The sequence below is a fragment of the Streptomyces sp. NPDC039424 genome (assembly GCF_055639495.1).
Window position 1 is genome coordinate 106,921 of record NZ_JBVKAI010000003.1, and the last position, 56,588, is coordinate 163,508.

The 56,588-nt window shown below is 71.4% G+C and carries 50 protein-coding genes (1 of these 50 running past the window's edge); 20 read left to right on the plus strand and 30 right to left on the minus strand.

Translation table 11 applies throughout. From position 1 onward, the window contains the following. The coding region (locus ACZ7L0_RS08720) for a hypothetical protein (protein WP_471241708.1) at positions 1-327 on the plus strand (327 nt) is incomplete at its 5' end. 79 nt (positions 328-406) lie between these two features. On the opposite strand, the gene ACZ7L0_RS08725 is transcribed toward ACZ7L0_RS08720, so the two are convergent. Both ACZ7L0_RS08725 and ACZ7L0_RS08730 read right to left on the minus strand, forming a co-directional pair. Further along, on the minus strand, positions 407-2,074 hold the full coding sequence (locus ACZ7L0_RS08725; RefSeq protein WP_471241709.1) for a serine/threonine-protein kinase: 1,668 nt from the start codon (positions 2,072-2,074) through the stop codon (positions 407-409). A 12-nt stretch (positions 2,075-2,086) separates the two neighbouring features. Further along, on the minus strand, positions 2,087-3,778 hold the full coding sequence (locus ACZ7L0_RS08730; protein ID WP_471241710.1) for a zinc ribbon domain-containing protein: 1,692 nt from the start codon (positions 3,776-3,778) through the stop codon (positions 2,087-2,089). A 265-nt stretch (positions 3,779-4,043) separates the two neighbouring features. On the opposite strand from ACZ7L0_RS08730, the gene ACZ7L0_RS08735 reads away from it, so the two are divergent. Then, a complete protein-coding gene (locus tag ACZ7L0_RS08735) occupies positions 4,044-7,043 on the plus strand; it encodes a bifunctional [glutamine synthetase] adenylyltransferase/[glutamine synthetase]-adenylyl-L-tyrosine phosphorylase (protein WP_471241711.1) in 3,000 nt (999 codons plus the stop codon). 16 nt (positions 7,044-7,059) lie between these two features. Here ACZ7L0_RS08735 and ACZ7L0_RS08740 read toward each other — a convergent pair whose 3' ends face one another. Together ACZ7L0_RS08740 and ACZ7L0_RS08745 are read right to left on the minus strand one after the other, a co-directional pair. Then, complete coding sequence (locus ACZ7L0_RS08740) at positions 7,060-7,917, minus strand: phosphatase PAP2 family protein (RefSeq protein WP_471241712.1); 858 nt, start codon at positions 7,915-7,917, stop codon at positions 7,060-7,062. Between the two features lie 75 nt (positions 7,918-7,992). Further along, positions 7,993-9,027 carry a LacI family DNA-binding transcriptional regulator gene (locus ACZ7L0_RS08745; protein ID WP_471241713.1) on the minus strand — a complete coding sequence of 345 codons (1,035 nt, stop codon included), beginning with the start codon at positions 9,025-9,027 and terminating at the stop codon, positions 7,993-7,995. Positions 9,028-9,418: 391 nt separating this feature from the next. Here ACZ7L0_RS08745 and ACZ7L0_RS08750 point away from each other — a divergent pair, with 391 nt between their 5' ends. The 8 genes from ACZ7L0_RS08750 (at position 9,419) to ACZ7L0_RS08785 (ending at position 23,725) form a co-directional block, all read left to right on the plus strand. Continuing rightward, complete coding sequence (locus ACZ7L0_RS08750) at positions 9,419-10,693, plus strand: extracellular solute-binding protein (RefSeq protein ID WP_471241714.1); 1,275 nt, start codon at positions 9,419-9,421, stop codon at positions 10,691-10,693. 101 nt (positions 10,694-10,794) lie between these two features. Then, complete coding sequence (locus ACZ7L0_RS08755) at positions 10,795-11,799, plus strand: carbohydrate ABC transporter permease (protein ID WP_471241715.1); 1,005 nt, start codon at positions 10,795-10,797, stop codon at positions 11,797-11,799. A 19-nt stretch (positions 11,800-11,818) separates the two neighbouring features. Continuing rightward, complete coding sequence (locus ACZ7L0_RS08760; RefSeq protein WP_471241716.1) at positions 11,819-12,724, plus strand: sugar ABC transporter permease; 906 nt, start codon at positions 11,819-11,821, stop codon at positions 12,722-12,724. 142 nt (positions 12,725-12,866) lie between these two features. After that, positions 12,867-14,558 carry a glycoside hydrolase family 13 protein gene (locus ACZ7L0_RS08765; protein ID WP_471241717.1) on the plus strand — a complete coding sequence of 564 codons (1,692 nt, stop codon included), beginning with the start codon at positions 12,867-12,869 and terminating at the stop codon, positions 14,556-14,558. A 134-nt stretch (positions 14,559-14,692) separates the two neighbouring features. After that, positions 14,693-16,066, plus strand: coding sequence for an alpha-amylase (locus tag ACZ7L0_RS08770; protein ID WP_471241718.1), 1,374 nt, complete (start codon positions 14,693-14,695; stop codon positions 16,064-16,066). Positions 16,067-16,231: 165 nt separating this feature from the next. Then, positions 16,232-21,625: a pullulanase-type alpha-1,6-glucosidase gene (gene pulA, locus ACZ7L0_RS08775; protein ID WP_471241719.1), complete on the plus strand. Its 5,394-nt coding sequence runs from the start codon at positions 16,232-16,234 to the stop codon at positions 21,623-21,625. Positions 21,626-21,704: 79 nt separating this feature from the next. Then, on the plus strand, positions 21,705-23,330 hold the full coding sequence (locus tag ACZ7L0_RS08780) for a SpoIIE family protein phosphatase (RefSeq protein WP_471241720.1): 1,626 nt from the start codon (positions 21,705-21,707) through the stop codon (positions 23,328-23,330). Between the two features lie 32 nt (positions 23,331-23,362). After that, positions 23,363-23,725, plus strand: coding sequence for a 5-carboxymethyl-2-hydroxymuconate Delta-isomerase (locus ACZ7L0_RS08785; protein ID WP_471241721.1), 363 nt, complete (start codon positions 23,363-23,365; stop codon positions 23,723-23,725). A gap of 4 nt (positions 23,726-23,729) precedes the next feature. Here ACZ7L0_RS08785 and ACZ7L0_RS08790 read toward each other — a convergent pair whose 3' ends face one another. From ACZ7L0_RS08790 to ACZ7L0_RS08800, 3 genes are all read right to left on the minus strand, one after another. After that, complete coding sequence (locus tag ACZ7L0_RS08790; protein ID WP_471241722.1) at positions 23,730-24,419, minus strand: TetR/AcrR family transcriptional regulator; 690 nt, start codon at positions 24,417-24,419, stop codon at positions 23,730-23,732. 85 nt (positions 24,420-24,504) lie between these two features. Further along, positions 24,505-26,430 (minus strand): hypothetical protein, encoded by a 1,926-nt coding sequence (locus tag ACZ7L0_RS08795; protein WP_471241723.1) that lies wholly within the window; start codon positions 26,428-26,430, stop codon positions 24,505-24,507. Positions 26,431-26,480: 50 nt separating this feature from the next. Then, positions 26,481-27,008, minus strand: a complete 528-nt coding sequence (locus ACZ7L0_RS08800; protein WP_471242195.1) for a tetratricopeptide repeat protein — start codon at positions 27,006-27,008, stop codon at positions 26,481-26,483. A 116-nt stretch (positions 27,009-27,124) separates the two neighbouring features. Here ACZ7L0_RS08800 and ACZ7L0_RS08805 point away from each other — a divergent pair, with 116 nt between their 5' ends. Further along, complete coding sequence (locus tag ACZ7L0_RS08805; RefSeq protein WP_471241724.1) at positions 27,125-27,520, plus strand: hypothetical protein; 396 nt, start codon at positions 27,125-27,127, stop codon at positions 27,518-27,520. A 106-nt stretch (positions 27,521-27,626) separates the two neighbouring features. Here ACZ7L0_RS08805 and ACZ7L0_RS08810 read toward each other — a convergent pair whose 3' ends face one another. The 7 genes from ACZ7L0_RS08810 to ACZ7L0_RS08840 all read right to left on the minus strand — a co-directional run bounded on the left by ACZ7L0_RS08810 (position 27,627) and on the right by ACZ7L0_RS08840 (position 34,998). Continuing rightward, on the minus strand, positions 27,627-29,192 hold the full coding sequence (locus ACZ7L0_RS08810) for a DUF1996 domain-containing protein (RefSeq protein ID WP_471241725.1): 1,566 nt from the start codon (positions 29,190-29,192) through the stop codon (positions 27,627-27,629). Positions 29,193-29,375: 183 nt separating this feature from the next. Continuing rightward, positions 29,376-30,032, minus strand: coding sequence for a LuxR C-terminal-related transcriptional regulator (locus ACZ7L0_RS08815; RefSeq protein WP_471241726.1), 657 nt, complete (start codon positions 30,030-30,032; stop codon positions 29,376-29,378). Then, positions 30,017-31,291 (minus strand): sensor histidine kinase, encoded by a 1,275-nt coding sequence (locus ACZ7L0_RS08820; protein ID WP_471241727.1) that lies wholly within the window; start codon positions 31,289-31,291, stop codon positions 30,017-30,019. Before ACZ7L0_RS08820 ends, ACZ7L0_RS08815 begins: the two co-directional genes overlap by 16 nt. A gap of 52 nt (positions 31,292-31,343) precedes the next feature. Further along, on the minus strand, positions 31,344-32,363 hold the full coding sequence (locus ACZ7L0_RS08825) for an NAD-dependent epimerase/dehydratase family protein (RefSeq protein ID WP_471241728.1): 1,020 nt from the start codon (positions 32,361-32,363) through the stop codon (positions 31,344-31,346). A gap of 61 nt (positions 32,364-32,424) precedes the next feature. Then, positions 32,425-32,994 (minus strand): winged helix-turn-helix domain-containing protein, encoded by a 570-nt coding sequence (locus ACZ7L0_RS08830; protein WP_471241729.1) that lies wholly within the window; start codon positions 32,992-32,994, stop codon positions 32,425-32,427. A 322-nt stretch (positions 32,995-33,316) separates the two neighbouring features. Further along, positions 33,317-34,345, minus strand: coding sequence for a glutamine synthetase (gene glnII / locus ACZ7L0_RS08835; protein WP_471241730.1), 1,029 nt, complete (start codon positions 34,343-34,345; stop codon positions 33,317-33,319). 197 nt (positions 34,346-34,542) lie between these two features. Next, complete coding sequence (locus ACZ7L0_RS08840) at positions 34,543-34,998, minus strand: MarR family winged helix-turn-helix transcriptional regulator (RefSeq protein WP_471241731.1); 456 nt, start codon at positions 34,996-34,998, stop codon at positions 34,543-34,545. A 67-nt stretch (positions 34,999-35,065) separates the two neighbouring features. Here ACZ7L0_RS08840 and ACZ7L0_RS08845 point away from each other — a divergent pair, with 67 nt between their 5' ends. Beyond that, on the plus strand, positions 35,066-35,920 hold the full coding sequence (locus ACZ7L0_RS08845; protein WP_471241732.1) for an alpha/beta fold hydrolase: 855 nt from the start codon (positions 35,066-35,068) through the stop codon (positions 35,918-35,920). A gap of 3 nt (positions 35,921-35,923) precedes the next feature. On the opposite strand, the gene ACZ7L0_RS08850 is transcribed toward ACZ7L0_RS08845, so the two are convergent. Both ACZ7L0_RS08850 and ACZ7L0_RS08855 read right to left on the minus strand, forming a co-directional pair. Further along, entirely contained in the window at positions 35,924-36,628 is a 705-nt protein-coding gene (locus ACZ7L0_RS08850) for a hypothetical protein (protein WP_471241733.1), read from the minus strand. A 110-nt stretch (positions 36,629-36,738) separates the two neighbouring features. Then, positions 36,739-37,101: an arsenate reductase family protein gene (locus ACZ7L0_RS08855; protein ID WP_471241734.1), complete on the minus strand. Its 363-nt coding sequence runs from the start codon at positions 37,099-37,101 to the stop codon at positions 36,739-36,741. Positions 37,102-37,235: 134 nt separating this feature from the next. Between ACZ7L0_RS08855 and ACZ7L0_RS08860 the strand changes: the two genes are divergently transcribed. Further along, the gene (locus ACZ7L0_RS08860; protein WP_471241735.1) at positions 37,236-37,490 is read left to right on the plus strand and encodes a hypothetical protein; all 255 of its coding nucleotides are present in this window, start codon (positions 37,236-37,238) and stop codon (positions 37,488-37,490) included. Positions 37,491-37,550: 60 nt separating this feature from the next. Here the strand turns inward: ACZ7L0_RS08860 and ACZ7L0_RS08865 are convergent, their stop codons facing one another. From ACZ7L0_RS08865 to ACZ7L0_RS08875, 3 genes are all read right to left on the minus strand, one after another. Beyond that, a complete protein-coding gene (locus tag ACZ7L0_RS08865; RefSeq protein WP_471241736.1) occupies positions 37,551-38,201 on the minus strand; it encodes a hypothetical protein in 651 nt (216 codons plus the stop codon). A gap of 132 nt (positions 38,202-38,333) precedes the next feature. Further along, entirely contained in the window at positions 38,334-39,524 is a 1,191-nt protein-coding gene (locus tag ACZ7L0_RS08870) for a winged helix DNA-binding domain-containing protein (RefSeq protein WP_471241737.1), read from the minus strand. Between the two features lie 65 nt (positions 39,525-39,589). Continuing rightward, positions 39,590-41,245, minus strand: a complete 1,656-nt coding sequence (locus tag ACZ7L0_RS08875; protein WP_471241738.1) for an alpha/beta fold hydrolase — start codon at positions 41,243-41,245, stop codon at positions 39,590-39,592. Between the two features lie 88 nt (positions 41,246-41,333). Between ACZ7L0_RS08875 and ACZ7L0_RS08880 the strand changes: the two genes are divergently transcribed. Continuing rightward, positions 41,334-41,606: a hypothetical protein gene (locus ACZ7L0_RS08880; RefSeq protein ID WP_471241739.1), complete on the plus strand. Its 273-nt coding sequence runs from the start codon at positions 41,334-41,336 to the stop codon at positions 41,604-41,606. Positions 41,607-41,625: 19 nt separating this feature from the next. On the opposite strand, the gene pspAB is transcribed toward ACZ7L0_RS08880, so the two are convergent. From pspAB to ACZ7L0_RS08895, 3 genes are all read right to left on the minus strand, one after another. After that, positions 41,626-42,210, minus strand: a complete 585-nt coding sequence (pspAB, locus tag ACZ7L0_RS08885) for a PspA-associated protein PspAB (RefSeq protein WP_471241740.1) — start codon at positions 42,208-42,210, stop codon at positions 41,626-41,628. Between the two features lie 2 nt (positions 42,211-42,212). After that, positions 42,213-43,133: a zinc metalloprotease HtpX gene (htpX, locus tag ACZ7L0_RS08890; protein WP_471241741.1), complete on the minus strand. Its 921-nt coding sequence runs from the start codon at positions 43,131-43,133 to the stop codon at positions 42,213-42,215. Between the two features lie 119 nt (positions 43,134-43,252). Further along, positions 43,253-43,507, minus strand: a complete 255-nt coding sequence (locus tag ACZ7L0_RS08895) for an SCO2583/SCO2584 N-terminal domain-containing protein (protein ID WP_471241742.1) — start codon at positions 43,505-43,507, stop codon at positions 43,253-43,255. A gap of 263 nt (positions 43,508-43,770) precedes the next feature. Here ACZ7L0_RS08895 and ACZ7L0_RS08900 point away from each other — a divergent pair, with 263 nt between their 5' ends. Continuing rightward, the gene (locus tag ACZ7L0_RS08900) at positions 43,771-44,031 is read left to right on the plus strand and encodes a hypothetical protein (RefSeq protein WP_471241743.1); all 261 of its coding nucleotides are present in this window, start codon (positions 43,771-43,773) and stop codon (positions 44,029-44,031) included. Positions 44,032-44,111: 80 nt separating this feature from the next. On the opposite strand, the gene glnA is transcribed toward ACZ7L0_RS08900, so the two are convergent. Beyond that, positions 44,112-45,521 (minus strand): type I glutamate--ammonia ligase, encoded by a 1,410-nt coding sequence (gene glnA, locus ACZ7L0_RS08905; protein ID WP_471241744.1) that lies wholly within the window; start codon positions 45,519-45,521, stop codon positions 44,112-44,114. A gap of 223 nt (positions 45,522-45,744) precedes the next feature. On the opposite strand from glnA, the gene ACZ7L0_RS08910 reads away from it, so the two are divergent. Further along, positions 45,745-46,212 (plus strand): RDD family protein, encoded by a 468-nt coding sequence (locus ACZ7L0_RS08910; protein WP_471241745.1) that lies wholly within the window; start codon positions 45,745-45,747, stop codon positions 46,210-46,212. Positions 46,213-46,282: 70 nt separating this feature from the next. Here ACZ7L0_RS08910 and ACZ7L0_RS08915 read toward each other — a convergent pair whose 3' ends face one another. The 4 genes from ACZ7L0_RS08915 to lipB all read right to left on the minus strand — a co-directional run bounded on the left by ACZ7L0_RS08915 (position 46,283) and on the right by lipB (position 49,456). Beyond that, positions 46,283-46,984, minus strand: coding sequence for a DUF4191 domain-containing protein (locus ACZ7L0_RS08915; protein WP_471241746.1), 702 nt, complete (start codon positions 46,982-46,984; stop codon positions 46,283-46,285). A gap of 60 nt (positions 46,985-47,044) precedes the next feature. Further along, positions 47,045-47,245: an SCO2195 family GlnR-regulated protein gene (locus ACZ7L0_RS08920; protein ID WP_471241747.1), complete on the minus strand. Its 201-nt coding sequence runs from the start codon at positions 47,243-47,245 to the stop codon at positions 47,045-47,047. Between the two features lie 277 nt (positions 47,246-47,522). Then, positions 47,523-48,512 (minus strand): lipoyl synthase, encoded by a 990-nt coding sequence (lipA, locus tag ACZ7L0_RS08925; protein ID WP_471241748.1) that lies wholly within the window; start codon positions 48,510-48,512, stop codon positions 47,523-47,525. Between the two features lie 86 nt (positions 48,513-48,598). Next, positions 48,599-49,456, minus strand: a complete 858-nt coding sequence (gene lipB / locus ACZ7L0_RS08930) for a lipoyl(octanoyl) transferase LipB (protein WP_471241749.1) — start codon at positions 49,454-49,456, stop codon at positions 48,599-48,601. A 201-nt stretch (positions 49,457-49,657) separates the two neighbouring features. Between lipB and ACZ7L0_RS08935 the strand changes: the two genes are divergently transcribed. Next, positions 49,658-51,094 carry a regulator gene (locus ACZ7L0_RS08935; protein WP_471241750.1) on the plus strand — a complete coding sequence of 479 codons (1,437 nt, stop codon included), beginning with the start codon at positions 49,658-49,660 and terminating at the stop codon, positions 51,092-51,094. 27 nt (positions 51,095-51,121) lie between these two features. Here ACZ7L0_RS08935 and ACZ7L0_RS08940 read toward each other — a convergent pair whose 3' ends face one another. Both ACZ7L0_RS08940 and ACZ7L0_RS08945 read right to left on the minus strand, forming a co-directional pair. Continuing rightward, the gene (locus tag ACZ7L0_RS08940) at positions 51,122-52,489 is read right to left on the minus strand and encodes an NAD(P)/FAD-dependent oxidoreductase (protein ID WP_471241751.1); all 1,368 of its coding nucleotides are present in this window, start codon (positions 52,487-52,489) and stop codon (positions 51,122-51,124) included. A gap of 163 nt (positions 52,490-52,652) precedes the next feature. Further along, complete coding sequence (locus tag ACZ7L0_RS08945; protein WP_471241752.1) at positions 52,653-53,546, minus strand: TIGR01777 family oxidoreductase; 894 nt, start codon at positions 53,544-53,546, stop codon at positions 52,653-52,655. Positions 53,547-53,617: 71 nt separating this feature from the next. Here ACZ7L0_RS08945 and ACZ7L0_RS08950 point away from each other — a divergent pair, with 71 nt between their 5' ends. Continuing rightward, on the plus strand, positions 53,618-54,106 hold the full coding sequence (locus tag ACZ7L0_RS08950; protein WP_471241753.1) for a GNAT family N-acetyltransferase: 489 nt from the start codon (positions 53,618-53,620) through the stop codon (positions 54,104-54,106). Positions 54,107-54,130: 24 nt separating this feature from the next. Here ACZ7L0_RS08950 and ACZ7L0_RS08955 read toward each other — a convergent pair whose 3' ends face one another. Then, positions 54,131-55,315 carry a MarP family serine protease gene (locus ACZ7L0_RS08955; protein ID WP_471241754.1) on the minus strand — a complete coding sequence of 395 codons (1,185 nt, stop codon included), beginning with the start codon at positions 55,313-55,315 and terminating at the stop codon, positions 54,131-54,133. A gap of 271 nt (positions 55,316-55,586) precedes the next feature. Here ACZ7L0_RS08955 and ACZ7L0_RS08960 point away from each other — a divergent pair, with 271 nt between their 5' ends. Together ACZ7L0_RS08960 and ACZ7L0_RS08965 are read left to right on the plus strand one after the other, a co-directional pair. Further along, complete coding sequence (locus ACZ7L0_RS08960) at positions 55,587-56,357, plus strand: peptidoglycan recognition protein family protein (protein WP_471241755.1); 771 nt, start codon at positions 55,587-55,589, stop codon at positions 56,355-56,357. A 147-nt stretch (positions 56,358-56,504) separates the two neighbouring features. After that, positions 56,505-56,588 carry the beginning of a hypothetical protein gene (locus ACZ7L0_RS08965; RefSeq protein WP_471241756.1) on the plus strand. It continues 1,980 nt past the right edge of the window, so only the first 84 of its 2,064 coding nucleotides appear in the window; it begins with the start codon at positions 56,505-56,507; its stop codon lies off the right edge, out of view.

Below are 56,588 nucleotides of genomic sequence, written 5' to 3' on the forward strand. Positions count from 1 at the left end.
ACGGCGGTGACGGCGGTGGCGGTGGTGTCGTCGGCGGTGACGGCGGTGACGGCGGTGGCGGTGGTGTCGTCGGCGGTGACGGCGGTGACGGCGGTGCCGGTGGAGTTGTCGGCGGTGACGGTGGCGACGGCGGTGGCGGTGGTGTCGTCGGCGGTGACGGCGGTGACGGCGGTGCCGGTGGTGTCGTCGGCGGTGACGGCGGCGACGGCGGCTGACCGTCACACGCCGGCGGCCCGGACGGCCCGTGACGTCTGGGCCCTGCCGGCCGATTCCGTAGGGGTGAAGGTCTCCAGAGGCCTTCACCCCATTTGTGTGACACCTGTGTGAGGTCAATTGCGCCGCACAGGCGGCGTCGGCGGCAAGGGCGGCCGTCCGGAAAGTGGTCCCGGCCTGGTTCGCCCCCGGTTCAGCCCTCGGGCAACTGGATGGTGTCCCGTACCCGCGCGAAGGTCGGCTTCTGCGCCGCCGTACGGTCGGGCAGCGCGAAGAAGACCAGATGCGCTGTGCCGCCGGGGACACCGAGCACGTAGTAGCTGTAGGCGACTCTGCCGGGCGTGCCCGTGCTGTTCGGGTTGCTGAGGGTGCCGTCCACACGCCAGCCCTTGACGCCGTCCACGCGCACAGCCGCCGGCTTCCCGAGGGGGTCATGACGGAAAGCGGGATTGCCGCGGACGGCGTCGGCCGCATCGGCGGGTGTGTTGAGCTTCAACGGCTCCTCGGTGAAGCGGAGCATGACGCCGGTGAGTTTGGCGGGGTTGTCGTCGACGACCTTCCCGGCGCGCAGCCACGCCTCCTCGTCGCCGTCGGTGAACAGGCCGATGAGATGGCTGGGGGTGTCGGCGTACATCACCGAATCGGTGGCCGGGTGGTACTGCCAGCTGGGCGGGTGTTCGAGTCGGAAGGGGGCGGCCTGCGTTCCCGAGTCGACCCAGGAGTCGTCGGGCCAGAGGGTGAACACCGCAGTGATCACACCCGCCACGACGAGCAACAGGGCGGCCAGCAACACCAGCGTCCGCCGTCCCCTCCTGGCCCGGGGTGCCCGTGGTTCCTCCGGTTTCCGGGGCGGCCGCTCCCGTACCGCAGCCGGCTCCGGCTCCGGCTCCGGCGGAGCTTCTCGGCGTGGAGGTGTGGAGACCGGGGGTGAACGCGTAGGGGAAGGCGGCGGTGTATGCGATGCGGCGCCGGCGGCTGTCGGCGCGGCGCGAAAGGCCCGGCGCAGCTCCTCGATGACTGCTCGGCAGGATTGCTGCCGCTCGTCCGGCTCGCGGGCCATGGCACGGTTGAGCACCGTGTCGACGCCCGGCGGGAGATCGTCGCGGAAGTCGGACACGTTCGGTCTGGGCTCGGACATGTGGGCCCAGAGGGTGGCGGCGTCGTCGTCCCTGGCGAACGGTGTCCGGCCGGCGAGGGCCTCGAACATGACGCAGCCCAGTGAGTAGATGTCCGTCCGCCGGTCAAGGGTGCCACCGGCGATCTGTTCCGGGGCGACGTAGGCGAGTGTTCCGAGGAAGTGCCCGGTCGTGGTGAGGCCGCTCAGGCTGGCCGAGCGCTTGGTCAGTCCGAAGTCGGTGAGGTAGACGTGGCGCTGGGAAACCGCCAGGGTGGCGCCGGAGAGAAGGATGTTGCCGGGTTTGACGTCCCTGTGCACCAGTCCGACTTCATGCGCGGCGTCCAGCGCGCCTGCGAGTTGGGTGAAGAGGGACATGACCTCGGCCACTGTGAGCTGTCCCTCCGGGGAGTGAGCGCGGCGGTCCAGTACCTGGCCGAGGTCTTCCCCGTCGACGTACCGCATCGCGATGTAGAGCAGGTTGTCGACCTCACCTGCCTGGTAGATGGGCAGGATGTTGGCGTGGTCCACCGAAGCCGCCAGCTCCGATTCCCGGATGAAGCGGGCACGGAAGCCCTCGTGGGAGCTGAGCTCGGGGGCCAGCAGTTTCAGGGCGACCGGCCGTCCCAGAACGAGGTCCCTGGCCAGGTACACGACGGCCATCCCGCCGCGGGCGATGTACGACTCGATGCGGTAGCCAGCCAGTTCATCACCGGGTTCCAGCGTGAGACGGGGTTGCGTGGGCATCGCGTCGGATCCTCAGGGTCTGGGGGGAACGGCAGCGCCGCACGAGAAGCAGAAGCGGTCGCCGGGGGAGAGGAGGGCGCCGCACCGCGCGCAGTAGGTGCCCCTGGCTTCCGACCGTCTTTCGGCGTCCTCCTGGTACGGCTCAGGCCGATCGGGAGCCGGGCGCCCGTGCTCCTCCGGCGCGGAAGGCGCGGCGTCTGCCGGAACCACGGGCGGCTCGGGTTCCGCCGCTCTGAACCCCCGGAGCAGTGTGGCGGCCCAGGAGTCGGCGGGCGACGCACCCGCCCCGCCGGTCGCCTCGGCAAGACGCGTACGGCGGTGCCTCAGCGCGAACAGGAGCCCGCCGACCGCCAGGACGACAAGCCCGATGAGTGGCCCGATCAGGGCCCAGTTGCCGCTGGAGCCGGCGGCGGCACCGTGGCCGGTGTGCGCGTCGACCTCGTCACTCATGTCCCCGGGCTTACCGGAACCGGCGTGCGCGGCCTCGTGATAGCGGACGGCCACCGCACCCTGCCCCGTGTCGTCCGCGGCACTGTGCAGCCACGTCGACGCGTGGCGGTACTCGTGCTTGGCGTACAGCTCCAGCCCGTTGGCCAGACTGGAGTCACCGGCGCCGCGCGCGGACTGTACGCCGCTCTTGTCCAGCGCCGAGGTGATCTGGTCCGGTGACATCAGCTCCACCGAATCGTCCGTGGGACTCAGCACGCCGGTCACCGCACCGCGCTCATCCACCAGAACCGAGCCGGACATCCCGGTTCCCAGGTCCGTTCGCAGTTTGGCGATGTCCTGAGCCGATACCGCTCCCCGGGCGTCGTACCGGCCCCGCACGGTGGCCGGTTCGGCGGTCGCGGAGGGTGTGGTGCGCCAGCCGATCGCCGTCCAGGGCTTGCCGGCCCCGGGGGCCGGCCCGAGCGCCACGGTGGCCGTGTTGCCGGGGGCGGCGGCGGAGAGCACCGCCACCGAGCCCGAGGTCGACAGCAGGGTCGCCTTCATCGTCGGCGGGTTGTCGGCCGTGACGTAGGGGTGGACCCTGATTTCGGGTGTGATGGAGACGGCACAGTGCGCCTGCGGGTTGCCTGGCTGGTAGCAGCTGTTGACGGCCGCGTCGAGCATGTGGTCGTCGGGCACATGCGTGCGCTGGTAGGGGTCGGCGGGCAGCGGCACCCCCAGGGCCCGATGCCATGCCTGGTTGACCGCGTAGACGGTGACGCGTTCTCGGTCCAGTCGGACGGCTTCGGGGGAGGTGACGAGGGTGCCGCTCGGATTGATGAAGGCGCCCGTGCCGCCCGCGGTCGTGTCGACGATCGATGTGAAGTGGTACTGGTTCATCTTGACCCAGTGGACGGCGACATCCACGGCGGCTGTGACCTCGACGCGGGCGACGCCGTCGGCCGCGTAGTCCTCCGGCGGGATCCTCTCGGGCTTCATGGTGGCGTGCCCGCCGTGCGAATGGGCGGTCGGCGGCGGAGTCTCGTCACCGGGCATGTCGTACCGCAAGGGCACCGCGCGGCTGCTGGGTTCCGCCGAGCCCGGGAACACCCTGTGGTCCGCTGACACGGGTGGCGGGCGCGGATCACCGGCCGGGTCCGCCACGAACGCGGTGCCCGCACAGGCCGTGCCCCAGAGGAACAGCGATGCGGAGACCAGCGCACGCGCCACCGGACGGCAGCGGCTGTGGCGGCGGTGCGTGGACGCGGTGGTCATGGCGGACTCCGCTCGTGCGCTTCCCCCCTGCGTTCCCCGTGCTCAAGGCCCTCTTTCTCTACGCTGGACCTTGATGCCCCGAGGGGCAAGGCGGGGCCGACGCGGTGCGGGTGCGGTGATCAGCGACGGCTCCTTGCTCCATCAGGCCTCCAACCCGGCCGACGGCCCCGCCCCCCGCCGGCCAGGCACGCACCGCCCCGGCGCGGTCTCCAGGGGTTCCGGTTAGGCTCTGGCCAGTACGACCTTGATCTGAGGGAGGCCGGGGATGACGGGGCCGGGGCGCAGGAGCAGTACCTTCACTCGGCTGCTGCGGCACGGCTTCACCGATCCGTCGGCCGCCGAGCGGCTGCTGGAGAGCACCGAGCTGGCGCCCGTGCGGGACGATCCGGTGCTGCTGGAGGCGCTGGGGGCGACCGCCGACCCCGATCTGGCGCTGCACGGTCTCGTGCGGCTGTTGGAGGCGCAGCCGGGGGCGGCCACGGCCCGGCGGGAGCTGCTGGACACGGTGATAGCGGCCAAGCCGCTGCGTGACCGCCTGCTGGGGGTGCTGGGCGCGTCGGCGGCGCTGGCCGATCATCTCGCCCGGCATCCGCGTGACTGGGAGGCGTTGGTCACCTACGAGCCCCGGGATCTGCACCCGGGGGTGGAGGAGTTCGAGCGGGGGCTGGCGGAGGCCACCGATCCCGTGTCCCTGCGGGTCGCCTACCGGCGCTGTCTGTTGTCCATCGCCGCCCGTGACGTGTGCGGCACCACCGACATCGCCGAGACCGCCGCCGAACTCGCCGACCTCGCCACCGCGACCCTGCGCGCCGCCCTCGCCCTGGCGCGGGCCGCCGCGCCCGAGGACGACGCGGCGTGCCGGCTCGCGGTGATCGCGATGGGCAAGTGCGGCGGTCACGAGCTGAACTACGTCTCCGACGTCGACGTCATCTTCGTCGGCGAGGCAGCCGACGGCGCCGACGAGGGCAAGGCCCTGAAGTCCGCCACCCGGCTCGCCTCGCACATGATGCGGATCTGCTCGGAGACCACGGTCGAGGGGTCGATCTGGCCCGTGGACGCCAATCTGCGCCCCGAGGGCAGAAACGGTCCGCTGGTGCGCACGCTGAGCAGCCATCTCGCCTACTACCAGCGGTGGGCCAAGACCTGGGAGTTCCAGGCGCTGCTCAAGGCCCGCCCGGTGGCGGGCGACCTCGACCTCGGCGAGGAGTATGTCGCCGCCCTCGAACCCCTGGTCTGGAAGGCCGCCGAACGCGACAACTTCGTCACCGACGTGCAGAAGATGCGCCGCCGGGTGGTGGAGAACATCCCCGCCGCCGAGGTCGAGCGGGAGCTGAAGCTCGGCCCGGGCGGCCTCAGGGACGTCGAGTTCGCCGTGCAGCTGCTGCAGCTGGTGCACGGCCGCACCGACGCCTCGCTGCGCAGCGGCACCACCCTCGACGCCCTCCAGGCCCTCGCCGCCGGCGGCTACGTGGGCCGCGCCGACGCCGTGCAGCTCGACGAGGCCTACCGTTTCCTGCGCTCCATGGAGCACCGCATCCAGCTCTACCGGCTCCGCCGCACCCACCTCGTCCCCGAGGCCGAGGCCGACCTGCGCCGCCTCGGCCGCTCCCTCGGCCTGCGCACCGACCCGGTGACCGAGCTGACCCGCGAGTGGAAGCGGCACACCGCCGTCGTACGCCGGCTGCACGAGAAGATCTTCTACCGGCCCCTGCTCGACGCCGTCGCCCAGCTCGCCCCCGGCGAGGCCCGGCTCAGCCCCGAGGCGGCCCGCGAACGCCTGGTCGCCCTCGGCTACGCCGACCCCGCCGCCGCCCTGCGCCACCTGGAGGCCCTCGCCTCCGGCGTCACCCGCAAGGCCGCCATCCAGCGCACCCTACTGCCCGTCCTGCTCGGCTGGTTCGCCGACTCCGCCGACCCGGACGCGGGCCTGCTCAACTTCCGCAAGGTGTCGGACGCGCTCGGCAAGACACCCTGGTACCTCCGGCTCCTCAGGGACGAGGGGGCGGCCGCCGAGAACCTCGCCCGCGTCCTGTCGGCCGGCCGCCTCGCCCCCGACCTGCTGATGCGCGCCCCCGAGGCGGTCGCCCTGCTCGGCGACGGGGACGGCGGCGGCCTCGAACCGCGCGGACGCGTCCACCTGGAGCAGGAGATCCTCGCCGCCGTGGGCCGCGCGGAGAACGCGGCCCAGGGCGTCACGGCGGCCCGTGGCGTGCGCCGCCGGGAGCTGTTCCGTACAGCCGCCTCGGACATCGTCGACTCCTACGGCACCGAGTCGAACCCGGCCGAGCCCGACCAGGGCGCCCTGGTGGACCGGGTCGGCGGCGCGGTCTCCGACATCACGGCCGCCACCCTCGCCGGCACCCTGCGCGCCGTGGTCCGCGAGGGCTGGGGCGAGACCCTGCCCACCCGCTTCGCGGTCATAGGGATGGGCCGCTTCGGCGGCCACGAGCTGGGGTACGGCTCCGACGCCGACGTCCTGTTCGTCCACGAACCGCAGGACGGCGTGGAGGAACGGGAGGCCTCCGAGGCCGCCAACAAGGTCGTCGCCGAGATGCGCCGGCTGCTCCAGCTCCCCAGCGCCGACCCGCCCCTGCTCATCGATGCCGGCCTGCGCCCCGAGGGCAAGTCCGGACCGCTGGTGCGGACGCTGAAGTCGTACGAGGCCTACTACCGCCGCTGGTCCCTGACCTGGGAGTCGCACGCGCTGCTGCGGGCCGAGCCGGTCGCCGGGGACGAGGACCTGGCCCGCCGCTTCATCGAGCTGATCGACCCGCTGCGCTACCCGGAGCGGGGCCTGGAGGACGAGGCGGTGCGCGAGATCCGCCGGCTGAAGGCCCGCATGGAGTCCGAGCGCCTCCCGCGCGGCGCCGACCCCAGGCTGCACACCAAGCTAGGGCCGGGCGGCCTGTCCGACGTCGAGTGGACCGTGCAGCTGCTGCAGCTGCGGCACGGCCGGCGCGTACCCGGACTGCGCACCACCCGCACCCGCGAGGCCCTGGCCGCCGCCCGCGAGGCGGGCCTCATTTCCGCCGAGGACGCCGCGACCCTGGACGAGGCCTGGGTCCTCGCGACCCGCGTCCGGGGTGCCGTCATGCTGGTCCGCGGCCGGGCCGGCGACACGTTCCCCTCCGACGCCCGCGAGCTCGCCGCCGTCGGCCGCTACCTCGGCTACGGCACGGGCCACGCCGGCGACATGCTCGACGCCTACCGCCGTACGACACGCCGGGCGCGGGCAGTGGTGGAGGAGCTGTTCTACGAGGGCTGAGCGCCGGCGGGAGGGATCACGCCTCGCCGGGCAGCAGCGCCGCGCCCCCCGCCGGGACCAGGCGCGGCAGGGCGTACGGCAGGGCCCCGTACCACATCAGGGCCACCGTGAAGCCGAAGGTCAGGCACAGGACGCCGCCGACCGCGTCGAGCCAGAAGTGGTTGGCGGTGGCCACGATCACCACCAGCGTCACCGCCGGGTACAGCAGCCCCAGCGCCCGCGCCCACGGCACGCTCGCCAGCGCGAAGACGGTCAGCCCGCACCACAGCGACCAGCCGATGTGCATCGACGGCATCGCGGCGTACTGGTTCGACATGTGCTTCAGGTCGCCGGAGGCCATCGACCCCCAGGTCTGGTGCACCGTCACCGTGTCCACGAAGTGGCCGCCGTGCATCAGCCGGGGCGGGGCGAGCGGGAACAGGTAGTAACCGACCAGGGCCACGCCCGTCGTGGCGAACAGCACCGTCCGGGTCGCCGCGTACCGGCCGGGATGGCTGCGGTACAGCCACACCAGCACGCCCAGCGTCACCACGAAGTGCAGGGTCGCGTAGTAGTAGTTCATGCCCACGATCAGCCAAGTCACCGCGTTCACGGTGTGGTTGACCGACTGCTCGACGGCGACCCCGATGTGGTGCTCGGCCCTCCAGATCCAGTCGGCGTTGCGCAGCGCCTGGCCCCGCTGTTCCGGGACGGCGTTGCGGATCAGCGAGTACGTCCAGTAACTGACCGCGATGAGCAGGACCTCGAACCAGAGCCGGGGGCGGCGCGGAGCGCGCATCCGGCGCAGGACCCGGTGCCTGCGCGCGTCCGTGACAGGGTGCGGAAGGGCCGTCTGCTCGCGACCTTCCGGTTCTGTCACGGTCGAGTCACTCATAGCCACAGAGTGTGCCAGAAAAGCCCTCAAGCCCCGATCATCCGCTGGTCGGGTCCTGGCCGCACTTCCTACACCCTACGGACGATTCCGCTCTCCGGGGGCCGAAGCGGTCGAACCTCGCACCACCAGTTCCGGCATGAAGACGAACTCGCTGTGCGGGGCGGGCGTACCGCCGATCTCCTCCAGCAGGGTCCGCACCGCCGCCTGGCCCATCGCCGGGACGGGCTTGCGGATGGTGGTCAGGGGCGGGTCGGTGAACGCGATCAGCGGGGAGTCGTCGAAGCCGACCACCGAGACGTCCCGGGGGACCTCCAGGCCGAGCTGCCGGGCAGCCCGTATCGCGCCCAGGGCCATCATGTCGCTGGCGCAGACCACCGCCGTGCAGTCGCGCTCGATCAGCGCGGTGGCGGCGGCCTGGCCGCCCTCCAGGGTGTAGAGCGAGTGCTGGACGAACTGGGATTCGACGGTCTCGGCGCCCAGGCCCAGCTGGTCCTGCATGGTCCGCACGAAGCCCTCGATCTTGCGCTGCACCGGGACGAACCGTTTCGGCCCGAGCGCCAGGCCGATCCTGGTGTGCCCCAGCGAGACCAGGTGAGTCACCGCCAGCGTCATCGCCGCCCGGTCGTCGGGGGAGATGAACGGCGCCTGCACCTTCGGCGAGAAACCGTCCACCAGCACATACGGCACGCCCTGCGCCCGCAACCGCTCGTAGCGCTCCATGTCGGCGGTGGTGTCCGCGTGCAGCCCGGAGACGTAGATGATGCCGGCCACCCCGCGGTCCACCAGCATCTCGGTCAGCTCGTCCTCCGTCGACCCGCCCGGGGTCTGCGTGGCCAGCACCGGCGTGTACCCCTGCCGGGTCAGCGCCTGGCCGATGACCTGGGCCAACGCCGGGAATATCGGATTCTCCAGCTCCGGGGTGATCAGGCCGACCAGGCCTTCGCTGCGCTGCCGCAGCCGTACCGGACGCTCGTAGCCGAGCACGTCCAGCGCGGCGAGCACGGACTGGCGGGTGGTGGCGGCTACGCCCGGCTTCCCGTTGAGGACGCGGCTGACGGTCGCTTCGCTCACCCCCGCCTGCGCAGCGATGTCCGCAAGCCGTGTGGTCACAGGGGTGGACTGTACCGGCCGGGAATCGCCTTGCCCACCGATCGGACGCCGTGCGCGGGCGGTAGGACGGCCCGCTGCCGGTTGCTGCGTCATCGCGCTCACTCGTCCTTCTGGTCGGCCTCGAATGGCAAGAGCTTGCAGAGTCTTGCACAAGTGTGTCTCTGCCCGCTGAGCGGCACCGGAACCGGGTCGCGGACGGGTCGAGAACAGGTCACGACAGGGTAACCCCTGCGGTCCCTTGCACTTTTTTTCTGCAAGGTCTTTCGCAACGCTTGCATCGCTGTTACGTTCCCAGTCGCCCGGCGGACGCAACGGCGCAGTCGGCAAGACGGCGGGGACGGCGGACGGGACCGCCCCCGCGGCACACGGGCTTAACCCTCAAGGAGAACTCATGCGGCGTGGCATAGCGGCCTCCGCGCTGGTGGCGTCCCTCGCCCTCACGGCGACGGCGTGCGGCGGCAGTGACAGCGGCAGCGACAAGTCGGACGGTCCGGTGACCATCACCTGGTGGGACACCTCCAACGCCACCAATGAGGCACCGACGTACCAGGCCCTGATCAAGCAGTTCGAGGCCGCCAACAAGGACGTCAAGGTCAAGTACGTCAACGTCCCCTTCGACCAGGCGCAGAACAAGTTCGACACCGCCGCCGGCTCCAAGGGCGCCCCGGACCTGCTGCGCTCCGAGGTCGGCTGGACCCCCGCCTTCGCCAAGAAGAGCTTCTTCCTGCCGCTGGACGGCACCGAGGCCCTCGCGGACAAGGACAAGTTCAAGCCCAACCTGCTCAAGCAGGCGCAGTACGAGGGCAAGACCTACGGCGTGCCGCTGGTCACCGACACCCTGGCGCTCGTCTACAACAAGGCCCTGTTCAAGAAGGCCGGCATCACCGAGGCCCCGGGGACCTGGGAAGAGCTGAAGTCCGACGCCGCCAAGGTCAAGGCGAAGACCGGCGTCGACGGCTACTGGGGCTCGACTCAGGCCTACTACGCCCAGTCCTTCCTCTACGGCGAGGGCACCGACACCGTCGACGCCTCCGCCAAGAAGATCACGGTCGACTCGGACGCGGCCAAGAAGGGCTACGGCACCTGGCTGAGCCTGTTCTCCGGCAAGGGCCTGCACAAGGCCGACACCACCGCCGACGCCTACGCCCACATCCAGGACGCGTTCGTCGGCGGCAAGGTCGCCGCGATCATCCAGGGCCCCTGGGAGATCACCAACTTCTACAAGGGCTCGGCCTTCAAGGACAAGGCCAACCTCGGCATCGCCACCGTCCCGGCCGGTTCCAGCGGCAAGGCGGGCGCCCCGACCGGCGGCCACAACCTCTCGGTCTACGCCGGCTCGGACAAGGCCCACCAGGCAGCGGCCCTGAAGTTCGTCAACTTCATGACCTCGGCGAAGTCCCAGGAGACCATCGCCCTGAAGAACTCCACGCTGCCCACCCGCGACGACGCCTACAGCGCGCAGGTCAAGGCCGACCCCGGCATCGCCGGCTACCAGGGCGTCCTCTCCGCCGCCCAGCCGCGCCCGGCGCTGCCCGAGTACAGCTCCCTGTGGGGCCCGCTGGACACCGAGCTGCCGAAGATCGCCGGTGGCAAGGAATCGCTGGACAAGGGTCTCGGCAACGCCGAGCTGGCCATCGCCAAGCTGGTCCCCGACTTCAGCAAGTGAGCCCGAGTGGCCGTCGGATCCTCCCTCAAGGGGGGGAAGGATCCGGCGGCCACCGGCCTGTGCCCGGGCCCGCCCCCTGATCTCCCCGAAGGTGTCGAACCATGACAGTCGCCATCGACCGCGCCACCGGCAAGCGCCACGGTGACCGCGCGCCGCGGCCCGGCCTGGGCACGCGTGTGAAGAACGGATTCCACAAGCACTGGTACGCGTACGCGATGATCGCGCCGGTGGTCGTCGTGCTCGGCGGCATCGTCGGCTACCCGCTGGTGCGGGGCGTCTACCTGACCCTGACCGACGCCAACAGCCTGAACTCGGCGCGCACCATCGGCGTCAACCACATCGACGCGACCTACAAGTTCATCGGGCTCGACAACTACCAGGACATCCTGTTCGGCCCGACGGCGTACGACCGGTTCTGGTCGCACTTCCTGTGGACCGTCTTCTGGGCGGCCGCCTGCGTGGCCCTGCACTACGGCATCGGCCTCGGTCTCGCGCTCATGCTCAACCAGAAGCTGCGCGGCCGCACCTTCTACCGGCTGCTGCTGGTGCTGCCCTGGGCCGTGCCGACCTTCGTCACCGTCTTCTCCTGGCGGATCATGCTGGCCGACTCCGGCGTGATCAACCAGGCACTCGACGCACTCCACCTGCCGCAGCCGCAGTGGCTGGAGGACTCCTTCTGGCAGCGGTTCGCCGCGATCATGGTCAACACCTGGTGCGGTGTGCCGTTCATGATGCTCTCGCTGCTCGGCGGCCTGCAGTCCATCGACGCCTCGCTCTACGAGGCCGCGGAGATGGACGGCGCGAACGCCTGGCAGCGGTTCCGGCACGTCACCCTGCCGGGCCTGCGCTCGGTCAGCTCCACCGTGGTGCTGCTCGGCGTCATCTGGACCTTCAACCAGTTCGCCATCATCTTCCTGCTGTTCGGCCCCACCAGCGCGCCCGACGCCCAGATCCTCGTCACATGGGCCTACTACCTGGGCTTCGGCCAGCAGCCGCGCGACTTCGCCCAGTCCGCCGCGTACGGCGTCCTGCTGCTGTCGATCCTGACCGTCTTCACGTCCTTCTACTTCCGCTGGCTGAAGCGCAATGACCAGCTCGCCGTCTGACGCCGCAGGAGCCGCCGCCATGAGCACCACGACCCTCGAAAAGACCGAGGCCGGGCCCGCCCCCAGCGCGCAGGCCCCGCGCCGCACCCGCCGGCACGGCGAGCGCGGCCCGCTCGGCGCCGCCCTGCTGCACGGCGGCCTCGCCGTGGCGAGCCTGATCGCACTGGCCCCGGTGGCCTGGCTGTTCTTCCTGTCCCTCGGCCCGGACAAGGACGATTACCTGCACCCCGGCAGGATCCTGGACAAGCTCACCTTCTCCAACTACAGCTTCGTGCTCCAGCACACCGCGTTCTTCGACTGGTTCAAGTCGACGATGATCGTGGCCCTGGGCACCACCCTGATCGGCGTCTTCGTCGCCGCGACCACCGGCTACGCCGTCTCGCGCATGCGCTTCCCGGGGTACAAGCCGCTGATGTGGGTGCTGCTGCTCACCCAGGCCTTCCCGATCGCCATCCTGATCGTGCCGATGTACGAGATCTTCGGCGAACTCGGTCTCATCGACACCTACTGGGCCCTGATCGTCGTCAACTGCACCACCGCCGTGCCGTACAGCGCCTGGCTGCTCAAGGGGTACTTCGACACCATCCCCTTCGAGATCGACGAGGCGGGACGCGTGGACGGGCTCACCCCCTTCGGCACCTTCTTCCGGCTGATCCTGCCGCTGGCCCGCCCGGGCCTGGCCGTCGCGGCCTTCTACAACTTCATCACCGCCGTCGGCGAGGTCGCCTTCGCGACCACCTTCATGCTCGACGACTCGAAGTACACCTTCGCCGTCGGTCTGCAGAGTTTCGTCAGCGAGCACGACGCGCAGTGGAACTACATGGCCGCCACCGCGGTGCTGATCGCGATACCCGTGTCCGTGTTCTTCTACCTTGTCCAGAAGAACCTGGTGACCGGCCTCACCGCAGGCGGCACGAAGGGCTGACCGCCCTTCGCCGGCTCCCGCGCGCCTGACCGCGCGGGTGGCGGCCGCGGTGCCCATCCGACCCCGCCGGCACCGCGGCCGCCTCGTCAACACACCCCGAGATCCCCATGAACCCTCCGACCCCCACCGCATCAAGGACGCCATGAGCCAGCACTCCGCCGACCCGGCACCGAGCCCCGTTTCCGAGTCAGCTGTCGCCACCGTCGCCCAGCGCCGCGACTGGTGGCGGGACGCGGTGATCTACCAGGTCTATCCGCGCAGCTTCGCCGACAGCAACGGCGACGGCATGGGCGATCTGGAGGGCGTACGCTCCAGGCTCCCCTACCTGCGCGACCTCGGCGTGGACGCCGTCTGGCTCAGTCCGTTCTACGCCTCGCCGCAGGCCGACGCCGGCTACGACGTGGCCGACTACCGCGCCGTCGACCCCATGTTCGGCAACCTGCTGGACGCCGACGCCCTGATCCGCGACGCCCATGGACTGGGGCTCAGGATCATCGTGGACCTCGTCCCGAACCACTCCTCCGACCAGTACGAGTGGTTCAGGCGCGCGCTCGCCGAGGGCCCCGGCTCGCCGCTGCGGGACCGCTACCACTTTCGGCCCGGCAAGGGGAAGAAGGGCGAGCTCCCGCCCAACGACTGGGAGTCGATCTTCGGCGGCCCGGCGTGGACCCGGGTGACCGAACCGGACGGCTCGCCCGGGGAGTGGTACCTGCACCTCTTCGCCCCCGAGCAGCCCGACTTCAACTGGGAGCACCCGGCCGTCGGCGACGAGTTCCGCTCCATCCTGCGCTTCTGGCTGGACATGGGCGTGGACGGCTTCCGCGTCGACGTCGCCCACGGTCTCGTCAAGGCCGAGGGCCTGCCCGACCTCGGCGCCCACGACCAGCTGAAGCTGCTGGGCAACGATGTCATGCCGTTCTTCGACCAGGACGGCGTGCACGCGATCTACCGGCAGTGGCGCACGATCCTCGACGAGTACGCGGGCGAACGAATCTTCGTCGCGGAGGCGTGGACGCCGACGGTCGAGCGGACCGCCAACTACGTCCGCCCGGACGAGCTCCACCAGGCCTTCAACTTCCAGTACCTGAGCACGGAGTGGGACGCGGAGGAGCTCCGCAAGGTCATCGACCGCACCCTGGAGGCCATGCGCCCGGTCGGCGCCCCCGCCACCTGGGTGCTGTCCAACCACGACGTCACCCGTCACGCCACCCGCTTCGCCAACCCGCCCGGCCTCGGCACCCAGATCCGCACGGCGGGCGACCGCGAGCTCGGACTCAGGCGCGCGCGGGCCGCCACGCTGCTGATGCTGGCGCTGCCCGGCTCGGCCTACGTCTACCAGGGCGAGGAGCTGGGCCTGCCCGACGTGGTCGACCTGCCCGACGAGGTGCGCCAGGACCCGGCGTACTTCCGCGGTGCCGGCCAGGACGGCTTCCGCGACGGCTGCCGGGTGCCGATCCCGTGGACCCGCACGGGATCCTCGTACGGCTTCGGCAGCGGCGGGAGCTGGCTTCCGCAGCCCGCGAGCTGGGGCGGGCTGAGCGTGGAGGCGCAGACCGGCGAGCCCGGCTCGACGCTGGAGCTGTACCGCGCCGCGCTCGCCGCCCGGCGGGAACACCCCTCCCTCGGCGTGGGCGACGCGGTGGAGTGGCTGCGCGCCCCCGAGGGCGTCCTCGCCTTCCGGCGCGGGGAGTTCGTGTGTGTCGCGAACACCACGGGGGAGTCGGCGACGACTCCGGCGTACGGCCGTGTCCTGCTCACCAGCGGTGAGGTGACCGAGGCCGACGGCGAGACGAAGGTGCCGGGCGACACGACGGTGTGGTTCACGACGGCCTGACGGCCCCTCTGAAAGTTCTTGCATCAACTTCACACGGCCCGCTGCCTTTTCAGGCGGCGGGCCTTTAACATCTGCGTCACCGCAAGTTGGCTGGAATGTTTCAGCAAGAACCTTCAAAGACGAAGGAACCCCACATGGCACGCAGATCGCTCTCCGGGGCGCTGGCTCTCTCGGCCGCCGCCCTTGTCATGACCCCGACCGTGGCGCACGCCTCCCCGCCCGGCGCCAAGGACGTCACCGCCGTCCTCTTCGAGTGGAAGTACGCCTCGGTCGCCAAGGAGTGCACCAGCACCCTCGGCCCCGCCGGCTACGGATACGTCCAGGTCTCCCCGCCCGGCGAGCACATACAGGGCTCGCAGTGGTGGACGTCGTACCAGCCGGTGAGCTACAGGATCGCGGGCAGGCTCGGTGGCCGCACGGCCTTCCAGAACATGGTGAACACCTGCCACGCGGCGGGCGTCAAGGTCGTCGTCGACACGGTCGTCAACCACATGTCGGCGGGCAGCGGCACCGGGACCGGCGGCTCCTCGTACACGAAGTACGACTACCCCGGCCTGTACTCCGTCTACGACTTCGACGACTGTACCTCCCAGATCGCCAACTACGCCGACCGCTGGAACGTCCAGCGCTGCGAACTCGTGGGCCTGGCCGACCTGGACACCGGCGAGGAGTACGTCCGCAAGACCATCGCCGGGTACATGAACGACCTGCTCACCCTGGGCGTGGACGGCTTCCGCATCGACGCGGCGAAGCACATCGACACGGCCGACCTGGCGAACATCAAGTCCCGGCTGACGAACCCGAACGCCTACTGGAAGCAGGAGGTCATCTACGGCTCCGGCGAGGCGGTCCAGCCGTCCGAGTACACGGGCAACGGGGACGTCCAGGAGTTCCGCTACGCCTACGACCTCAAGCGCGTCTTCAACAGCGAGAAGCTCGCCTACCTCAAGAACTACGGCGAGGGCTGGGGCTACCTCAGCGGCTCGGTGGCCGGTGTCTTCGTCGACAACCACGACACCGAGCGGGGCGGCTCGACCCTGAACTACAAGGACGGCGCCAACTACACCCTGGCCAACGTCTTCATGCTGGCCTACCCCTACGGCGCCCCCGACATCAACTCCGGCTACGAGTGGTCCGACGCGGACGCGGGGCCGCCCAACGGCGGCACGGTGAACGCCTGCTGGCAGGACGGCTGGAAGTGCCAGCACGCCTGGCCGGAGATCAAGTCGATGGTCGCCTTCCGCAACGCCACCCGCGGTGAGTCCCTCACGAACTGGTGGGACGACGGCGACGACGCGATCGCCTTCGGCCGGGGCGCCAAGGGGTACGTGGCCATCAACCACGAGTCGGGCTCCCTGACCCGCACCTACCAGACGTCCCTCCCGGCGGGCACGTACTGCAACGTGCAGAACAACACGACGGTGGCCGTGAACTCCAGCGGCCAGTTCACCGCGATCCTCGGGTCCAACACCGCCCTGGCGATCTACGCGGGCAAGTCGAGCTGCTGACAGGGGTGCCGGCCGGTACCGCCGCTTCTGCGGTGGTACCGGCCGACAGGTCGCCGTGAAAACTCTTACCGCTTGTTTCAAGCCTCTTGCTGTAAACCTTTCGTCGGCGATACGGTCGCGCGGGGTCGGACCCAACGGAGCCGTAATCGCAAGGAGTTCTTGCCTGTGATACCGAGATGGCCGGCGCCCCGGACGCGCCGCACCACCCACGCCGGACGGGTCGCGGCCGTCACCGTCGCCGCGCTCGCCGCAGCCCTCGTCCAGCCGCTCGCGGCCCACGCCGAGGCCCCGCCCCCGCCGCCGTCCGACGCGCGGCTCGCCGCCGCACCGGCGCGGCACGACGACACCCGCGAGCAGTTCTACTTCGTCATGCCGGATCGTTTCGCCAATGGGGACGCGTCCAATGACCGGGGCGGACTGAGCGGTTCACGGCTCAGCACCGGCTACGACCCCACCGACAAGGGCTTCTACCAGGGCGGCGACCTCAAGGGCCTGACCAAGCGGCTCGACTACATCAAGGGACTCGGCACCACCGCCATCTGGATGGCGCCGATCTTCAAGAACCAGCCAGTGCAGGGGACCGGGAGCAACGCCTCCGCCGGTTACCACGGCTACTGGATCACCGACTTCACCCGGGTCGACCCGCACTTCGGGACCAACAAGGACCTCCAGACCCTCATCACCAAGGCGCACGCCAAGGGGATGAAGGTCTTCTTCGACGTCATCACCAACCACACCGCCGACCTCGTGGACTACGAGGAGAAGTCGTACGACTACCTCTCCAAGGGCGCCTTCCCCTACCTGACCAAGGACGGGAAGCCGTTCGACGACAGCGACTACGCGGACGGCACCACGAAGTTCCCGGCCGTCGACGCCGGCTCCTTCCCGCGCACACCGAAGGTCACCCGCGAGAGCAAGGTCCCGTCCTGGCTCAACGACCCGGCGATGTACCACAACCGGGGCGACTCGACGTACGCCGGTGAGTCCACCACGTACGGCGACTTCTCCGGGCTGGACGACCTGTGGACCGAGCGGCCCGAGGTCGTCCACGGCATGGAGAAGATCTACCAGCGGTGGGTGAGGGACTTCGGTGTCGACGGCTTCCGGATCGACACCGTCAAGCACGTGAACATGGAGTTCTGGACCCAGTGGGCCACCGCGCTCGACAGGTACGCGGCGGCGCACGGGCGGGAGAACTTCTTCATGTTCGGTGAGGTCTACTCCGCCGACACCTCCGTCACCTCCCCGTACGTCACCCAGGGCCGCCTCGACGCCACCCTCGACTTCCCCTTCCAGGACGCGGCCCGCGCCTACGCCTCCCAGGGCGGCGGCGCGCAGCGGCTGGCGGCGGTCTTCGACGACGACTACAAGTACACGACCGGCAAGGCCAACGCCTACGAGCAGGTCACCTTCCTCGGCAACCACGACATGGGCCGCATCGGGTACTTCCTGAAGCAGGACGACCCGGGGGCCACCGACGCCGACCTGCTCGCCAAGGACAGGCTGGCCAACGAGCTGATGTTCCTCAGCCGCGGCAACCCGGTCGTCTACTACGGCGACGAGCAGGGCTTCACCGGTTCCGGCGGCGACAAGGACGCCCGCCAGACGATGTTCGCCTCCAAGGTCGCCGACTACCTCGACGACGACGAGATCGGCACCGACCGCACCCACGCGAGCGACGCCTACGACACGAGCGCACCCCTCTACCGGCGGATCGCCGCCCTCGCGGGGCTCCGCAAGGCCAACCCGGCGCTCACCGACGGCGTCCAGACCCAGCGGTACGCGGCCGACGGAGCCGGTGTCTACGCCTTCTCCCGCACGGGCGACGACAGGACCGAGTACGTCGTCGCCTTCAACAACGCCGAGAACGCGAAGACCGCCACCTTCGCGGCCGGCTCCGCGAACATGACGTACAAGGGCCTCTACGGCACCCACACCAAGGTCACCTCGGACGCCGACAGGAAGATCACCGTCACCGTCCCGGCCCGGTCCTCCGTCGTCCTGAAGGCGTCCGGTGCGCTCGCCAGGCCCGCCTCCAAGCCGGCCGTCACCCTGAAGGCCCCGGCCGCCGGCGCCACCGGCACGGTCGAGGTCACCGCGGATGTCGACGGCGGTCAGCTCAACCGCGTCGTCTTCGCCGCCCAGGTCGGATCCGGCAAGTGGAAGACGCTCGGTTCCGCCGACCACGCCCCGTACAAGGTCACCCAGTCGATCGGCGAGGACGTACCGGCCGGGACCGCCCTGCGCTACAAGGCCGTGGTGATCGACTCGGCCGGGCGCACCGCGAGCTCCACCGCCGACAGCGCCACCGGCACCCCGCCCGCCGCAGAGGTCCCCACGGCCTCCTCCCGGGACTACGCGATCGTCCACTACAAGCGCACCGACGGCGACTACGCCGACTGGGGCCTGTACGCCTGGGGCGACCTCGCCGACGGCGAGTCGACCGACTGGCCGGCCAGCCACCCCTTCGTCGGCCGGGACGCCTACGGTGCCTTCGCCTACGTCAAGCTCAAGCCCGGCGCCTCGAACGTCGGCTTCCTGGTCATCGACAAGGACGGGAACAAGGACGTCTCCGCCGACCGCACCATCGACGTCACCAGGACGGGTGAGGTCTGGGTCGAGCAGGGAAAGACGGACGTCCGCACGCAGCGGCCCGACTACCCGGCGCAGGACACCAGCAAGGCGGTCATCCACTACCACCGCGCCGACGGGAACTACGACGGCTGGGGCCTGCACGTCTGGACGGGCGCCGCGAACCCCACCGACTGGTCGAACCCCCTGAAGCCGGTGAAGACTGATGCCTATGGCGCGGTCTTCGAGGTACCGCTCACCGAGGGTGCCACCAGCCTCAGCTACATCATCCACAAGGGCGACGAGAAGGACCTCGCCGCCGACCAGTCCCTGGACCTCAAGGCCGGCGGCCACGAGGTGTGGCTGTTGAGCGGCCAGGAGGAGTACCTGCTGCCGCAGCCGGCCGGGAGCGCGGCGGCCCTCGACCTGACCACCTCCAAGGCGGTCTGGATCGACCGCGACACCCTCGCCTGGAACGGCTCCGACGGCGCCGCCTCCACCCAGCTGCTCTACTCCCGCGACGGCTCGATCGCCGTCAAGGACGGAACGCTGACCAGCGACGACGAGCGCTGGCTGCGGTTGACCAGGACCACGCTCAGCGAGGGCCAGAAGGCCAGGTTCCCGCACTTGAGGGACTACACGGCCTGGTCCGTCGACCCGCGCGACCGCGACCGGGTGCGCGAGGCGCTGAGCGGCCAGATCGTGGCCTCGCAGCGCGCGGCGAACGGCGCGGTCCTGGCCGCGACCGGCGTGCAGATCGCGGGTGTGCTCGACGACGTGTACGACGCGAGCAAGGCGACGCTGGGACTGGTCTTCCACGACGGGAAGCCGACCCTCTCCGTCTGGGCGCCCACGGCACAGAGCGTCTCCCTGGAGCTGGACGGCTCCAGGGAGACCATGCACCGCGACGCCGCCACCGGCGTCTGGTCCGTCACGGGTCCGGCGTCCTGGAAGAACAAGCCCTACCGCTACGTCGTGAAGGTATGGGCCCCGAGCGTCCGCGAGGTCGTGACGAACAAGGTCACCGACCCCTACTCGGTCGCGCTGACCGCGGACTCCGAGCGCAGCCTGGTCGTCGACCTGAACGACAAGGCCCTCGCCCCGGGCGGCTGGTCCACCCTGCGCAAGCCCAAGGCCGTACCGCTGCGGGACGCCCAGATCCAGGAGCTGCACATCCGGGACTTCTCCGTCGCCGACAAGACGGTCCCGGCGAAGGACCGGGGCACCTACCTCGCCTTCACCGACAAGGGCGGCGACGGCTCGAAGCACCTGCGGGCGCTGGCGAAGTCGGGCACCTCCTACGTCCACCTCCTGCCCGCCTTCGACATCGCCACCATCCCCGAGAGGAAGGCCGACCAGGCGGTCACCGACTGCGACCTGGCCTCCTACGCGCCCGACTCCGACCAGCAGCAGCGCTGCGTGGCGAAGACCGCCGCGAAGGACGCCTACAACTGGGGCTACGACCCGTACCACTACACGGTTCCGGAGGGCTCCTACACCACCGACCCGGACGGCACGGCCCGTACGGTCCAGTTCCGCAGGATGGTCAAGGCGCTCAACGAGGACGGCCTCAGGGTCGTCATGGACGTCGTCTACAACCACACGGCGGCCAGTGGGCAGGCGGACACCAGCGTCCTCGACAGGATCGTGCCGGGCTACTACCAGCGGCTCCTCGCCGACGGCAGCGTGGCCGACAGCACCTGCTGCGCCAACACCGCGCCCGAGAACGCCATGATGGGCAAGCTGGTGGTGGACTCGATCGTCACCTGGGCCAGGCAGTACAAGGTCGACGGGTTCCGCTTCGACCTGATGGGCCACCACCCCAAGGCCAACATCCTCGCCGTCCGCAAGGCCCTCGACGCCCTCACCCCCGAGAAGGACGGCGTGGACGGCAAGAAGATCATCCTGTATGGCGAGGGCTGGAACTTCGGCGAGGTCGCCGACGACGCCCGGTTCGTCCAGGCCACGCAGAAGAACATGGCCGGCACGGGCATCGCCACCTTCTCCGACCGCGCCCGTGACGCCGTGCGCGGCGGCGGCCCCTTCGACTCCGACCCCGGCGTCCAGGGCTTCGCGTCCGGGCTGTACACCGACCCCAACTCCGCCACGGCGAACGGAACCGAGGCGGAACAGAAGTCCCGTCTCCTGCACTACCAGGACCTGATCAAGGTCGGCCTGACCGGCAACCTCGCGAAGTACCGGTTCACGGACTCCGGCGGCAAGGAGGTCACCGGCGCGGAGATCGACTACAACGGCGCCCCGGCCGGGTACGCGGACGCGCCCGGCGACGCCCTCGCCTACGTCGACGCGCACGACAACGAGTCGTTGTTCGACGCCCTCGCCTACAAGCTCCCCAAGGACACCTCCGCCTCCGACCGGGCCCGCATGCAGGTCCTGGCGATGGCCACGGCGGCCCTCTCGCAGGGCCCGGCGCTCTCCCAGGCGGGCACCGACCTGCTGCGCTCCAAGTCGCTGGACCGCAACTCCTTCGACAGCGGCGACTGGTTCAACGCGATCCACTGGAACTGCGCGGACGGCAACGGCTTCGGCCGGGGCCTGCCGATGGCGGCCGACAACCAGTCCAAGTGGGCCTACGCCAAGCCCCTGTTGAGCTCGATCACGGTCAAGTGCCCGCAGATCGAGGGCGCCTCGGCCGCGTACCGGGACCTGCTGCGCATCCGTACGACGGAGCAGTCCTTCTCCCTCGGCACGGCCGAGCGGGTGCAGTCCCGGCTGTCCTTCCCGCTGTCCGGGAAGGACGAGACGCCCGGCGTGATCACCATGCGGCTCGGTGACCTCGTCGTGGTGTTCAACGCGACGCCCCAGAAGCAGGAGCAGCGGATTCCCGCGCTCACCGGGAAGCACTACCGGCTGCACCCGGTGCAGGCTTCGGGCGCGGATCCTATCGTCAAGACCTCGGCCTACACGGCGGAATCGGGCACGTTCGCCGTTCCGGGTCGAACCGTGGCGGTGTTCACCCGGTCCTGACGAGCGCGCACTAGCGTGGGTGGGGCGGACTCCGTTCGGCGGGGTCCGCCTCACTTCGCCGTATCGAGAGTATGCGGAGATGGACGGCATCGGCATCTGCGGGCACACCGAGACCACGGTCCTGGTCGTCGACGACGTGGCGGCCAGCCGGTACGCCATGGGCGCGGTGCTGCGCCGGGCCGGCCACCGGGTCGTGCCGGTGGCCAGCGCCGGCGAGGCCCTGGTGGAACTGGACGTACGGCTGCGCGAGGACGCCCTGCCCGACGTGGCCCTGGTCGACGTCGGGCTGCCCGACATGACCGGCTTCGAACTGTGCCGCCGGGTCAAGGCGCAGCCGCCCATGGCCACCCTGCCCGTGGTGCACTTCTCCGCCGCCGCGCTGGCGCCGGGCGACCGCTGCCGGGGGCTGAACGCGGGCGGCGACGCGTATCTGACGATGCCCGCCGAGCCGGAGGAGATCCAGGCCGTCGTGCGGGCCGCGGTGCGCGGAGCGCGCCGGCACACCGGGACCGGGACGCTGGTGCGCCGGATGACGCTGCTGTCCGAGGCCACGGTCGCCGTGCAGACGGCGCGCTCTCCGGCGGAACTGGCCGACGCGGCGGCCGAGGGCGCCGCCCGGCTGACCGGCACCCCGGCCCTGGCCTTCGTGGTCGGCGCCGACGGCGAACTGTACCGGGGCACCTCCCGCAACCGCAGCGTCCTCGCCCTGCCCGACACCACCGCGCACGCCGCCGTGGCCCGGCTGATCACCCGGCTCGCCGAGGGCCGGAGCGGGCCGCACTCCGCCGTCGTGCCCGCGCCGCTGTGGCCGGCCGGTTTCTTCCGGCCCGGCGCCGAGGACGATGCCCGGCTCGTGCTCGCCCAGACCGGCGCGACCCGCACCCCGGTCTGCCTCGCCACCCCGGTGCGCCGCGCGCCCGGCGCCGACCCGGCGGACGACGCGCTGCTCGCCCGGCTCGCGCAGAACACCGCGCTGGCCGCCGAACCGCTGCTGATGTACCAGGTGGAGCGCCATGTCGCCCTCACCCTCCAGCACAGCTTCCTGCCCCGGCCGGACAAGCTGACCGTGCCGGGGCTCGACGTCGTCGTCCGCTATGTGCCTGCCTCCCGGCAGACCGAGATAGGCGGGGACTTCTACGCGGCCCTGCGCACCGGCGCCGGGGTGCTCACCGCGGTCGGGGATGTCGCCGGGCACTCGCTGGAGGCGGCCACCGTCATGGTGGAGATCCGGCACGCGCTGCGCGCCTACTGCGTCGAGGACAGCGACCCGCGGGTGCTCGCAGCCCGGCTCGACCGGATGCTCCAGCACCACCACCCGGACGTCACGGTCACCGTGTGCCTGGCCCTGGTCGACCCGGACAGCGGGCGCGTCCGGGTCGCCAACGCGGGCCACATCCCGCCGCTCGTCGTCGGGGCCGGGGGCGACGCCGGATATGTGGCGGCGAACGGGCCGCTGCTCGGCCTCGGGCTGGAGCGGCCGGAGCCCACCGAGCTGGTGCTGCGGCCCGCCGACCGGCTGCTGATGGTCACCGACGGTCTGATCGAGACCCGGGGCACGGACCTGTCGGTCTCGATGGCCCACCTCCGCACGGCCGCCGCCGATGCCCCGCCCGGCGTGGGCGCGCTGTGCGACACACTCCTCGACTGCTTCGGCCACGACCGGGAGGACGACATCGCGATGCTGGCGCTGCGGCTCGCGGAATAGGGTGACCTCGTCGCCCTAGAACAGGAGTGCCCATGCCGCAGATCACCGTCGACTACTCCGCCGTGATGGCCCCGGCCTTCGACCGGGCCGGTTTCGCCCACGCCCTGCACACCGCGACGGTCGAGATCGCGGCCGCGAAGCCGGAGGCCTGCAAGACCCAGTTCCGCCCCGGCGCGTACACCGCGTTCGGCTACGAGGACCCCGAGGACCAGCACCACGCGATCGTCCACGTCACGATCGGTCTGCTGGCCGGCCGCACCGAGGAGACCAAGGTGAGGCTGACCGAGACCGTCCTGGAGCTGTTGCGCGAGCATGTGGCGGACGAGGGCTTCGTCCTGCACGCCTCCGCCGAGGTGCGCGATCTGGACGCCTCGTACCGGAAGTTCGAGCGCTGACGGCTCAGGACGCCAGCGCGATCAGCCGGGTGGCCAGATCACCGAACGGGCCGCCGGCCGACTCCTCCTTCAGCATGCCGCGCAGAAGGAGGCTCGTCTCCTCGTCGTAGGCGGCGCTCACGGCCACCAGGGCGGCGAAGTCATGCACGAGCTGCACCTCCAGCTCGGCGCGCGGGATACGCCGGCCGTCCAGCCAGATCAGGGCGGTCGACTCGGCGAGCGAGATCCAGGAGCGGATGACCAGTTCCAGTCGCGCGGGCGGATCGGTGACGCCCAGATGCGAAAGGATCTGGTCATACGCGGCCTGCCGTACGGAGTCGACGAGCGCGTTGGTGGTGGAGGAGCCGACCGCCGGACCGCCGCGCATCAGCGCCGAGAAACCGGGTCCGTGCTCGTCCACGAAGTCGAAGTAGCGGCGCATCACCCGGAGCAGCCGGGCGCCCAGCGGACCGTCGAGCGGCTCCGCGAACCGGCCCGCCAGATCCTGCGAGGCACGCTTCAACGCGGCCTCGTACAGGCTGAGTTTGCCGGGGAAGTAGTGGTAGACCAGCGGGCGCGAGATGCCGGCCGCCGACGCTATCTCGTCGATGGAGACCTCGTCGGGCGAGCGTCGGCTGAACAGGTCGAGGGCGACGCCGATCAGTTGCTGCCGCCGCTCCTCGACGCCCATTCTGCGGCGAACCCCGGTACTCATGCGAACACCTTACCGATCGAATCCGGCCGCGGACGTTCCCATGTCGAGCGACGGACGATCACTCGGTGCCGACGGCACGCGGTGTCTAGTGCAGCCCGCTGACCGCCGTGCCGTCGTCCAGGGTCCCCGTCAGCTCCGCTCGGGAGCCCTGCTTGGTCTCCACGGCGAGCAGCGTGCCCACGGCGGACGCGGTGACCCCGCCGGTCGCGCGGATCGACGCGGTGTCCCGGTCGCCCGCGGCCAGCAGGTACCAGGTCCCGGCGCCGGACTTCCACAACACCCCGGCCAGCACATGCGGATCGCGCGGAGCGCACGCCGTCACGTCCGCGCCCTTGGCCGCGACCGCCCCGTACCGCCCGCCCGGCGTCTGGAACTGGGCCAGCACCGTCGTCCCGGTGCCCCGCCAGGTCTCCGCCCGGGTGCACACCCAGGTGCCGCTCCCGCTCGCGTCGGGCAGCGGCTGGTCGGCGAAGGCCCAGGCGTTGACGCTGCGCACCCCCGCGGCGCGCTCCAGGGTGAGCGAGCAGGCGAACGGGGCCCAGGTGCGCAGCGCCTGCGCCTTGGCCGCCTCACCGGCCTTGCCGGGCCGCCCCTCGGTCAGCCGGGCCGGGACCAGTTCCCCGAGGTCGGTGGCGAGGCGGGTGCCGGAGGCGTCGGTCAGCTGGAGCACGTTCCACGAGGTGCACCTGCCCGACCGCACGGCGGAGCTGGCCATCGGCGCGGTGACCCCGTCGGTGAGGTTCAGGTTCATGGCCCCGGCGCCCGGCTTCAGCAGGTCCCGCTCGGCGGCCTCCTCCACCCAGGGGGCGGTGAGATACCGGACGTTGCCGTCGGACCGGCCCAGCACGATCGCGCTCGCCTCCGCCCCGGTGGCCCCGTCGACCCGGGCGAAGTCGAGCGCGGCGCCCTGCGTGCCCTCCTTCGGCTCCGCGTAGCGGGCGATGCGCAGACCGTCGTACAGGATCACCACACGGGTGTTGTCGACCGGGCCCGCGTACAGCAGTTGGGGCGGTCCGGCCGGGCCGCCGGTCTGGGTGCCGGGGGTCGCCGAGACGCGGACCGTCTCGCCGGGGCGGGCCCAGACGGCGAGGGCGCGGCGCAGCAGGGCGGTGTCGCCGATGAGCGCGCCGCGCGCGGGCCAGACGGAGAAGCCGGTGCGGGCGGCGTTCTGCCAGGCGGTCGGGGTGGCCCGGGTCAGCCGGCCGGGGTCCAGGGCGGCCTCGGCCGCCGGGTTCTTCGCGTACGCGGGTGCGGCGGCGCCGTCGGGGCCCCAGCCGTCGTCGGGCAGGGTGAACAGCGCGCCGCACACCGCGAGCGCGACCGCAGCCGCGAGCGCCGCCTTGCCCTGCTGTCTGCGCCGCATCAGGTCGGTGGGCCGGGCCTGGAGCGAGCAGGGGTCGAACTCGGAGGAGGCGAGCAGCGGGTACTGGGCGGGGACGCCGTCGGCCTCCCGCAGCGCCGCGTCCGGGTCCGGCACGCCCGCCGCCGCCAGCAGGGCGCGGACGTCGGCGTCGGGGAGCGTCTCCAGACCGCGCAGCACGTACGCGGCACGGCCCGGGCCGGACAGGGTGCCCAGCCGCTGGTCCAGGGCGAGTTCGTCGGCGCCGCCGGAGCGCGGGAAGAGGCGCAGGCCCCACACGTGGGGGAGCAGCGGCGGCAGCTGGGAGCGGGTGGGCCACGCCCTGCGCCTGAGCGGCAGGCCCGCCTCCAGGGCCGTACGCACCACCTGGAGGCGGACGAAGGCGTACCCCGGGTCGCCGTCGTGGCTGGTCGCCTGGGCCGGGATCACGGACGACGACCTGCGGCCCCGGGGCAGGGCGCGCTGGGTGAGCGCGTGCGCGGACAGGACGCGCCTGCTCCGGCCGAGGCCCGGCGGCAGCACCAGATAGGCGAGCCGGACCAGCCGCGGGTAGTGCTCGACGAGGGCGGCCTCGGCCTGCTCGACGTCGACGACCGGGCCGGCGGCCGAGGAGGCGGGCGTGTGACGCTGGGCTACATCCTGTGACTGCACGTCCGGAAGAACGAGCGAAACGTTCGATGGTCACCCGCCGTCCGGGTGACTCATGCCTCCGGCTCGACCAGGGCCCGCGCGTAGTTGGCCATCGACCGCTGGTAGCGCGGAAGGTGCGGGGCCAGGGCGCCGAGGACGAGGGACAGGCCCTCGCGGTCCCGGCCGAGGCTGGACAGGCACAGGGCGAGGCAGGCGCGCACGGCGTCGTCCAACTCGTCCGACGGCGCGTCCAGTTCGGGCGTGAGCAGTTCGACGCCCTCCTCCGCCCGGCCGATGTTCCGCAGTGAGCTGGACATCTGGATCTTGGCCCGGCGCCCCTTGTAGCCGCTGACCTCGCTGAGCCCGAGGGACAGCGCCTCCCGGTACAACGGCGCCGCCTTGTCGGAGTGGCCGGTCGAGTCCCAGGCGCAGGCCCGCTCGAAGGGGCCCAGCGGGCTGCCCTCGGGCAGTTCGGCGGCCAGGGCGTCGATCACGGCCCGGAACTTCTCCGCCTCGTCCTCGGGACAGTCGTCGAAGGTGGCCCAGGCGGCGCTCACACGGTCTTCCCAGTCTTGGTTCACCGGCTCACCCTCGCACAGGTGTGCGCACACGACAGCTGATTTGAGTACACCGCGCACGAGGGCCGTATCGAAGGCCGGGGCCCCTCGCCGGGGCTCTCTGCGGCATGCTTTGCCCGACGGGACCGGAGGAACAGATGAGGTTGACGCGACCGATGGCCGCCCTTGTGGGCGCCGCCGTACTGGCGCTGGCGGGCTGCGGATCCGGCGACGACACGAAGTCGGTGCCGGCCACGGCCACCGGCAGCCTGGAGAGCCTGGCCGCCGAGGTGAAGTGCTCGCCGAACATCCAGACGGACGCCGACGAGATCCGGCAGGCCATCTGCAAGAACACCGACGGCAAGTTCATCCTCGCCACCTTCGCCACCGACCGTGGCCAGCGCGAGTGGATCAACGACGCCAAGGACTACGGCGGCTACTACCTCGTGGGCCGCAAGTGGGTCGCCGTCGGCGACGACGGGGTGGTCAAGGCGCTGCGCGGCACGCTGGGCGGCGAGGTGGAGATCGGGACGCACCACAAGGACCACAGCTAGCACCGCGGCTGACGGCGGGTCGGCGGCGGCACGCGCACACACACGGCGAAGGCCGGTGGCGGGAGGGACCCGCCACCGGCCTTCTTCAATGGCCCACCTCAGTGGGTCACTGGCACTTCTGACCGGAGTTGATGCAGTTGGCGATCTTGTTCGCCAGGTTGCCGGTCGTGACGCTGATGAAGTCGTCGTGGTCGGTGGCAGCCTTGTGCAGCTGCTCCGGGAAGCCGTCCACCGCGTACGCGTTCTTCACCACACCGTTCTGGATGGTCGGCGGGGCGATGTTGTACACCAGGCGCATCGTCAGCTGCGGGATCGCCTTGAAGCCGTTGGCGCAGTTGCCGTTGGCGTCGGCGAAGGCGACGTGCGTGCGGTGGTTGGCGCTGTCGGCGTTCTTGCCGTCCCAGCAGCTCTGGAAGGCGAAGGAACGGACCACCTGGCTGCCCTGCGGGCAGATCGGGTACTGCTCGGTGAGCTGGACCTTGTTCTCGAAGCCGGTGCAGCTCCAGTGCGCGTTGGCGTTCGCCAGACCGTTGGTGGTGGTCTTGGCGTCACCGGTGATGATGCGCAGGAACTGCGGCATCGCGACGACCTTGCTGGTCGGGCTGCCGACGTACTTGATCTCGGCCTTGGCCGGGGTCAGGATCTTGCCGACGTTGCCTTCCTTGCCACCGCCGTCCTTGTTCTGGTCGAAGTCCTGCGTACCGTTCTGGATACGCACGACCGGCCAGTAGTACGAGGACAGGTCGTTCTTGTTCGAGCAGCTGGTGCCGCCCTGCAGGAACGTCTGGTTGCTGGAGAACGCGTTGACCTTCTGGTTGCCGACGTAGTCGTGCAGGTGGTGCGCGCCGTTGGTCACGCCGGGCGCCACGATCACGTTGTCGGTGTTGAAGTTCTTGTTCGCGTTCACACCGCAGTTGGTGGTGAACGTGCCCCGCGAGGCGTTGCCGTTCTTCTGCGGCTTCGCCTTGACGTTCGCCTGGACCTTGGTGATGTCGACGAAGTCGGCGGCCGTCGGGCCGTTGCCCGCCTGGCCGTTGTTGCCCTGCTGCTGCCCGGCGTTGCCCTGCTGCTGGCCGCCGTTCTGCTGCTGGCCGCCGTTCTGCTGCTGGCCGCCGTTCTGCTGCTGACCACCGTTCTGCTGCTGACCACCGTTCTGCTGCTGGCCGCCGTTGTTCTGCTGACCACCGGCGGTGGTCTGGTTGGCGGTCTGCGTGGTGCAGGCGGCGAGCTGCGACAGCGCGCTGTTGAAGGTGCCCCCGACGCGCTGGATGTCGATCCTGATCCGGTCGATCGTCGCGGCCCGCTTCTCCTTGAGCGGCCCGACGATCGCGTTCTGGACGAAGCTCGCGTCGTTCGTCTGCGCCTGGCGGGTGGAGGCGAGGCGGGCGTAGGCCTCGGTGATCTGCTTGTCGAGGAGCGCCACCTCCTTCGCCACGCCGGAGCGCGCCGCGTTCGGCACGTTCGTCAGCTTCTGGCCCACGTCCGGGCAGGAGATCGTCGCCACCTGCGCGGCTGCGGCCTTCGTCTGATTCTGCGCGGAGTCGTTCGACTCATGCGCCGAAGCATAGAAATTCGCCCAGATCAGCCCGCCCCCACCGAGCGCTAGGGCCGCCGATGCGGCAATGGCCTTCGTGGCCAACGGCGTACGGCGTTTGCGTGTGTTGCGTCCCATGGAACTCCTCTGACTTCCTTGCGGGGCAGCATCGAGGCGCCCGACAGGAGTGAAGCGGCGCCTTTCCATACGGGCCCGGCCCCAGAGGTGTTCAGCCGTCTCACAAATTCATCAGAGGTTCTCTGCGCCATCTGCTCCCAACCCCCCTCTGAGCAGCAGAAGTTGCAGATAAATCCGGGAAGGTCAGCGATCCCGGTCCAGATAGGCCAGCACCGCCAGGACGCGCCGATTGTCGTCGTCCGACACCTCGAGTCCCAGTTTGGTGAAGATGTTGGAGGTGTGCTTCGCAATGGCCCGTTCCGTGACCACGAGCTGGGCGGCGATAGCCGCGTTCGACCGGCCCTGCGCCATCAGCTCCAGCACCTCCCGCTCGCGGGGCGTCAGCCGGCCCAGCGGCTGGTCGGCGGTGGCCGCCCGCCGGGACAGCAGCTGCTGGATCACCTGCGGGTCCATCGCCGTACCGCCCGCCGCCACCCGTCGTACGGCGTCCACGAACTGCTCCGCGTCGAACACCCGGTCCTTGAGCAGGTATCCCACCCCGCCGCTGCCGTCGGCCAGCAACTCGCGCGCGTAGAGCTGTTCCACGTGCTGGGAGAGGACCAGTACGGGCAGCCCCGGCCGGTCCTGGCGGGCCCGCAGCGCGCACTGCAGCCCCTCGTCGGTGTGGGTGGGCGGCAGCCGGACGTCGACCACGGCGACATCCGGCTTCAACTCGGTGAGCGCCAGGGCCAGCTCGGGCCCGGACTCGACAGCCGCCGCTATCTCGAAGTCGTAGGCTTCCAGCATCCGGACCAGCCCGTCGCGCAGCAGGAACAGGTCTTCGGCTAGGACAACGCGCACGGAATCTCCATGGTGGCCATGGTGGGGCCGCCCGCGGGACTGCTGACGGCCAGTACGCCGTCGAATGTACCCAGTCGCCGCTCGATCCCGGAGAGTCCGGAACCCGCCCCGACCAGCGCGCCGCCCTTGCCGTTGTCGGTCACCGTGATGCGCAGCATGCCCTCGGCGTGGTGGAGGTCGACCCAGATCCGGTCGGCGCCGGAGTGCTTGACCGCGTTGGTGAGCGCCTCGCTGATGGCGAAGTACGCGGCCGACTCCACCGGGGCCTGCGCGCGGCCGGGCAGCTCCACGTTCACCTCGGTGGCGATGGGCAGCCGCAGTGCCAACGCCCGTACGGCGTCGCCGAGTCCGCGCTCGGCCAGCACCGGCGGGTGGATGCCGCGGACCAGGTCGCGCAGCTCGGAGAGGGCGTCGGCGGAGGACTGGCGGGCCTGGGCGAGGAGCTGCTTGGCCTTCGCCGGGTTCTTGTCGACGAGCATCTCGACGGTGCCCAGGTCCATGCCCACGGCGACCAGCCGGGCCTGCGCCCCGTCGTGCAGGTCCCGCTCGATGCGGCGCAGTTCGGCGGCGGAGGTGTCGACGGCGTCGCGGCGCGTCTCGGTCAGCACCCTTACCCGCTCGGCCAGTTCGCCCTGGCCGGCGCCGAGCACGGCCCGGGTGAGCCGGAAGTGGGCGGTCAGCAGGAGCGGGGCGAGGGGGACGGCCGCCGCCAGGATCACCGCGCCCAGCGCGGCGGCGGCGAACGCGGTCACCTGGCTGCCGACCGGTACGAAGCCGTACCAGTACGCCTCGTGCGGGCCGCTCACGGCCCGCCACAGTCCGGCCGCCAGCGTGAACCCCTCCAGCGGGTAGAGGAGGAGCGCGGCCGGCAGCAGCGCGGTGAGGAAGCCGACCGTCATGTCGACCGGCAGCCACCGCAGGTCCCGCAGGACGGCCGGGTCGCGCAGCAGCGCGAAGGTGCGTCCCCAGGGGTTGGCGTCCTCGGGGATCGGCCGGTACGCGGGCGGGATCCGTATGCCGCACCACTCGGCCGCCAGGACGCGCCGCCAGTCGGCGACGGCGCGCACCCCCTTCAGCACCCAGGGAGTGGTGACGAGGCCGATGCCGATGGGGACGAGTGCGATCGAGACGGCGGAGAGGGTGAAGCACAGGACGGCCAGGGGCAGCGACACCACGGCCAGCGCCAGCCCCCGCACCGCGGTGAGCGCCGTCTCCCGCACTCTCGAACTTGCGCTCCGGCTCTTCGTGTTGGTGTCCATGACGCCAGTCTGGCCGAGTCACGGGCGGGGGGCACTGGCCTGAAGCCCCCCGTCAGGGGGTGGTGTCAGATACACCCCCGGCCGCCGCGAGCACCTTCGCCTCCACCTCCGGATCCAGGCCCTTGCGGGTCCGGTCGGGCCGCTGGGGCGCCGTGCCGCCGATGGCGCGAAGCCACGTCCAGGTGTCGGCGACGGTCTCCTCCACGGGCCGGCAGGCCAGCCCGGTCGCCACCGCCCGTGAGACGTCGGCGGCGTGCAGGGCGTCGTGCATGTCGCTGCCCGGCGGCACCCACACCGGCAGCTGCGTCCACGGCTCGATGCCCGCGCCGAGGATCACCTCCGGCTCGGTCCAGCGCAACTCCGCCGCCGCTCCGGTGACCCTCAGGCAGGCCTGGAGCAACTCGCTCATCGTGGCGTGGCCCTGAGGGCTCATCAGGTTGTAGGGGCCGCTCAGCTCGCGCTCCACCGACCCGAGGATCCACTCGGCGAGGTCACGGACGTCGACGTACTGCAGGGGCAGGTCACGCGGTCCGGGCGCCAGGACGGGGCCGCCGCGGGCGATCCGGGTCAGCCACCAGGGCAGCCGGCCGACGTTCTCGTACGGGCCGAGGATCAGCCCCGCCCGCACGAGCACCGAGTTCTCCGCCCCGAAGGCGTCGACGGCGGCCAGCTCGCCACCCCGCTTGTCCTGCGTGTACTCGGTCTGCTCGGCGTCGGCCTCGGCGCCCTCGACCAGGGGCGCGTCCTCGGTGTACCCGGCGGGCGGGGCCCAGGTGTACACCGAGCAGCTCGACACGTACACGTACCGGCGGGCGCGGCCCCGCAGCAGCCGCGCCGCCTCGTGCACCGCGCGGGGCGCCGCCGACCAGGTGTCGACCACGGCGTCCCACGCGCCGTCGGCCAGCGCCCCGAGGCCCCCGGGCGCGGTGCGGTCGCCGACCAGCGAGCGCGTCCCGGGGACGGGCGTGTGCCGCCCCCGGTTGAGGACCGTCACATCCCAGCCGCGCCCGAGGGCCGCCTCGACGACGGCCCGTCCCACGAACTCCGTACCACCCAGCACCAGAAGTCTCATACCGGTGACTGTGCCCGGTCCGCCCGCGGGAGGGAACGGTGCTCTGCCATGGGCAGAAAGGTCAGCGGCCGGTCGGCGGGGTGTACTTGTAGCCGACCCGGCGCACCGTCTGGATCGTCCCGCGGTGCTCGGCGCCGAGCTTGCGGCGCAGCCGGGCGATGTGCACGTCGACCGTGCGGCCGTCGCCCACGTGGCCGTAGCCCCACACCGTGGTGACCAGCTGGTCGCGGGTGTGGACCCGGTTCGGGTGCGCCACGAGGTGCGCGAGCAGCTCGAACTCCAGGTAGGTGAGGTCGAGTTCGCGCCCGCTCACGCTCGCGGTGCGCTGCACGGTGTCGATCCGCACCAGCGGTTCGGCGCCCGTGTGGACGGCCGGCTCGGGCTGGTCGGGCACCGCGACCGGCAGGAACGGCGGCTGCTGGTCGGCCGGGACCAGCACCAGGTAGCCGATCATCGGCGGCTGGCCCGGCAGGGTGGGCAGGGTGTGCTGCGGCGCCGGCAGCCAGGTGGCGCCCGGCGGCAGGAAGTCCGCGACGTCCACCACCTCGTCCCGGTCGACGGCGCGCAACCGGTGCCGGGCGGTGTGGGAGGAGGGGGCGGTGGCGGTGGAGAGGGAACGAGTGGTCGCCATGAGAGGTCAGCTCTTTCGCGCGAGGAGGTCGTCGGGGAGGACGTACGTCGTGTCGCGCTGGCCGAAGGCCGGGGTGTACGGCTTTAGAGGGCCCGCGCGTTCGTCGCGCGGCAACACACCCGGTCGAAGTCGTGGTGCTGACGAGAAGGCCAGAAGGGCTCGAGGTCATGGCGACCTGTCGCGGGGTACTTCTGGAAGCCGGCCATGTGCTTATTCAAGCAGACATGCGCTTGTGACAGGAGCCTTCTCTCACTCCTCGGACAACAAGCGGCAGGGGCGCCCGCCATGACGGCGGGCGCCCCTGAAGGCAACATACGGCGGATCAGGCCTGGCCGGCCTTCTCCAGGGCGGTGCAGCAGGTGTCGACGATCAGACGGGTCACCACGTACGGGTCGACGTTGGCGTTGGGACGGCGGTCCTCGATGTAGCCCTTGCCGTCCTTCTCGACCTGCCAGGGGATGCGGACCGAGGCGCCGCGGTTGGAGACTCCGTAGGAGTACTCGTTCCACGGGGCGGTCTCGTGCAGACCGGTGAGGCGGTCGTCGATGCCGGCGCCGTAGTTCTTGACGTGGTCGAGCGGCTTGGAGCCCTCGCCGAGCGACTCGCACGCGGTGATGATCGCGTCGTAGCCCTCGCGCATCGCCTTGGTGGAGAAGTTGGTGTGCGCGCCGGCGCCGTTCCAGTCGCCCTTGACCGGCTTGGGGTCGAGGGTGGCGGAGATGCCGAAGTCCTCGGCGGTGCGGTAGAGCAGCCAGCGGGCCACCCACAGCTGGTCGGCGACCTCCAGCGGGGCGAGCGGGCCGACCTGGAACTCCCACTGGCCGGGCATGACCTCGGCGTTGATGCCGGAGATGCCCAGACCCGCCTTCAGGCAGTTGTCCAGGTGGGCCTCGACGATCTCGCGGCCGAAGATCTCGTCGGCGCCGACACCGCAGTAGTAGCCGCCCTGGGGGGCCGGGAAGCCGCCCTCGGGGAAGCCCAGGGGGCGGGAGCCGTCGAAGAAGGTGTACTCCTGCTCGATGCCGAAGATCGGCTCCTGCGCGGCGAACCGCTCGGCGACCTCGGCCAGCGCGGCGCGCGTGTTGGACGCGTGCGGGGTGAAGTCGATGTTCTGGACCTCGCACAGCACGAGGATGTCGTCGCCGCCGCGGATCGGGTCGGGGCAGGAGAAGACCGGCTTGAGCACGCAGTCGGAGGCGTGACCCTCGGCCTGGTTGGTGGAGGACCCGTCGAAGCCCCAGATCGGAAGCTCCGCGCCCTTGGCGTCGTCCGCGATGATCTTCGTCTTGGAACGCAGCTTGGCCGTCGGCTCGGTGCCGTCGATCCAGATGTACTCAGCCTTGAAGCTCACGGGCCACATCCTTCGGGGGTGGGTCTAGGCGCACTTGCGGGTGCTGCGGCGCTGCGGCACTGGGGCGCCGCCGTTGTTGCCCGGCAGCCTGTCAACAGGCGATTTCCCGATCATTGCTCGAGTGTGAACCCCGTGTTACCTGGTGGTTCTGTGCCCGGGCTCACGTTGTGAGGAGGGGCGGGACGGGGTAGAGGGGGTCACTCGCCGCCGGTGGCCGCGTCCCGCACCCCGCCGAGGAAGTCCCGGATCGCGGCCAGCTGGCGCTCGTCGTAGCCGCGCAGCAGCTCCACCGACCGGTCGATCAGCGGGCCGAAGAAGGCCCAGCCCAGCTCGACCGCCCGCTCGTCGACCTCGATGACGACCTTCCGCCGGTCCCGCTCGCCGCGCACCCGCCGCACGTGCCCCGCCCGCTCCAGCCGGTCCAGCAGCGCCGTGGTCCCGGCCGAGTTGAGGCCGAGCGCGGCGCCCAGCCGTCCGGCGGTCGTCTCGTCCCCGGCCCGGCGGGCGTCCATCAGGGCGATCAGGGCGCGTACGTCCGTGGGGTGCATGCCGTTGCGGTGGGCGAACCGCGCGCTGTGCAGCCCCAGTTCGACCGCCACCGCGCGCAGCAGGTGGACGATCTCCATCTCGGGGCCCGGTTCGGCGGCTGTCATACGGCTCCTCCGACTATCATCTCGGCAAACGAGTATCTCGCTCAACGAGATAATAGGGGTGGTTCGCATGGCCGGGTACGACAGTGACGCCTTCCGGATCGCGTACGACAAGGTCATGGCGAAATGGCCGGGCGAGCGGGAGGAGCTGACGGTCGCCACGCCGTTCGGGGAGACCCACGTCAACGCCTGCGGCCCGCGCGAGGCGCCCCCGCTGCTCCTGCTGCCGGGCGGCGGCGGGGCGACCTCCGCGTCCTGGCACGCGCAGGTGGGCGACCTCGCCCGCACCCGCCGTGTCCTCGCCGCCGACCTGATCGGCGCGCCCGGCCGCAGCACCCCCGCCGCCGGCCGTCACCCCCGTACGGTCGCCGACCTGGCGGTGTGGCTGGACACGCTGCTCGACGGCCTCGGGGTGACGGAGGCGGACCTCGGCGGGCACTCCTACGGCGCCTGGATCGCGCTGCACTACGCCCTGCGCGCCCCCGCCCGGACACGCCGCCTGTTCCTCCTGGACCCGACCCAGTGCTTCGCCGGGTACAAGGCGGCCTATCTGCTGCACGCCCTGCCGATGCTGCTACGTCCCACGCCGGCCCGTGTGCGGGCCTTCCTGGAGTGGGAGACCGGTGGTGCCCCGCTGGACCCCGACTGGCTCCGCCTCCAGCAGGCGGCGGCCGGCTTCCCTGCCGTGAAGCCGGTGACCGGGCCGCGCCCGGGGCGGGACGCGCTGCGCGGTCTGGACATGCCGGTCCTGCTGCTCTTGGGCGGGAGCAGCAGGACACATGACACGTACGAGGTGGCGGACCGGGCCGGTGCGGTGCTGCCGCACGCGGAGACGGTGGTGCTTCCGGAGGTTTCCCACCACGCGCTGCCGCAAGCGGCACCGGACGGCCTCGCCGGTCACCTCAGCTCATTCCTGTCGGACTGAGTCTCACCCCACCTTCTCGATCACCGCACGGCGGATCAGGAACTTGCCGGGCTCCCGTACCTGTTCGAAGGCCGCGTTGTTGAGCAGCACGCAGCTACCGGAGACCGAGGTGACCTTCACCGTCGTGGACTTGTTGTTGTCCAGGTTGGTGACCTTCAGCGTGGTCCCCGCCGGGAACTGGTTGCTGGAGGCCGCCGGGGCACCACCCTCGCCGGAGAGCGTGACGGTGGAGCCCTTGCAGACCTGCTGGCCGGAGGCGGCAGCGCCATCGCCGGTGCCGGCGTTTCCCTCGGCGGCGGTCTCGGAGGGCTGCGCGGTCTGCTGCCCGGCCTGCTGGCCGCCTTCCTCGCCGCCCTGCGCCGGCTGCGTCGCCTGGGAGCCCTGAGCCGACTCCCCAACGACGCAACCGGACGCCTTCTGCTGCACCTTGATCTGTTCGATGACCGCCTGGCGGTTGGCGATCCTGGCCTCCGACTGGGCGTCCGGGGCGGCCTTCTGACCGTCGATGAACTTCTGGTTGTTGCCGAGGGCCGTGGCCAGCCCCTGGCAGACGGTCGAGTCCGCGGCGGACAGGGTGTTCGCCTTCTGCGGGCTCTGTGCGGCGTTCGAGGTGGACGCCATGGCGAAGGCTCCGCCTCCCGCCACCGCCGCGGCGCTGACCAGCAGCGCGATCTTCTTCTTCGTACCGAGCTTTCTCCTGCGGGACATGCGCGCCTCCTGAAGAGGTAGGGGAGCGTACGCCGCTATGTACGAGATACCGAACGAGGTTACTCATCAGTTACACGAGTCCACTGAAGTGGCCTGCGTCACACCGGAGTTCACTTGCGGGAAAGGGCGTCCTGCACGGCCTCGTCCGTACGGGCCACCACCGCCGTGCCGTCGTCCGCCGTGATGATCGGACGCTGGATGAGCTTGGGATGCCCGGCGAGAGCCGTGATCCAGCGCTCGCGCGAGGACCCGTCCCGCGGCCACTCCTTGAGGCCGAGCTCCTTGGCGGCGGCCTCCTGGGTGCGGGTGATGTCCCACGGTTCGAGCCCGAGCCGCTCCAGTACGTCCCTGATCTCGTCCTCGGTGGGTACGTCCTCCAGGTAGCGGCGGACGGTGTAGTCGGCGCCCTCGGCGTCGAGCAGGCTGATGGCGCTGCGGCACTTGGAGCAGGCGGGGTTGATCCAGATTTCCATGCGGCCAACGGTACGCGAGAGGCCTGCGAAAGCCCCTTTGGCCAGGGGCTTTTGTCAGTGGCGGGTCGTAGAATAGAAGCAGTGTTCGAGGGTGTCGCCGGGTCCCCGGTGCGCGCCCTGACCGCGACAGGAGGATGCCTGTGCCCGCTGCCGCCCCGTCCGTCATGAAGCGCCCGCTCCCGCCCGGGCGCCCGCGCGAGTGGTACGTCACCCACAACCGCCGCCTCAAGGCCATGCGCCTCGCCATCGCCCTGCTCGACTCCGGTGTCTACGTGCCCAACCAGGCCCGCGACGAGACGATCCGGAACACCGCGGAGCGCATCGGCATCCACCCGCCGTCGGCCACGACCTGCCACATGGTGCGGGCGCTGATGCGGTACAGCCGCTAGCCGGTGAGACAGACCCACCCGCCGTCCGCTCCCACGAGGTGGGGGCGGACGGCGGGTGGATCACAGGACGGAGAGATCGGGGCCGGAGCACGCATCCGGCAGAGCCGGGTACTCGGCCGGTGGGCTCACGGATTCTGGCTCAGAAAGCCAGAGTTCGTCGACGACGGCCATCCTGGCCATGTTCTCTCTCAGGCTGTCGGCGTTCGCGTCACGGACGGCCTCGCCCGACATCCCGGTGACGTCGTTCGCCAGCTTCAGCGGGGACAGCATGGCGTAGGAGGCTATGTCGAAGAACAAGGACACCATCCGCTCACCCCGCAGGGACTGTTCCTCGGGCAGACCCCGGTCCACCACGCCGGCCGCCGCCCGGAGGGCCTTGTCGGTGAACTCCCCCGAGAGAAGGGCCGTGGCCACCTTCCGGGCCGTGCACACCAGCACCGCCACCTCGTCGACCTCCGCCAGGGACACGGGGGTGTCGTCGGGGACGGGGGCGCAGGGCGTCGGGCGTTCCCCGCCCGCCGGCTCCCCCACGATGAAGTCCGTCAGATCCCGGAAGGACCGCAACAGCTCACGCACCTGCTCGGCGAGAACGGCCCGGTCGGCGTCCAGCCTCACTTCCCAGGCGGCGCGGTGGAGCCTGCGGGCGTGCTTCCTCAGCTCGGTCCTGGAGATGGGGGCCGGCGGGCTGCCCGGCCCTCGGTCTGCGCTCATGGACGTACTCCTCGAAGGGCGCGACGGCCGTGTCCCTCTCGACGGTACGTTCCCGAGGCCGCCGCCGAGGGACTGGAGAGGCGCGCGGTGATCAGCGGGCGGGACAGGCGGACGAGGTGAACGAGATCTGCCTCAGCCGGCTGACAGCTCCTTCTCCAGCGGCGTCCGGAAACGCGGAGTGATCCGCGTCGCCCCCACCCATTCCCGCAACCGGGCGGCCTCCGCGGCGATCGCCGCCTCCGCCTCGCGGCCCGTGGCGCCGGTGTCCAGAAGCCGCCAGCCGACCTCCCCGTCGGCCCGCTGCGCCCAGCCGCCCACCACCCGCCCGTTCCACCACACCGTCGGCCCCACGTTGCCGCTTCCGTCGAACAGGGCGGCCCGCAGGTCCGGCGCCAGGTACCAGTCCCGTCCCTGCCACCCCATGGCCGTGGGATCGAGGCCGGGCAGCAGGGCCGCCCACGGCTCCTCGGGCTCGGCAACCGGATCGGCGTCCCCCTCGACGACGTATCCGGCCCCCTCGTCCAGCGACACCGTCTGCGCCCCGATCGCCCGCAGCGCGGCCCGTACGTCCGTCACCCGCCAGCCCGTCCACCACTTGAGGTCGGCCTCGGTCGCCGGGCCGCAGGCGGTGAGCCAGCGGCGGAGCAGGGCGGCGCGGGCCCCGGCGGCGTCCAGTTCGGGGTGTTCGGGGGCCACCGCCCAGCGGAACTGGCTGGAGGTCCAGGAGCCGAGCGGCCGGCCGCGGACCACCTTGCCCTCCACGCCGAGGACGCGCAGAAGGCGGCCGGAGACGGTGTGCATCGCCTCGTAGCTCTTGCCCGCCGCGTACACGAACTGCTCCCGCAGCCGCGGCTCGTCGCGGGCCAGCTCCGCCGCCGTCGCCTGCCCGCGCCGGGCGAGCGCGGCCAGCGCCGACGCCTCCACCTCCGCCAGCCAGGCCGCGTCCGGCGCCCCGCCCTTCGCCATGTCCTTCAGGAGCGTGGCCCGGGCGCGGGCGGCCACGTCCAGGGCCGTCGAGGCGTGCACCACGGCCGTCAGGTCCGTGGGGAACACGAACACGGTGTGCCGCATGCCGTGCATCCGCACCAGCGTGCGGTCCTCGTACAGCGCCCGCTCCGTCTCCGGCACGGTCTTCGCCGGCTCCGCCAGCCGCGCGCCCACCGCCAGATACACCGTCGCCGGGTCCGTGCCGTGCAGCGCCACCAGGGAGGCCGCGACCTCCTCGGGGCCCGCCACCCGTGCCGTACCGGCCAGCCGGTGGCGCAGGGCAAGGCGGGCCCGCCGCTCCGCCGCGCCGATGTGCCGTTGCCGTCCGCCGCTCATGCCGACCTCCACCCGTCGCCCGGTACCCGGCTCCATCCTCGCCGACGCCACTGACAGGCGACGGCTCAGCCGTACCGCTCCAGCAGTCCGGAGACGTACGCCTCCAGCCGGCCGGCCAGCACCTCCGGTGTCAGGTCGGTCCGGCCCAGTTCGCGCCAGGGGCCGGCCAGCTTCGCCGCGTCGGGGGAGTAGGCCAGGGCGTCGAGCAGGCGCCAGTACAGGTGGTCCGCGCCGGACGCCCGACGCCGGCCGCCGTGCGCCTCGTACCGGTCCCCGAAGGCCAGGCCGTGCTCCGGACCGTGCAGCAGCGCCAGGGCGGTCGAGCAGTGCGCGACATCGAGGTCGGCGGGGCCCCAGGAGGTCTCCACCCAGTCCACCACCCCGCTCACGCGCAGGTCCTCGCCCGCGCCGGAGAACAGCACGTTCCCGGGGTGGAAGTCCCGGTGCAGGAAGCAGCCGTCGTACGGCGGCGGACCGCGCCGGATGACGTCCACCGCCCGCTCCCACGGGGCGCCCGAGGGAGTGCGCACCCGTTCCGGTGAGGTCCAGGCCTGGTACGGGCGCGGACGCTCGCCGGGGACCACGCGGTGGATCCGGACCAGCTGCGCGGCGAGCAGGTCCAGGCGCCGCTCCAGCTCCGCCCCGCCCGGCTCGTCCACCCTCACCTCGCCGGGCAGCCGGGTCATCAGCAGGGAGGGGTGGTCGCAGTGCTCGGCGGTGGCGTCCACCGCGACCAGGGCCGGTGCCGGGACGCCGTCCTCACCGGCGAGCAGCGTGAGCACCTCGGCCTCGCGGGCCAGCAGACCGGGCCCGTGGCGGCGGAAGAACGGCTTCACGAACGTACGCAGCACCAGGGCGGTGCCGTCGTCGAGGGTGAGCCCGCGCATCTGGGAGCTCCAGCCGCCGTACAGGAAACGGGAGCCGGCGATCGTACGGCCCTCGGGCAGCTGCTTCGCCGCCCAGCCCAGGGTCGCCGTCCAGCCCCTCTCGCCCAGGCCGGTCAGCACGGCGTCCGCGAAGTCCCGCCGGGCGTCCGCGTGCTCGCGGAACCACAGCCCCAACCGGTGCTCGGCGTCCGGGAGTTCAAAGCGGGTGAACTGGGCGTGCGCGGCCAGCGCGTCCTGGACGGCCTCCGTCACCTCCGGCGGGATGACCGCGTCCGTGCCCGGCACCGCGAGCACCGCCCGGCCCGGGTAGGCCCGCAGCGCCTCCAGCGCGGGCGAACGGCGCCAGCCGCCGGGCGTGCGGATGATCTCGCTGAACCGCCCGTTCCCCTCCCCGAAGGGCACGTCCCAGGCCTGCGGCGCGTACACCGCGGGAGCGCACAGGCCCACGGCGGCCACCCGCTCCCCGTAGTGCCGGACGAGGTCCGCCACCGTCTGGCCGCTCATGCTGAACCCGACCAGCACCAGCGGCTCGGCCGCGGGCACCTGCGCGTCGATCACCGCGACGGCCTGCTCGAAGCGCCGCCGCAGGCTCAACTCCCGCAGCGCGCCCGTGCTGTTGCCGTGCCCCGAGAAGTCGAGGGCGAGCCCGCGGCAGCCCCGGGCGACGAACTCCCCGAGCAGTGGCCGTAACCGCTCCTCGCTGCCGGTGCCCGCGCCGTGCAGCAGCACCGCGGCGGCCCGCCCGGGACCGCCGCCGTGGACACCGGCGAGCCGTTCACCGTCGAACGCGAACGTGAAGGGCGCCAAGGAGGTGACGGAGGAGAGCTCACTCATGGCCCGCATTCACTCATGGAAAACGGGGTGCACTCCGCGTGATCGTCTCCCTACGCTGGATGCGAACCCACGGAAACGGAGGCCCGAGATGGGCACCATCGTCCTGTCCGGGGCGGTCGTCCTGGTCGTCCTGGGATTCGGAAACCACAGCTGGTGGCTCGCGGCGGTCGCCGTGCTCTTTCTGTACGTGCAGTACGGGCGGGCCGGATCCCCGTCCACCAAGGAAGGCACGGCGGGCACGCCCGCGACGTACCAGGCCTACCGCGAGGGCCGTGACCGCCAGGCCAAGTGGGAGCGCCGCTACCGTCGCGAGCGCCCCTTCGAGGCCCGGCGCCAGGAGCGCGAGAAGAAGCGCGCGTAAGTCCCGTGGGAGCCCCCGGTCACAGGCCGGGGGCTCCCCACACCGGGAACCAGCGGCCGAGGTCCGGCTCGATGCGCAGATCGCTCCCGAGGGTTGCCTTGACCCGCAGCTCCAGTGCGTTGTCACGGCGCTGCGGCGCACCGGGCAGCGGGGCGAAGGGGTAGAAGGTACCCCTCTTGTAGAGGTACACCAGCGCGAGGCGGCGCCCGGCGTCGTCGTGGAAGCCCGCCAGGGAGCACAGCAGCTGCGGGCCGAAGCCGTTGACCTCCATGGAGCTGTTCACCGCGTGCAGGTCGTTGACCAGCTGGGGCAGTTGGTCGGGGGTGCGCTCGGAGACCAGCCAGGAGTAGCCGAAGTCGTCCTGCCGGAGTTCCACCGGCGGCCCGGTGCGGTCCGCGTCCGCGTCGAGGAGTGCCTGGACCTCCCGGTGCGTCTGCTCGAAGGCCGCGCCCTCGACCGTGGCGAAGCACACCGCGCCGCCTCCGGTCGGTGTGAACCCGGCCGCCGCCTGAAGGGTCACGGCCGCCGAGGGCAGCGCGAACAACTGGTCCAGGTCGGGCGCGACGGGCTTCGTGCGGCCGAGGAGGATGTCCAGGAACCCCATGCTCAGCCCGCCCTGCCCGGCTGCGCCGCCTCACCCAGCTCGCCGGAGATCCGGCCCAGCTGCTCCAGCCGCTGCTCCAGACTGGGGTGGGTGGAGAAGAGGCGGGAGAGACCGGGCTCGGCGCCCAGCGCGGGAGTGAAGTAGAAGGCGTTGAAGGCCTGGGCCGTGCGCAGGTCGGCGGTCGGGATCCGGGCGATGTCGCCGGAGACCTTGGTGAGCGCGGAGGCCAGCGCCGAGGGACGGCCGGTCAGCAGCGCCGCCGCACGGTCCGCGGCCAGCTCCCGGTAGCGGGACAAGGCCCGGATGAGCAGGAAGCTGATGGCGTAGACGGCCGCCGAGACCGCCATCACGACGGCCAGCACGGCGGCGGTGTTCTGGTCCCTGCGGCCCCCGCCGAACAGCCCGGAGTAGAAGGCGAACCGCACGATGAGTCCGGCGATCACGCCGAGGAAGGACGCGACCGTGATCACGGCCACGTCCTTGTGCGCCACGTGCGACAGCTCGTGCGCGAGCACGCCCTCCAGCTCGGCCGGCTCCAGCCGCCTGAGCAGCCCGGTGGTCACGCATACCACGGCGTTGTCGGCATTGCGTCCGGTGGCGAACGCGTTCGGCATGTCCATGCTGGAGACGGCGACCACCGGTTTGGGCATGTCGGCGATCGCGCACAGCCGGTCGATCACCGCGTGCAGCTCGGGATACTCCTCCCGCTCCACCACCCGGCCGTGCATCGCGAACAGCGCGATCCGGTCGGAGAACCAGTACTGGGCGCCGAGCAGTGCCACCGCGATGACCACGACCAGCACCCAGGACTTCAGCAACACGATCAACGCGGCGACGAACCCCACGTACAACAACCCGAGCAGGAACAGCGTGGTCCCCATCCGTACGGTCAACCGCCGGTCGCTCCGGAAGCGGCTCTGCATCTCGCATCACCCCGCAGTAAGGCACTCGTCCCGCTGTCCAGTGTGCACCTGAGGACCGCCATGAAGCGGTTCCGATCAGCCCTAGGACCAGCAAAAAGCCCAGGACGGGCAGAAGATCCCTAAGGGTAGGCCCGCAGCTGGGCGTACCCCAGCAGCACGATCACCGCGGCCACGCAGCCCAGCACCACGGCCGTCGATATCCAGGAGGAGCGGCGCGGTGCCGGGTCCGGGTCGGCGCGGAAGGGGGCCGGGTTCGGCGGGTTCTCCTTCCAGCGGGCGGCGAGCATCCGGGCCCGGGCGGAGGGCTCCTTGTGCTCGGCCGAACTCGCCCATCTGTGGTCGAACTCCCGCTCCCAGTCGTCCTGTTCAGTCATCCCCGTCAAACCTCTCTCGTCCGTCACGGTCAGGAGGGATGATCCCCCGACTGTAGGAAGCCTGGGAAGGGCGGACGGTTTCGTCCGGATGCTGAGTGGTCGAGGGGCGGCTAGCATTTAGACGAGAGCCGCGATGCGGGCTACGCAGCCCTGCTTCTTCTTAGGCGGCAACACCTACGACCGCGCCGGACTTTTCGCCCTGCGGCCGCGGCCATCCGTCTCGTGCCCGAAAACCGCACGAGGGGATGGGAGGAGGTTTACTCATGAAAGCACAACGCGCGAGGCGTCTCTTCGCGGTGTCTGCGATCGGCGTTCTGATGGCCAGTGGTGCCACGATCGGTGCGGCAGGTACGGCCTCGGCAGCCGCCCCGTCCCAGGCCCCCACCAACTTCGGCTGCTTCGATCGCGGCGGCCATCGCTGGTGGAACGACAACTGCGGTTTCGGCTTCAACAACGGCTTCGGCAACCGCAGCGGCTTCAACGACTTCAACAACGGTGCCGTCGTGGTGATCGTGGTCGGCTGAGGACGGCAGCGAGGAGGGCCGCCACCCGGGAACCCGGTGGCGGCCCTCACTACGACCGGCTCAGGCGCCGATCATGCCGATCACACGTCGAAGTAGAGCTCGAACTCGTGCGGGTGCGGACGCAGCTGCAGCGGGGCGATCTCGTTCGCGCGCTTGAAGTCGATCCACGTCTCGATCAGGTCGGACGTGAAGACGTCACCGGCGAGCAGGAACTCGTGGTCGGCCTCGAGCGAGTCGAGGACGGCCGGGAGCGAGGTCGGGACCTGCGCCACGCTCGCGTGCTCCTCGGGAGCCAGCTCGTACAGGTCCTTGTCGATCGGCTCGGCCGGCTCGATCTTGTTCTTGATGCCGTCCAGGCCCGCGAGGAGCAGAGCCGAGAAGGCCAGGTACGGGTTGCCGGAGGAGTCGGGCGCGCGGAACTCCACGCGCTTGGCCTTCGGGTTGGAGCCCGTGATCGGGATACGCATCGCGGCGGAGCGGTTGCGCTGCGAGTACACCAGGTTGATCGGCGCCTCGAAGCCCGGCACCAGACGGTGGTAGGAGTTCACCGTCGGGTTGGTGAAGGCCAGCAGCGACGGGGCGTGCTTGAGGATGCCGCCGATGTAGTAGCGGGCGGTGTCCGACAGGCCGGCGTAGCCCTGCTCGTCGTAGAACAGCGGGTCGCCGCCCGCCCACAGCGACTGGTGGACGTGCATGCCCGAGCCGTTGTCACCGAAGATCGGCTTCGGCATGAAGGTCGCGGTCTTGCCGTTGCGCCAGGCCACGTTCTTCACGATGTACTTGAAGAGCTGGAGGTCGTCGGCGGCGGCGAGCAGCGTGTTGAACTTGTAGTTGATCTCCGCCTGGCCGGCGGTGCCCACCTCGTGGTGCTGGCGCTCGACCTGGAGACCGGCCTTGCCCAGCTCCAGGGAGATCTCGGCGCGCAGGTCGGCGAAGTGGTCGACCGGCGGGACCGGGAAGTAGCCGCCCTTGTAGCGGACCTTGTACCCACGGTTGTCCTCGAGGGCGCCGGTGTTCCAGGCGCCCGCCTCGGAGTCGATGTGGTAGAAGGACTCGTTCGCGCTGGTCGCGAAGCGGACGGAGTCGAAGACGTAGAACTCGGCCTCGGGGCCGAAGTACGCGGTGTCCGCGATCCCGGTGGAGGCGAGGTACGCCTCGGCCTTCTTCGCCACGTTGCGCGGGTCACGGGAGTACTGCTCGCCCGTGATCGGGTCGTGGATGAAGAAGTTGATGTTGACCGTCTTGTCGCGGCGGAACGGGTCGACCCGGGCGGTCGACAGGTCGGCACGCAGGGCCATGTCGGACTCGTGGATGGCCTGGAAGCCGCGGATCGACGAACCGTCGAAGGCGAGCTCCTCGTCCGGGTCGAACGCCTCGACGGGCAGCGTGAAGTGCTGCATGACGCCCGGCAGGTCGCAGAAGCGGACGTCGATGAACTTGACGTCCTCGTCCGCGATGAACTTCTTGGCCTCGTCGGCGTTCTGGAACATCCAGCTCCTCCTACTCCCGGCCGTTCCCGTGCCGGGGTGGTAGTTCGTTCGTGCGGCCAGTGCGGTGGCACACGCTGTCCTCGACCCTAGGGACGGGTGATTTCTCGGGCGTGACCCATTTGTTTCGCAGAAGTTAACCGGTCCTGGTTCCACCGTAGCTCCGCCGCTCCGGGGCGACACCCCGCCGTCCGGCGGGCATATGCGGGCGCAGTACCGTGGACGGGTGGACAACAGGCGAGCAATCGGATCGTGGCTTTCCGGGCCGCGCGCGGCCATGGAGGACGCCGGTGCCGACTTCGGATACCGGGGCGAGCAACTCGGTCTGCCCGAGGAGGGGCCGGGCTCGATCGCCCGCCCGGGACGGCGACTGGGCGCGCTGGTCGTGGACTGGGGCCTGTGCGTCCTGATCGCATACGGCCTGATCACCCACGGCTACAGCCCCGCCACCAGCAACTGGGCGCTGCTTATCTTCTTCGTCCTCGGCGTCCTGACCGTCGGCACCGTCGGCTTCACGCCCGGTAAGCGGCTCTTCGGCATCCGCGTCGTCGCCCTCGACACCGGCCGCGTCCAGCCGCTGCGCTCCCTGCTCCGCACCGCCCTGCTGTGCCTGGCGATCCCGGCCCTGATCTGGGACCGCGACGGACGCGGGCTGCACGACCGCGTGGCCAGGACGGTCGAGGTCCGCATCTAGAACGCCTCTACGAGCTGCGAAAGGGGGCGCCCGGAGTGATCCGGGCGCCCCCTTTCTCGTACGGGTGATGTCAGCGGGCCTTCGGTCCGCCGCGCGGCATGCGCATGCCCCGGGGCATCGGGCCCTTCGGCAGCGGCATGTTGCTCATCAGGTCGCCGAGCGCGCGCAGCCGGTCGTTGGTGGCGGTCACCTGGGGGCCGGTCAGGACGCGCGGGAACTTCAGCAGGGTGGTGCGCAGCTTCTTCAGCTCGACCTGGCCCTCGCCCGTGCCGACGATCACGTCGTGCACCGGCACGTCCGCGACGATGCGGGCCATCTTCTTCTTCTCGGCGGCCAGCAGGGTCTTCACCCGGTTCGGGTTGCCCTCGGCGACCAGCACGATGCCGGCCTTGCCGACCGCGCGGTGCACCACGTCCTGGTTGCGGTTCATCGCCACCGCGGGGGTCGTCGTCCAGCCCCGGCCGATGTTGTCGAGCACGGCCGCGGCTGCGCCCGGCTGACCCTCCATCTGGCCGAAGGCGGCCCGCTCGGCCCGGCGGCCGAACACGATCGCCGTCGCGAGGAAGGCGAGCAGCAGGCCCAGGATGCCGAGATAGATGGGGTGCCCGATCAAGAAACCGATCGCGAGGAGGACACCGAGGGTGCCGATGCCGACGGCCGCGAGTACAAGGCCGATCTTCTTGTCGGCCTTGCGGGTCATCTTGTAGGTAAGGGCGATCTGCTTCAGTCGCCCGGGGTTCGCAGCATCCGCTGCGGTTTCCTTCCTCGCCATGCCCACGAGTCTACGTGGCCCCGGGAGTGCCTATGACGGCAGTGTCCCGGAAGGTGCGGTTCAGGAGCGGGAGGAGAGCGCCTGGTCGAGGACGCGCTCGGCCTCGACCCGGTCCTTGGCGCGGCGGCGGTCCTCCAGGACCGAGGTCCACGCGTTGCGGCGGGCCGTGCGCTGGCCACTGCTCATGAGCAGGGACTCGACGGCACGGAGTGCGTCGGTGAAGGACGGGATGGCGGTGGCGCGAACGGGCGCGGCCTGCATGGTGGAGGTCCCCCCTCGATATACGGCTGCGGGTACGGGGTGTACGCGGTGTGAGTCCAGCGTCACTGTTTGGTGTTACCAGGGTGTGACCGACCGGTCAAACGCCAATGAAGCCTTGTTGGAGTGGGCAGAAACGGCGACGCGGCCCTGACGGGCGTCCTCATCTGCGAGAACTGTCAGGACCGCGTCGAATCGGTCATTACTGGCCGGTAGTTTCTTGTGCGTGAATTCACACGCTTGCCCCGCGCCCGTTCGGCGCAACGCCGGTGACGACGTGTCAGACGGCCTGTGGGGCGACGTACGCCCCGTCCTGCCGCGGAGCGGCCGACCGGCGCTGCTCGATCGCCATCCCGTACAGCCGCCCGGCGCGGTACGAGGAGCGGACCAGCGGGCCGGACATCACCCCGGAGAAGCCGATCTGCTCGGCCTCCTCCTGCAGCTCCACGAACTCCTGCGGCTTGACCCAGCGCTCCACGGGGTGGTGGCGCACGCTCGGGCGCAGGTACTGGGTGATGGTGACCAGCTCGCAGCCGGCGTCGTGCAGCTGCTTCAGCGCCTCGCTGACCTCCTCGCGGGTCTCGCCCATGCCGAGGATCAGGTTGGACTTGGTGACCAGGCCGTAGTCGCGGGCCTCGGTGATGACCTTCAGCGAGCGCTCGTAGCGGAAGCCGGGGCGGATCCGCTTGAAGATCCGGGGGACCGTCTCGACGTTGTGCGCGAAGACCTCGGGGCGGGAGGAGAAGACCTCGGCGAGCTGCTCGGGGACCGCGTTGAAGTCGGGGGCCAGAAGCTCGACCTTGGTCCGGCCGCCCTCGCGGCCGGCGGTCTGCGCGTGGATCTGGCGGACCGTCTCCGCGTACAGCCAGGCGCCGCCGTCCTCCAGGTCGTCGCGGGCGACGCCGGTGATGGTGGCGTAGTTCAGGTCCATGGTGACCACGGACTCGCCCACCCGGCGCGGCTCGTCGCGGTCCAGGGCCTCGGGCTTGCCGGTGTCGATCTGGCAGAAGTCGCAGCGCCGGGTGCACTGGTCGCCGCCGATGAGGAAGGTCGCCTCGCGGTCCTCCCAGCACTCGTAGATGTTCGGGCAGCCGGCTTCCTGGCAGACCGTGTGCAGGCCCTCGCTCTTCACGAGGTTCTGCATCTTCGTGTACTCGGGACCCATTTTCGCCCGCGTCTTGATCCACTCGGGCTTGCGCTCGATGGGGGTCTGGCTGTTGCGGACCTCCAGGCGCAGCATCTTGCGTCCGTCGGGTGCGACTGCGGACACGACCGGCTCCCTAGCGATTGATTCTTCGGCGTGCTCAAGGGTACGCCCGTTGATTTGAATGCCCGGCGCGGGCGCCGGCCTGGTCCTCAGACGGCCGAGGGGCTGGGTTCCGCCTTCTCGACGACCCGCGGCTTGAGGTCCGCGTTCTCCAGGACCTCCCTGAGGTGCCGCTCCGCCACCGGCAGCACCTCCTCGATCGTCACGTCCCGGCCCAGCTCGCCCGCGAGCGAGGCGACGCCCGCGTCCCGGATCCCGCACGGGATGATCTTGTCGAACCACTTGTTGTCCGGGCTCACGTTCAGGGCGAAGCCGTGCATCGTCACGCCCTTCGCCACCCGGATCCCGATCGCCGCGATCTTGCGGTCCTCACGGCGCTGGCCGGCGTTGGAGGGGGCGTACTCCGGGCCGTTCAGCCGCGGATCGAACTCCTCGTCCTGCAGCCTGGGGTCGAAGTCCAGCGACAGACCGCCGATCGCGGGCCGTTGCTCCACCGGGTCGCCGAGCACCCAGACCCCGCTGCGGCCCTCCACGCGGGTCGTCTCCAGGCCGAACTCCGCGCAGGTGCGGATCAGCGCCTCCTCCAGGCGGCGCACGTGCGCGACCACGTCCACCGGACGCGGGAGCTTCTGGATCGGGTAGCCCACCAGCTGGCCGGGGCCGTGCCAGGTGATCTTGCCGCCGCGGTCCACGTCGATGACCGGGGTGCCGTCGAGGGGGCGCTCGCTGGGCTCGGTGCGGCGGCCCGCCGTGTAGACCGGGGGGTGTTCGAGGAGCAGTACGGTGTCGGGGACCTCGTCGGCGAACCGCGCCGCGTGCACCCGGCGCTGCTCGTCCCAGGCCACTTGGTAGTCCACGGCCTCGGCACCGAATCCCATGCGGACGAACCGCAACTCACTCACGGCAAGCGCCTCCCTCGAAGCTCGTAAGGCACGAAACGCGCCCACGCCACTGTACGTCCGGCCGTCGCGCGTCAGCCGTGCGGGCAATCCTCACACGATCGGATGAATGCCTGCCGAAGGGTGCGATCGGGTGCTCACTCTCCGCTACATTCACGCCGTTCAGGAGGCCATAAGGGCTGCTCACAGGCGATCCGGGCACAAGCGGCCAGGCTGCTTGGGTCCGAAAGGCAGGAGACCGCACCGCAGATGACGGACCGACCCGCGCAGCGCACCCCCAACCGCCAGCTCGCCGCGCTCATCGCAGAAGCGGGGTTCTCCAACGCGGGGCTGGCCCGTCGCGTGGACCAGCTCGGCCTCGAACACGGGCTGGATCTCAGATACGACAAGACCTCGGTCACCCGGTGGCTGCGCGGCCAGCAGCCGCGGGGCACCACCCCCGCGCTGATCGCCGAGGTCTTCACCCGGCGCCTCGGCCGCCGCCTCACCGCCCAGGACCTGGGCCTGGACGCCTGTGCGCCCGTCTACGCGGGCCTGGAGTTCGCGGCCGGCCCGGAGGAGGCCGTCGACATCGTCAGCGGGCTGTGGCGCAAGGACTCCGGCAGCCACGCCGAGCTGCGCAAGATCGCCTTCACCCCGGCGGGCCTCGTGGTCCCCAGCCGGGACTGGCTGATCGGCCGGGCCGACGACAAGGTGGCCCGCGGCGAGCCGCCCGCCCGGCTGCCCGCGCAGGGCCGCCCGACGGTGCCCCGCCAGCGCGGCCAGGCCGAGCGCGGCCCGGGCCAGAAGGTCACCGCCGGGGACATCGCCGCGCTCCGCTCGGTCGGCGAGCTCTTCCGCACCCTCGACGACGCCTACGGCGGCGGCCACGCCCGCCAGGCCCTGGTGCGCTACCTGGAGCACGAGTGCGAGCCGATGCTGCGCGGCACCTACGGGGAGCAGACCGGCCGCCGCCTGTTCGCCGCCGCCGCCGACCTCACCCGGCTCGCGGGCTGGACCTCGTACGACATCGCCGCGCACGGACTCGCGCAGCGCTACTTCGTGCAGGCGCTGCGGCTCGCCCAGGCGGCCGGGGACCGGTCCTACGGCGCCTTCGTCCTGGTCACCATGAGCCGCCAGGCCGTCTACCTCGGGCACGGCCGGGAGGCCGTCCAGCTGGCCCGGGTGGCACAGCAGGGGGTCGGCACCAGCGCACCGCCCGTCGTGCAGGCGCTGCTGCACGCGGCCGAGGCGCGGGCGCACGGCGTGCTCGGCGAGGTCCGCGCGTGCACCGGCGCGCTCGTACGGGCCGAACGCGCCCTGGAGGCGGCCCGGCCCGGGGACGAGGTGCCGTACTGGGCCCGCTTCTTCGACGAGGCGCAGCTCGCCGACGAGTTCGGGCACTGCCACCGGGACCTGCAGCAGTTCCGCGCCGCCGCCCAGCACGCGGAGCGCGCCCTGCAACTGCGCGCCCCCTCGTACGCCCGCAGTCGGCTGTTCTGCCGGGTCGTCCTCGCCACCGCCCGCCTCGGCCTCGGCGAGCTCGACCAGGCCTGCGTGCTGGGCGCGGAGGCGGCCGGGCAGGCGTCGGAGATGCGCTCGGTCCGTGCGGTGGAGTACGTCAGGGACTTCGAACGCCGGCTGGAGCCCTACAAGGACGCGGCACCGGTCCGGGGCTACCGCGACAAGGTCGCGGCTCTCGGATGAGCCCCGGACCCGTCCGGGTCTCCCGGCTCAGGCCGCCCTCGGCAACGTCGCCGGCGGGTCCGCCCGGTGCATCGAGCCCGCCGCCCCGAGGTCCGCGAGGATCGCGGCGGCGGCCCGGTGCGCCGAGTGCAGCGCGCCCTGGACGGTGCTGGTGTCGCGGTGGTCGCCGCACACGTACAGGCCCGCCAGCAGCCGTACCGGCCGCCGTATGTCGTGCGGCGGGCGCATCGCGGGGACGGCCTCGGCGGTGTGGTGCACGGCGAGGGTCTCCCAGCGGCGGGTCGAGGTGCCGTACAGCCGGGACAGATGCATGCGTACGGCGGTGTCGACGCCCTCGGGGGGAGCGCCGAGGACGGTCGAGGAGACCAGGGCCCGGCCCGCGGGCGCGCGGCTCGGGTCGACGTCGCTGATCACCGCGGTGTGCGCGACCGGGCCGCCGCGGTCGGCGTCGAGCAGCAGTGAGGCACCCGTGGCCGGTGGTTCGTCCGTCGTGTGGTGGACCACCGTCACCGGATGGAAGTCCGGCACGCGCAGCCCCGGCAGCAGTGCGGCCGCGGCGCGCGCGTCGGTCGCCAGCAGGACCGCGCGGCAGCGGAACTCGCCGTGCTCGGCGGTGGTCACGGTGGTGGTGCAGACGGAGGTGGCCCGGACTCCGGTGTGCACCGTGCCGGGGGGCAGGGAGCGCGCCAGCAGTTCCGGCAGCGCCTCGGCGCCGCCCTCCGGCACGCACAGCCGGCCGCCGGCGAAGGCGCGCAGCGCGAGGTCGGCGCACCGGCTGGACGTCGTCAGCTCCGGGTCGCACAGCAGGGCGGCGAGCAGCGGGCGCAGGAAGCCGTCGACGGTGCGGGCGGGCACCCCGCGTGCCGCGAGGGCCTGGGCCGCGGGCAGTTCGGGGCGGCCCAGGACGCGTTCGACGGGCGTACCGGCGATCCGGGCGAGGGCGGCTCCCAGACGGGCCTGGTCGACGGCGGCGCCCAGCGGCGCACCCGCCCGTACGGGGGAGACGGCCGCGTGCCGGGGGGCGCTTGCCAGGGCACGTACGGCATGGAGTGCGCCCCTTGTGCCCCCCCTTGTGCTCCCTCCGCCCGCCGGTGTGCCCGCACGGTGCCGGCGGCCGTCGCGGTGCAGCAGGACGCCGGGTGCGAAGGGGCGCAGGACGAGGGCGCCGAGCCCCGGTGTCAGGCGTAGCTCCGGATACGACGTGGACAGGAGCTGGCCGATCCGGTCGAGCCGGAAGCCGTCGACCTTCTCCGTCGACATACGGCCGCCCACGTAAGGGGCGGCCTCCAGGACTGCGGTCGTTACTCCTGCGCTGCTCAGCCGATGCGCCGCCGACAGACCGGCGATCCCGGCTCCCACGATGACGACGTCCACCTGGTACACGGGCTCAAGCACGAGGCCCCTCCTCGAGGTTGTGCGGCCGGTGGAGACGTCATGCCCCCAACAGGCTCCAGGGATACCCGAGTTCGGATCGAGGGTAGGGCCGTGATCGGTCAGGAACAGTCGCGCATCGACAGGGCACGGTCGCACGGCGGTCGCATATGGTCACAGGAGTTCATCAGGCCGCTCGGATCGCATCCTCGATCCCCGGGAACGCGAACGTGAACCCCGACTCCAGCAGCCGCTTGGGCACCACCCGTTGGCTGCCCAGCACATCCCCCGCCAGCTCGCCGAGCGCGGCCTTGAGCACCGGCGCCGGGACCGCGAACGCCGTCGGCCGGCGCAGCACGCGCCCCATCGCCTCCGTGACCTCCCGGTTGGTCAGCGGCTGCGGGGCGGTCAGGTTGAACGGCCCCGACAGCCCGTCGGTGGCGAGGAGATGGCGCAGCGCGGCCACCTCGTCGTGCAGCGCGATGTACGACCAGTACTGCCGCCCGTCGCCCAGCCGCCCGCCGAGCCCGGCCCGGAACAGCGGGAACAGCCGTCCCCAGGCGCCGCCGCCCCGGGCCACCACCAGCCCGGTCCGCGCGAACACCGTCCGCACGCCCGCCTCCCGCGCGGGCGCGGCGGCCTCCTCCCACGCCACGCACAACGAGGGCAGGAACCCCTCCCCGGGCGGGGCGCTCTCGTCGACCACCCGGTCCCCGGTGTCGCCGTAGATACCGATCGCGCTGCCGTTGACCAGGACGCGCGGCGGCTCGTCGAGGGTGGCGAGGGCCTGCGCGAGTGCCGCCGTGCCCAGCACCCGGCTCTCCCGGATCCGCCGCTTGTACTCCTGCGTCCAGCGCCGGTCACCGATGCCCGCCCCCGCCAGGTTGACCACCGCGTCGCAGCCGGCGAGCCCGGCGGCGTCCACGTACCGCCCCTCCGGGTCCCAGCAGACCTCGTCCGCGCTCCGGGCCGCACGGCGGACCAGGCGCACCACCTCGTGTCCGTCCGCGGTCAGGGACCGCACCAGAGCGCTGCCGATCAGACCGGACGCGCCGGTCACCGCGATGCGTGAACGTTGCATGCGTCCATCCTGCCGGGTCCCCCCGGGAAATGACGGGCCGCCACCGCATCCCCCGCCGTACAGTGACCGCCATGCCGGACGCTTCCCTACGCACCGCCAGGCCCGAGGACGGCGAGTCGCTGACCCTCCTCGACGTGGCCACCTGGTCCTATCTGCACGCGGTGACGCCCGAGCCGCAGCCGCCGTACCCGCCCTTCTTCAGCGAGCCCCACACCGTCGAGGACCACTTGGTCGCCGAGCTCGACGGCCGCGTCGTGGGCTACGTCCGCCTCGGCTTCCCCACCCCGCTCGCAGCCAACGCGCACGTGCGGCAGATCCAGGGGCTGGTCGTCGCCGAGGAGGCCCGCGGCCGGGGCGTCGCCCGCGCCCTGATCCGCGCCGCCGCCGACGAGGCCCGCCGGCGCGGCGCCCGCCGCATCACCCTGCGCGTCCTCGGGCACAACACCCCCGCGCGGGGGCTGTACGAGTCCGAGGGCTTCGTCGTCGAGGGCGTGCTCCCGGAGGAGTTCCTGCTGGGCGGGGAGTACGTGGACGACGTGTTCATGGGCCGTTCCCTCTGACGCCCGCTCCGGCACCGGCGCCGCTCAGGAGGTGACGAGGTCCCCGGTGTCCACCGGCGCCGTCGCCTCCGCCGCGCGTTCGGCGTCGTCGGCCACCTCGTCCGCCGTCAGCACGTACCCCGTCTCGTCGTCCGAGGTGGAGCGGGCGAACACCACGCCGTACACCCGGCCGTCGGTGGTCAGCAGCGGGCCGCCCGAGTTGCCGGGCCGGACGGTCGACCGTATGGAGTAGATCTCGCGGGTGACGCCGGCGTCGCTGTAGATGTTCTGGCCGTTGGCGTGCACCCGGTTCGCCACCGTGGCCGCCTGCAGATTGAGGTCGCCGTCCTGCGGATAGCCCGCGACGACCGCCGAATCGCCGCGCGCGGCCTTGTCGTCGAAGCGGAGCACGGGGGCGTTCAGACCGGGCACGTACAGCACCGCCACGTCCCGGTTCGGGTCGAAGAGCACCACCCGCGCCTCGTACGACTGCCCGACGCCCCCGATCCGCACGGTCGGGTTGTCGATGCCCGCCACCACGTGGGCGTTGGTCATGACGTGCTCCCACGCGTACACGAACCCGCTGCCCTCGCGTCCCTGGGTGCCGGAGACGCCCTCGATCTTCACCGTGCTCCTCTTGGCGGCCCGCGTGGCCCTGGCCGTGACACTGTCGCCCGAGGGCTTGGCGACCTCGGCCGTCGACTCGTTCTCGAACGGGTTGAAGACCTGCGGGAAGCCCGCCTCCGTGAGGGCCGAGGTGGCCCGCGAGAACCAGGAGGGCGTGGTGTCCGGCATCGCGTTCTGCACCGCGCCCAGCAGCGTGGAGTCACGGATCCCCGTCGTCACCGCCTGGGACGAGGAGGCGCCCAGCACGCTCGCCGCCACCCACGCCACGATCAGCACGGCGACCGAGTTGGCCGCCGCCCCGCCGATCCCGTCGGCCACCCGCAGCGGCCCCTCGTCCAGCTCGTGCCGCAGCCGCAGCGCCAGCCGCCCCGCCAGCTCGTGCCCCAGCATGCCCGGGACCAGCACCGTCAGCACCGCGGTGACGGTCGCCGCCGGCGTCCCGCGCGCGACGAGGTCCATCACCCACGGCAGCGCCCACACACCCACGACCGCGCCGCCCACGAACCCGGCCAGCGACACACATCCGGCCACCAACCCGCGCCGGTAACCGGACACCGCGTAGGCCAGGATCACCAGCACAAGCACCAGGTCAAGCAAGTCCACGGAGCCGCCTTTCTCTCGGACCCCCTAGTACGGGGGGGACGGGCCCAGTGATCAGTTACGCGCGCGTGCCGCCCCTGGATCCGGCCACGTGTGCGTGTACCCCCAGAAACGTCCTCGACCGGGACGATGGTTCCGCCAGGTGGCAGAGCACACATCGCGGGCCGCGCGGACCGTGCCGACAGTGGGGGCCATGCGGATCGGCCGAGGAACCCGGGGCAGAGCGCGCGCGAACGGGGCGCGCGGTGGGCGTGCCCGGCGTGCCCGCGCCGCCGTGCTCACGTTGCTCGGCTGTCTGCCCGGCATCGCGGCCGTCCTCGCGCTGGGACTGTGTGCCCGGGGCGTTGAGCACACGGTCGCCACGGCACGGCAGGCGTCGCCCGCCGCAGGCCGCTCCACCTCCGACCAGACCCCGACGGCCCGTCACCGCGCCGCCCGGCCGCGCATCCTGCCGCGCTCGGCCTGGCTGGACGCCACCGTCCGGCACGCCCAGCCACCCCCGCGCTACGACGACAGGGTCCTCGCCGTCTTCGTCCACCACACCGACTCGCCCAACCACTACGCGTGCGCGCAGACGCCCCGCATCATCCGCGACCTCTACTCCGGCCAGACCGGCGCCCGCAGCTGGGACGACATCGGCTACAACTTCCTCGTCGACCGCTGCGGAACCATCTACGAGGGCCGCGCGGGCGGCGCCGACCGCCCGGTCACCGGTGCCCACACCCAGGGCTTCAACCACCGCACCACCGGCATCGCCGCCCTCGGCACCTTCACCGCCGGGGTCACCGTCCCGAAGGCCATGACCGACGCGATCGCCGCGCTGGCCGCGTGGAAGCTGGGACTTGCCGACATCGACCCACGCGCGCGCGTGCCCCTGGTCTCCAGCAACGGCCTCAGCCGCTACCGGGCCGGCGCCACGGCCACCCTCCCCACCGTCGCGGGCCACGGCGACGGCTACGCGACGAGCTGTCCCGGCAAGGCCCTGACCGCGCGGCTCCCGGCCATTCGGGAGGCGGCGGCGCGGCTTCAGGGCCGGCGAAAGTAGAACTACTCGTTCCGTAACCGCGGATGAATTATTTCTGTCGGTCAGGTGTACAACCTTTCACCCCCTGCTCATGTCGAACTGGCCAACAAGGCGAACAGACCGTCGCCGCCGTCGCTGCCGCACACAATTCCGGGGGAATTCTTGTCCATGGCGATCCGTTGGTTGTGTGCTGCCCTGCGCGTGCGCGGGAAGACCGATCTTTTCCTGGTGCTGCTGTTCGCCGCCGGTTTC

Coding starts and splice junctions, on each gene's coding strand:
- ACZ7L0_RS08730 (WP_471241710.1), bottom strand. CDS start 3,778: ATGACCACCGCGTCCACGCACCGCCGCCACAGCCGCTGCCGTCCGGTG.
- ACZ7L0_RS08845 (WP_471241732.1), top strand. CDS start 35,066: ATGGCCGGGTACGACAGTGACGCCTTCCGGATCGCGTACGACAAGGTC.
- ACZ7L0_RS08780 (WP_471241720.1), top strand. CDS start 21,705: ATGGACGGCATCGGCATCTGCGGGCACACCGAGACCACGGTCCTGGTC.
- ACZ7L0_RS08935 (WP_471241750.1), top strand. CDS start 49,658: ATGACGGACCGACCCGCGCAGCGCACCCCCAACCGCCAGCTCGCCGCG.
- ACZ7L0_RS08915 (WP_471241746.1), bottom strand. CDS start 46,984: ATGGCGAGGAAGGAAACCGCAGCGGATGCTGCGAACCCCGGGCGACTG.
- ACZ7L0_RS08840 (WP_471241731.1), bottom strand. CDS start 34,998: ATGACAGCCGCCGAACCGGGCCCCGAGATGGAGATCGTCCACCTGCTG.
- glnA (WP_471241744.1), bottom strand. CDS start 45,521: ATGTTCCAGAACGCCGACGAGGCCAAGAAGTTCATCGCGGACGAGGAC.
- ACZ7L0_RS08945 (WP_471241752.1), bottom strand. CDS start 53,546: ATGCAACGTTCACGCATCGCGGTGACCGGCGCGTCCGGTCTGATCGGC.
- ACZ7L0_RS08820 (WP_471241727.1), bottom strand. CDS start 31,291: ATGGACACCAACACGAAGAGCCGGAGCGCAAGTTCGAGAGTGCGGGAG.
- ACZ7L0_RS08740 (WP_471241712.1), bottom strand. CDS start 7,917: ATGAGTGACTCGACCGTGACAGAACCGGAAGGTCGCGAGCAGACGGCC.
- ACZ7L0_RS08725 (WP_471241709.1), bottom strand. CDS start 2,074: ATGCCCACGCAACCCCGTCTCACGCTGGAACCCGGTGATGAACTGGCT.
- ACZ7L0_RS08865 (WP_471241736.1), bottom strand. CDS start 38,201: ATGAGCGCAGACCGAGGGCCGGGCAGCCCGCCGGCCCCCATCTCCAGG.
- ACZ7L0_RS08760 (WP_471241716.1), top strand. CDS start 11,819: ATGAGCACCACGACCCTCGAAAAGACCGAGGCCGGGCCCGCCCCCAGC.
- ACZ7L0_RS08825 (WP_471241728.1), bottom strand. CDS start 32,363: ATGAGACTTCTGGTGCTGGGTGGTACGGAGTTCGTGGGACGGGCCGTC.
- ACZ7L0_RS08850 (WP_471241733.1), bottom strand. CDS start 36,628: ATGTCCCGCAGGAGAAAGCTCGGTACGAAGAAGAAGATCGCGCTGCTG.
- ACZ7L0_RS08735 (WP_471241711.1), top strand. CDS start 4,044: ATGACGGGGCCGGGGCGCAGGAGCAGTACCTTCACTCGGCTGCTGCGG.
- ACZ7L0_RS08880 (WP_471241739.1), top strand. CDS start 41,334: ATGGGCACCATCGTCCTGTCCGGGGCGGTCGTCCTGGTCGTCCTGGGA.
- htpX (WP_471241741.1), bottom strand. CDS start 43,133: ATGCAGAGCCGCTTCCGGAGCGACCGGCGGTTGACCGTACGGATGGGG.
- pspAB (WP_471241740.1), bottom strand. CDS start 42,210: ATGGGGTTCCTGGACATCCTCCTCGGCCGCACGAAGCCCGTCGCGCCC.
- ACZ7L0_RS08920 (WP_471241747.1), bottom strand. CDS start 47,245: ATGCAGGCCGCGCCCGTTCGCGCCACCGCCATCCCGTCCTTCACCGAC.
- ACZ7L0_RS08860 (WP_471241735.1), top strand. CDS start 37,236: ATGCCTGTGCCCGCTGCCGCCCCGTCCGTCATGAAGCGCCCGCTCCCG.
- ACZ7L0_RS08875 (WP_471241738.1), bottom strand. CDS start 41,245: ATGAGTGAGCTCTCCTCCGTCACCTCCTTGGCGCCCTTCACGTTCGCG.
- ACZ7L0_RS08755 (WP_471241715.1), top strand. CDS start 10,795: ATGACAGTCGCCATCGACCGCGCCACCGGCAAGCGCCACGGTGACCGC.
- ACZ7L0_RS08900 (WP_471241743.1), top strand. CDS start 43,771: ATGAAAGCACAACGCGCGAGGCGTCTCTTCGCGGTGTCTGCGATCGGC.
- ACZ7L0_RS08810 (WP_471241725.1), bottom strand. CDS start 29,192: ATGGGACGCAACACACGCAAACGCCGTACGCCGTTGGCCACGAAGGCC.
- ACZ7L0_RS08765 (WP_471241717.1), top strand. CDS start 12,867: ATGAGCCAGCACTCCGCCGACCCGGCACCGAGCCCCGTTTCCGAGTCA.
- ACZ7L0_RS08785 (WP_471241721.1), top strand. CDS start 23,363: ATGCCGCAGATCACCGTCGACTACTCCGCCGTGATGGCCCCGGCCTTC.
- ACZ7L0_RS08805 (WP_471241724.1), top strand. CDS start 27,125: ATGAGGTTGACGCGACCGATGGCCGCCCTTGTGGGCGCCGCCGTACTG.
- ACZ7L0_RS08770 (WP_471241718.1), top strand. CDS start 14,693: ATGGCACGCAGATCGCTCTCCGGGGCGCTGGCTCTCTCGGCCGCCGCC.
- ACZ7L0_RS08750 (WP_471241714.1), top strand. CDS start 9,419: ATGCGGCGTGGCATAGCGGCCTCCGCGCTGGTGGCGTCCCTCGCCCTC.
- ACZ7L0_RS08855 (WP_471241734.1), bottom strand. CDS start 37,101: ATGGAAATCTGGATCAACCCCGCCTGCTCCAAGTGCCGCAGCGCCATC.
- ACZ7L0_RS08790 (WP_471241722.1), bottom strand. CDS start 24,419: ATGAGTACCGGGGTTCGCCGCAGAATGGGCGTCGAGGAGCGGCGGCAG.
- ACZ7L0_RS08870 (WP_471241737.1), bottom strand. CDS start 39,524: ATGAGCGGCGGACGGCAACGGCACATCGGCGCGGCGGAGCGGCGGGCC.
- ACZ7L0_RS08830 (WP_471241729.1), bottom strand. CDS start 32,994: ATGGCGACCACTCGTTCCCTCTCCACCGCCACCGCCCCCTCCTCCCAC.
- ACZ7L0_RS08895 (WP_471241742.1), bottom strand. CDS start 43,507: ATGACTGAACAGGACGACTGGGAGCGGGAGTTCGACCACAGATGGGCG.
- ACZ7L0_RS08950 (WP_471241753.1), top strand. CDS start 53,618: ATGCCGGACGCTTCCCTACGCACCGCCAGGCCCGAGGACGGCGAGTCG.